The organism is Frankia sp. CpI1-P (genome assembly GCF_001421075.1).
Taxonomy (GTDB): Bacteria; Actinomycetota; Actinomycetes; order Frankiales; family Frankiaceae; genus Frankia; species Frankia torreyi.
Genome location: NZ_LJJX01000010.1, coordinates 113,427 through 169,425, shown reverse-complemented (window position 1 = coordinate 169,425; position 55,999 = coordinate 113,427). Strand labels below are relative to the sequence as shown.

35 protein-coding genes and 36 pseudogenes (1 of these 71 running past the window's edge) are annotated in these 55,999 nt (G+C 73.6%); 20 read left to right on the top strand and 51 right to left on the bottom strand.

All coding sequences use genetic code 11. The annotated features are described in order from the left end of the window. Together FF86_RS09540 and FF86_RS09535 are read right to left on the bottom strand one after the other, a co-directional pair. A partial coding sequence (locus FF86_RS09540; protein WP_128423505.1) for a GDP-mannose 4,6-dehydratase occupies window positions 1-348 on the bottom strand: 348 nt, incomplete at its 3' end. Between the two features lie 74 nt (window positions 349-422). Then, window positions 423-2,723: a bi-domain-containing oxidoreductase gene (locus FF86_RS09535; RefSeq protein WP_044883022.1), complete on the bottom strand. Its 2,301-nt coding sequence runs from the start codon at window positions 2,721-2,723 to the stop codon at window positions 423-425. A 173-nt stretch (window positions 2,724-2,896) separates the two neighbouring features. Here FF86_RS09535 and FF86_RS09530 point away from each other — a divergent pair, with 173 nt between their 5' ends. From FF86_RS09530 to FF86_RS63630, 10 genes and pseudogenes are all read left to right on the top strand, one after another. Beyond that, window positions 2,897-4,027, top strand: a complete 1,131-nt coding sequence (locus FF86_RS09530; RefSeq protein WP_052680877.1) for a glycosyltransferase family 4 protein — start codon at window positions 2,897-2,899, stop codon at window positions 4,025-4,027. Further along, window positions 4,024-4,986 (top strand): NAD-dependent epimerase/dehydratase, encoded by a 963-nt coding sequence (locus FF86_RS09525; RefSeq protein ID WP_044883021.1) that lies wholly within the window; start codon window positions 4,024-4,026, stop codon window positions 4,984-4,986. The genes FF86_RS09530 and FF86_RS09525 overlap by 4 nt, the downstream gene beginning before the upstream one ends. Before the next feature lie 50 nt (window positions 4,987-5,036). Then, entirely contained in the window at window positions 5,037-6,449 is a 1,413-nt protein-coding gene (locus FF86_RS09520) for a glycosyltransferase family 4 protein (protein ID WP_044883020.1), read from the top strand. Continuing rightward, a complete protein-coding gene (locus FF86_RS09515) occupies window positions 6,446-8,251 on the top strand; it encodes an FkbM family methyltransferase (RefSeq protein WP_044883019.1) in 1,806 nt (601 codons plus the stop codon). Before FF86_RS09520 ends, FF86_RS09515 begins: the two co-directional genes overlap by 4 nt. Continuing rightward, window positions 8,248-9,243, top strand: a complete 996-nt coding sequence (locus tag FF86_RS09510) for a glycosyltransferase (RefSeq protein ID WP_044883079.1) — start codon at window positions 8,248-8,250, stop codon at window positions 9,241-9,243. The genes FF86_RS09515 and FF86_RS09510 overlap by 4 nt, the downstream gene beginning before the upstream one ends. Continuing rightward, the gene (locus FF86_RS09505) at window positions 9,240-10,397 is read left to right on the top strand and encodes a glycosyltransferase family 2 protein (RefSeq protein WP_044883018.1); all 1,158 of its coding nucleotides are present in this window, start codon (window positions 9,240-9,242) and stop codon (window positions 10,395-10,397) included. The genes FF86_RS09510 and FF86_RS09505 overlap by 4 nt, the downstream gene beginning before the upstream one ends. A 494-nt stretch (window positions 10,398-10,891) precedes the next feature. Next, window positions 10,892-11,280: pseudogene (locus tag FF86_RS63635) on the top strand (heparinase II/III family protein); the annotation flags it as partial. Window position 11,281: 1 nt separating this feature from the next. Continuing rightward, window positions 11,282-11,933 (top strand): annotated as a pseudogene (locus tag FF86_RS44530) (heparinase II/III-family protein); the annotation flags it as partial. A gap of 1 nt (window position 11,934) precedes the next feature. Continuing rightward, window positions 11,935-11,985: pseudogene (locus FF86_RS44525) on the top strand (hypothetical protein); the annotation flags it as partial. A gap of 1 nt (window position 11,986) precedes the next feature. Then, window positions 11,987-12,448: pseudogene (locus FF86_RS63630) on the top strand (heparinase); the annotation flags it as partial. A gap of 232 nt (window positions 12,449-12,680) precedes the next feature. On the opposite strand, the gene FF86_RS09495 reads toward FF86_RS63630, so the two are convergent. The 9 genes and pseudogenes from FF86_RS09495 to FF86_RS44495 all read right to left on the bottom strand — a co-directional run. Next, the gene (locus FF86_RS09495; protein ID WP_242418457.1) at window positions 12,681-13,358 is read right to left on the bottom strand and encodes an FkbM family methyltransferase; all 678 of its coding nucleotides are present in this window, start codon (window positions 13,356-13,358) and stop codon (window positions 12,681-12,683) included. Window positions 13,359-13,618: 260 nt separating this feature from the next. After that, window positions 13,619-13,722, bottom strand: a pseudogene (locus FF86_RS44515) (hypothetical protein); the annotation flags it as partial. A 1-nt stretch (window position 13,723) separates the two neighbouring features. After that, the coding region (locus FF86_RS09490) for a glycosyltransferase (RefSeq protein ID WP_242418444.1) at window positions 13,724-14,626 on the bottom strand (903 nt) is incomplete at its 3' end. 73 nt (window positions 14,627-14,699) lie between these two features. Beyond that, a pseudogene (locus tag FF86_RS44510) lies at window positions 14,700-15,097 on the bottom strand (polysaccharide biosynthesis C-terminal domain-containing protein); the annotation flags it as partial. 1 nt (window position 15,098) lies between these two features. Continuing rightward, the coding region (locus tag FF86_RS09485; protein ID WP_242418443.1) for an oligosaccharide flippase family protein at window positions 15,099-16,037 on the bottom strand (939 nt) is incomplete at its 3' end. A 189-nt stretch (window positions 16,038-16,226) separates the two neighbouring features. Further along, a partial coding sequence (locus FF86_RS09480; RefSeq protein ID WP_242418455.1) for an FkbM family methyltransferase occupies window positions 16,227-16,866 on the bottom strand: 640 nt, incomplete at its 3' end. A gap of 266 nt (window positions 16,867-17,132) precedes the next feature. Continuing rightward, window positions 17,133-17,343, bottom strand: a pseudogene (locus FF86_RS44505) (SDR family NAD-dependent epimerase/dehydratase); the annotation flags it as partial. Between the two features lies 1 nt (window position 17,344). After that, window positions 17,345-17,907 (bottom strand): annotated as a pseudogene (locus FF86_RS44500) (NAD-dependent epimerase/dehydratase family protein); the annotation flags it as partial. A gap of 1 nt (window position 17,908) precedes the next feature. Then, on the bottom strand, window positions 17,909-18,128 hold a 220-nt coding region (locus FF86_RS44495), incomplete at its 3' end, for an NAD-dependent epimerase/dehydratase family protein (protein ID WP_242418454.1). Between the two features lie 322 nt (window positions 18,129-18,450). Between FF86_RS44495 and FF86_RS09470 the strand changes: the two genes are divergently transcribed. The 5 genes and pseudogenes from FF86_RS09470 (at window position 18,451) to FF86_RS09455 (ending at window position 23,012) form a co-directional block, all read left to right on the top strand. After that, complete coding sequence (locus FF86_RS09470) at window positions 18,451-19,689, top strand: glycosyltransferase family 4 protein (protein ID WP_236706237.1); 1,239 nt, start codon at window positions 18,451-18,453, stop codon at window positions 19,687-19,689. Next, window positions 19,637-20,084 (top strand): annotated as a pseudogene (locus tag FF86_RS64025) (TylF/MycF/NovP-related O-methyltransferase); the annotation flags it as partial. The gene FF86_RS09470 and the pseudogene FF86_RS64025, both read left to right, overlap by 53 nt. Before the next feature lies 1 nt (window position 20,085). After that, the coding region (locus FF86_RS09465; protein ID WP_242418442.1) for a TylF/MycF family methyltransferase at window positions 20,086-20,674 on the top strand (589 nt) is incomplete at its 5' end. Continuing rightward, a pseudogene (locus FF86_RS09460) lies at window positions 20,671-21,359 on the top strand (hypothetical protein); the annotation flags it as partial. The gene FF86_RS09465 and the pseudogene FF86_RS09460, both read left to right, overlap by 4 nt. Before the next feature lie 30 nt (window positions 21,360-21,389). Beyond that, complete coding sequence (locus tag FF86_RS09455) at window positions 21,390-23,012, top strand: Gfo/Idh/MocA family oxidoreductase (RefSeq protein ID WP_044883072.1); 1,623 nt, start codon at window positions 21,390-21,392, stop codon at window positions 23,010-23,012. Between the two features lie 2 nt (window positions 23,013-23,014). Here FF86_RS09455 and FF86_RS09450 read toward each other — a convergent pair whose 3' ends face one another. The 3 genes from FF86_RS09450 to FF86_RS09435 all read right to left on the bottom strand — a co-directional run bounded on the left by FF86_RS09450 (window position 23,015) and on the right by FF86_RS09435 (window position 28,283). Next, window positions 23,015-24,844, bottom strand: a complete 1,830-nt coding sequence (locus tag FF86_RS09450; protein WP_370657160.1) for a putative bifunctional diguanylate cyclase/phosphodiesterase — start codon at window positions 24,842-24,844, stop codon at window positions 23,015-23,017. 560 nt (window positions 24,845-25,404) lie between these two features. Beyond that, window positions 25,405-26,277, bottom strand: coding sequence for a class E sortase (locus FF86_RS09445; protein WP_095212091.1), 873 nt, complete (start codon window positions 26,275-26,277; stop codon window positions 25,405-25,407). A gap of 1,196 nt (window positions 26,278-27,473) precedes the next feature. Next, window positions 27,474-28,283, bottom strand: coding sequence for a bifunctional 2-polyprenyl-6-hydroxyphenol methylase/3-demethylubiquinol 3-O-methyltransferase UbiG (locus tag FF86_RS09435; RefSeq protein WP_044883012.1), 810 nt, complete (start codon window positions 28,281-28,283; stop codon window positions 27,474-27,476). Between the two features lie 347 nt (window positions 28,284-28,630). Here FF86_RS09435 and FF86_RS09430 point away from each other — a divergent pair, with 347 nt between their 5' ends. Next, window positions 28,631-29,842, top strand: coding sequence for a glycosyltransferase family 4 protein (locus tag FF86_RS09430; protein WP_044883011.1), 1,212 nt, complete (start codon window positions 28,631-28,633; stop codon window positions 29,840-29,842). Between the two features lie 187 nt (window positions 29,843-30,029). Here the strand turns inward: FF86_RS09430 and FF86_RS09425 are convergent, their stop codons facing one another. From FF86_RS09425 to FF86_RS44450, 10 genes and pseudogenes are all read right to left on the bottom strand, one after another. Next, entirely contained in the window at window positions 30,030-30,983 is a 954-nt protein-coding gene (locus FF86_RS09425) for a bifunctional 2-polyprenyl-6-hydroxyphenol methylase/3-demethylubiquinol 3-O-methyltransferase UbiG (protein ID WP_044883070.1), read from the bottom strand. 165 nt (window positions 30,984-31,148) lie between these two features. Next, window positions 31,149-32,129: pseudogene (locus FF86_RS09420) on the bottom strand (RNA polymerase sigma factor); the annotation flags it as partial. Window position 32,130: 1 nt separating this feature from the next. Beyond that, window positions 32,131-32,198, bottom strand: a pseudogene (locus tag FF86_RS44475) (hypothetical protein); the annotation flags it as partial. Window position 32,199: 1 nt separating this feature from the next. After that, the coding region (locus FF86_RS44470; RefSeq protein ID WP_304438117.1) for an RNA polymerase sigma factor region1.1 domain-containing protein at window positions 32,200-32,327 on the bottom strand (128 nt) is incomplete at its 3' end. 40 nt (window positions 32,328-32,367) lie between these two features. Next, window positions 32,368-32,533 (bottom strand): annotated as a pseudogene (locus FF86_RS44465) (hypothetical protein); the annotation flags it as partial. Between the two features lies 1 nt (window position 32,534). Next, window positions 32,535-32,809 (bottom strand): annotated as a pseudogene (locus FF86_RS44460) (DNA primase); the annotation flags it as partial. 1 nt (window position 32,810) lies between these two features. Then, window positions 32,811-34,164 (bottom strand): annotated as a pseudogene (gene dnaG, locus FF86_RS44455) (DNA primase); the annotation flags it as partial. Window position 34,165: 1 nt separating this feature from the next. After that, window positions 34,166-34,255, bottom strand: a pseudogene (locus FF86_RS62100) (hypothetical protein); the annotation flags it as partial. A 466-nt stretch (window positions 34,256-34,721) separates the two neighbouring features. After that, window positions 34,722-35,854, bottom strand: a pseudogene (locus FF86_RS09410) (deoxyguanosinetriphosphate triphosphohydrolase); the annotation flags it as partial. Between the two features lies 1 nt (window position 35,855). Beyond that, window positions 35,856-36,050 (bottom strand): annotated as a pseudogene (locus FF86_RS44450) (deoxyguanosinetriphosphate triphosphohydrolase); the annotation flags it as partial. Window positions 36,051-36,077: 27 nt separating this feature from the next. Here FF86_RS44450 and FF86_RS34695 point away from each other — a divergent pair. Both FF86_RS34695 and FF86_RS09405 read left to right on the top strand, forming a co-directional pair. Beyond that, window positions 36,078-36,233 (top strand): hypothetical protein, encoded by a 156-nt coding sequence (locus FF86_RS34695; RefSeq protein ID WP_173402683.1) that lies wholly within the window; start codon window positions 36,078-36,080, stop codon window positions 36,231-36,233. Between the two features lie 40 nt (window positions 36,234-36,273). Then, window positions 36,274-36,813, top strand: a complete 540-nt coding sequence (locus tag FF86_RS09405; RefSeq protein WP_009739724.1) for a PH domain-containing protein — start codon at window positions 36,274-36,276, stop codon at window positions 36,811-36,813. Between the two features lie 212 nt (window positions 36,814-37,025). Here the strand turns inward: FF86_RS09405 and FF86_RS44445 are convergent. From FF86_RS44445 to recO, 11 genes and pseudogenes are all read right to left on the bottom strand, one after another. Beyond that, window positions 37,026-37,671, bottom strand: a pseudogene (locus FF86_RS44445) (transketolase C-terminal domain-containing protein); the annotation flags it as partial. Between the two features lies 1 nt (window position 37,672). After that, window positions 37,673-38,269: pseudogene (locus FF86_RS44440) on the bottom strand (transketolase); the annotation flags it as partial. A gap of 1 nt (window position 38,270) precedes the next feature. Further along, the coding region (locus FF86_RS44435) for a 1-deoxy-D-xylulose-5-phosphate synthase N-terminal domain-containing protein (RefSeq protein WP_304438115.1) at window positions 38,271-38,900 on the bottom strand (630 nt) is incomplete at its 3' end. A 520-nt stretch (window positions 38,901-39,420) separates the two neighbouring features. Continuing rightward, the gene (locus FF86_RS09395) at window positions 39,421-40,107 is read right to left on the bottom strand and encodes a YdcF family protein (RefSeq protein ID WP_044883007.1); all 687 of its coding nucleotides are present in this window, start codon (window positions 40,105-40,107) and stop codon (window positions 39,421-39,423) included. A 165-nt stretch (window positions 40,108-40,272) separates the two neighbouring features. Continuing rightward, window positions 40,273-41,162, bottom strand: a pseudogene (locus FF86_RS44430) (glycine--tRNA ligase subunit beta); the annotation flags it as partial. A 1-nt stretch (window position 41,163) separates the two neighbouring features. Continuing rightward, window positions 41,164-42,869 (bottom strand): annotated as a pseudogene (glyS, locus tag FF86_RS44425) (glycine--tRNA ligase subunit beta); the annotation flags it as partial. 1 nt (window position 42,870) lies between these two features. Beyond that, window positions 42,871-43,050: pseudogene (locus tag FF86_RS44420) on the bottom strand (glycine--tRNA ligase subunit alpha); the annotation flags it as partial. A 1-nt stretch (window position 43,051) separates the two neighbouring features. Further along, a partial coding sequence (locus tag FF86_RS44415; RefSeq protein ID WP_242418441.1) for a glycine--tRNA ligase subunit alpha occupies window positions 43,052-43,443 on the bottom strand: 392 nt, incomplete at its 3' end. A gap of 324 nt (window positions 43,444-43,767) precedes the next feature. After that, the gene (locus tag FF86_RS09385) at window positions 43,768-44,370 is read right to left on the bottom strand and encodes an antibiotic biosynthesis monooxygenase (RefSeq protein ID WP_052680876.1); all 603 of its coding nucleotides are present in this window, start codon (window positions 44,368-44,370) and stop codon (window positions 43,768-43,770) included. Then, window positions 44,363-45,099: pseudogene (locus tag FF86_RS09380) on the bottom strand (isoprenyl transferase); the annotation flags it as partial. The pseudogene FF86_RS09380 and the gene FF86_RS09385, both read right to left, overlap by 8 nt. 377 nt (window positions 45,100-45,476) lie before the next feature. Continuing rightward, window positions 45,477-46,208 (bottom strand): DNA repair protein RecO, encoded by a 732-nt coding sequence (gene recO / locus FF86_RS09370; RefSeq protein WP_199865295.1) that lies wholly within the window; start codon window positions 46,206-46,208, stop codon window positions 45,477-45,479. 6 nt (window positions 46,209-46,214) lie between these two features. Here recO and FF86_RS44410 point away from each other — a divergent pair. Together FF86_RS44410 and FF86_RS44405 are read left to right on the top strand one after the other, a co-directional pair. Next, window positions 46,215-46,523: pseudogene (locus FF86_RS44410) on the top strand (NUDIX hydrolase); the annotation flags it as partial. 1 nt (window position 46,524) lies between these two features. After that, window positions 46,525-46,680, top strand: a pseudogene (locus tag FF86_RS44405) (ADP-ribose pyrophosphatase); the annotation flags it as partial. Window positions 46,681-47,553: 873 nt separating this feature from the next. Here the strand turns inward: FF86_RS44405 and era are convergent. The 16 genes and pseudogenes from era to hemW form a co-directional block, all read right to left on the bottom strand. Further along, entirely contained in the window at window positions 47,554-48,498 is a 945-nt protein-coding gene (gene era, locus FF86_RS09360) for a GTPase Era (RefSeq protein WP_199865294.1), read from the bottom strand. 1 nt (window position 48,499) lies between these two features. Then, window positions 48,500-48,766 (bottom strand): annotated as a pseudogene (locus FF86_RS44400) (cytidine deaminase); the annotation flags it as partial. 1 nt (window position 48,767) lies between these two features. Further along, window positions 48,768-48,904: pseudogene (locus FF86_RS44395) on the bottom strand (cytidine deaminase); the annotation flags it as partial. After that, window positions 48,901-50,003 (bottom strand): annotated as a pseudogene (locus tag FF86_RS09350) (hemolysin family protein); the annotation flags it as partial. The pseudogenes FF86_RS09350 and FF86_RS44395, both read right to left, overlap by 4 nt. A gap of 1 nt (window position 50,004) precedes the next feature. Further along, on the bottom strand, window positions 50,005-50,262 hold a 258-nt coding region (locus FF86_RS44390; protein ID WP_242418440.1), incomplete at its 3' end, for a CNNM domain-containing protein. Between the two features lie 19 nt (window positions 50,263-50,281). Continuing rightward, window positions 50,282-50,563 (bottom strand): annotated as a pseudogene (ybeY, locus tag FF86_RS44385) (rRNA maturation RNase YbeY); the annotation flags it as partial. Window position 50,564: 1 nt separating this feature from the next. Then, on the bottom strand, window positions 50,565-50,827 hold a 263-nt coding region (ybeY, locus tag FF86_RS44380), incomplete at its 3' end, for an rRNA maturation RNase YbeY (protein ID WP_242418439.1). A gap of 28 nt (window positions 50,828-50,855) precedes the next feature. Beyond that, window positions 50,856-51,365: pseudogene (locus tag FF86_RS44375) on the bottom strand (PhoH family protein); the annotation flags it as partial. Window position 51,366: 1 nt separating this feature from the next. Further along, a partial coding sequence (locus FF86_RS44370; protein WP_242418438.1) for a PhoH family protein occupies window positions 51,367-51,905 on the bottom strand: 539 nt, incomplete at its 3' end. Window positions 51,906-52,053: 148 nt separating this feature from the next. After that, window positions 52,054-52,147, bottom strand: a pseudogene (locus tag FF86_RS44365) (16S rRNA (uracil(1498)-N(3))-methyltransferase); the annotation flags it as partial. Between the two features lies 1 nt (window position 52,148). Continuing rightward, window positions 52,149-52,776 (bottom strand): 16S rRNA (uracil(1498)-N(3))-methyltransferase (locus FF86_RS09335; protein ID WP_242418451.1); only part of this gene is annotated, 628 nt, incomplete at its 3' end. A 104-nt stretch (window positions 52,777-52,880) separates the two neighbouring features. After that, complete coding sequence (gene dnaJ / locus FF86_RS09330) at window positions 52,881-54,020, bottom strand: molecular chaperone DnaJ (protein WP_044883000.1); 1,140 nt, start codon at window positions 54,018-54,020, stop codon at window positions 52,881-52,883. Beyond that, a pseudogene (locus FF86_RS44360) lies at window positions 54,020-54,670 on the bottom strand (heat-inducible transcriptional repressor HrcA); the annotation flags it as partial. The pseudogene FF86_RS44360 and the gene dnaJ, both read right to left, overlap by 1 nt. Window position 54,671: 1 nt before the next feature. Beyond that, window positions 54,672-54,933: pseudogene (locus FF86_RS44355) on the bottom strand (heat-inducible transcriptional repressor HrcA); the annotation flags it as partial. Between the two features lies 1 nt (window position 54,934). Continuing rightward, a pseudogene (locus FF86_RS44350) lies at window positions 54,935-55,039 on the bottom strand (heat-inducible transcriptional repressor HrcA); the annotation flags it as partial. 276 nt (window positions 55,040-55,315) lie between these two features. Beyond that, window positions 55,316-55,999 (bottom strand): annotated as a pseudogene (gene hemW, locus FF86_RS09320) (radical SAM family heme chaperone HemW); its annotated part runs 384 nt beyond the window's last position; the annotation flags it as partial.

Genomic DNA, 55,999 nt, shown 5'->3' with positions numbered 1-55,999 from the left:
GTCGTTACCACCCGCGATCCGCAACGCCTCCAACACCCGCAACACCCCCATCCCCGTCGTCTCCCCCGTCAACTCCGCCTGCTTCCACGACAGTCCGACGAACGAGATCGCCCCCAGGTTGTACACCTCGTCCGGCTGCGAGATCTCCACCGCACCGATCAACGACGAAAGATCCGTCAGATCACCCTCCAACAACACCACCCCCGGCACCACCCGCTCCACCACCGCCACCTTCGGGTTGGACTGCCCCCGAACCAACCCGAACACCTCATAACCCTTCGCGGTCAACAACTCACCCAGATACAACCCGTCCTGACCGGTAATCCCGGTAATCAGCGCACGCGGCACGTCGTCATCCTTTCTTTCGCCGGGGCGAGCCGGCGGCGGCGGTCGTCGTCGTCGTCGCAAAGAAACGGTTCCAGTCAGGCCCGGACGTCACCGGAGCTGCACACCGCCTCGACGCCGAGCGCGTCGGCGGCGGCAAGGGTGGCCCGGCTCGACGCGAGCAGTTCCGCGGTCACCGCGGCATCGCCGCCGCGGCACATCCGCAGGAAGGCGGCCGCGGCATCGCGGTGCCCCTTGTCCTGGACCCCCTTCCACACCGACCGGCCGTCGACGACGAGCTCCCGGTAGTCGTCGATGCGGACATGGCGGCTCCCCGCCAGGGCCTCGACCTGTTCCTTGCGGGCTGCGCGGGGCCGGGCGGAGCTGTAGGCGATGGTCGACAGCGACCCGTCGGCGTGCCGCAGCGACACCGCCAGGTCGGGGGCGAGCAGCAGCTCGGCCTCCCGCCCCGCGAGCGCCGCGACCGCCTCGACCTCGCTGCCGGCGAGCGCCGCGCAGGTGTCGACGAAGTGGCACACCTCGCCGAGCAGGCGACCCCCCTGGACCCGGTCGTTGTACCAATGGCCGGCCGGTACCGCGCCGGCCGCGATCCGGTAGACGGTCGTGAGCGGCCCGGTCCGCGCCGCCAGGGCCGCGCGGGCGGCGCCGACCGCAGGCGAGAACCGCCTGTTGTAGCCGACGACGAGCGCGCCGCCGCCGACCGCCGCCGCCTTCTCCACCCGCTCCAGCTCGTCGAAGCTGAGCGCGAGCGGCTTCTCGCACCACACGTGCCGCCCCCGTTCCAACGCCCGGGCGGCGAGCCCCGCGTGCGTGGCGTGCGGCGTAGCGATGACGACGACGTCGATGTCGTCGTCGTCGAGGACGGCGTCGGCGCCGGCCACCGCCTCGGCGAAGCCGTGCCGGTCGGCGAACGACCGCGCCGAGCGGCCGCCGGCGGAGGCGACCGTGACGAACTGGTCGAACCCGGCGGCCCGGAACGCGGGCAGCAGCACCGCCCCGGAGAACGTCCCGGCGCCGATCCAGCCCACCCGGCTGCCGCGGCGCCCCGCCGGCACCCCACGCTGGCGCGGCAGTCCCAGGCGGGGGCGGGGGCGGAGGCGCGGCGCGGCGGCGAGCCCGGGCGCGGGCAGCCGCTCCGCGTCGTCCGCGGTCCGCCCGCCCGCCGCCCGCCCGCTCGCCGCCCGCCCGCTCGTGTCGTCCGCGGTGCGCCCGCCCGCGTCGTCCCCGGGCCGGCGGCTCGCCGGCAGGGCCGGGACCTCGGCCGGGTAGTCGAACCGGATAGCCAGGTACGGCTCGCTGCGACCCGCGACGAGCTCGTAGGCCCGCGGCGCCGCGTCGATGGGAAAGGCGTGCGTGACCAGGTCGTCCACGCGTAGCCGGCCCGCGGCGAGCAGGTCGAGCACGGCCTCCTGGTTGCGCCCCTCGGTCCAGCGCACCTGTCCGGCCGGGTAGTCCACCCCCCAGTCCTCGTACCCGCGCTCGTAGCGTCCCGGTCCGTAGGAGCGGGCGAAGCGCAGGGTGAGCTCCTTGTCATAGAACGGCGCGCGCAGCAGGCCCAGCCCGACGTCGCCGACGACGACGAGCTGCGCGCGGTCGCGGGCCAGCGCGGTCGCCCGCATCACCGGCTCCGCCGATCGGCCGGCCGCGCAGATGAGCACCGCGTCGGCCCCACGGCCCCGGCTCCAGGCCCGCACCGCGGCCGTGGTGGCCTCGCCGACCTCGGCGAGCGCGTGCACGCCGACCGCCGCGGCGGTCGCCAGCGGCAGTTGCGCCAGGTCGATGCCGGCCACCTCGCAGCCGCTGGCCAGCGCCAGCCGGGCGGCGAGCTGGCCGACCAGGCCCAGGCCGACGACGACGACCTTCGCTCCCGGCCCGACCTCGGCGAGGCGCAGCCCGTGCAGAGCGATGGACCCGATGGTGGCGAACGCCGCCGCCGCGGGCTCCACCCCGTCGGGCACCCGCGCGCACAGCAGCCCGGGCACGGCCTGGAACTCGGCATGGTTGGCCCGACCCGCACCGCCGGTGGCGACGAGGTCACCGGGGCGGATGCCGGCGACCGCCGAGCCGACCTCGACGACCCGGCCGCAGCCGCTGTAGCCGAGCGGCACATCGCCGCGGAGCCGGTCGCGCACCGACCGCGCCGCCGGCACCAGTCCGTCGGTCCGGGCCTTCTCCGTCACCTTGCGCACCAGGTCGGGGCGGGCCCGCGCCTTGGCCAGCAGCCCGGCGCGGGCGAGTTCGGTGACAGCTCGTTCGGTGCCGGCCGACACGATCGTCGCCGCCGTCGCCACCAGCACCTCGGTCGGGCCGATGACCGGCACCGGCACGTCGAGCACCCGCACCGCTCCCCCGGATGCCGCCTGGACCACCTGTTTCATCGCGCGAACCTCCGGTGAGCGTCGGCGAGCCCGGCCCCCGGCCGGTAGCGGCCGGGGGCGGCCGCGCGGGACACCCGCACCCGCATCGTGCCGCTCAGTGTAGTTGATGCATTACATTCAGCGATGAACGCCGCTCGTGCTCCACCCGACGTGTCAGAGCCGGAGGAACGCCCGTGCTGGGAGCGCCGGCCGCCGCGTGCATCGTCACCCTGGCGGCGACCCCGATCGTCATCGTCTGCATGCGGCGCCTGGCCGCGATCGACGAGGTCACAGCGCGCTCCTCGCATCAGGCACCGACCCCGCGCGGCGGCGGCATCGCCGTGGTGCTCGGCCTGTTCGCGGGCGTCCTCGTCATGCTCCTCACCCGTGGCGGCGCCGACTCCCCCGACCTGTTGCCGCTGACCGCGGCGGCCTCCCTGTTCGGGCTGATCGGGCTGGCCGAGGACGTCGGCGGGGTCACCGCGATGCGGCGGCTGGCCCTGCACACCGCCACGTCGTTCGTCGTCGCGGCGATGGCGGTGCTCGGCGCCGTGCTCGGGGACGCGACGCCCGGCCTCCTCACGGTCCTGCTGGTGACCGTCGCGGCACCCGTCTGGATCACCGGCTTCGTCAACGTCTTCAACTTCATGGACGGGGTCAACGGCATCTCCGCGGTCACGGCGGCGCTGGCGGGCGGGGCCTTCGCGGCCCTCGGCGCCGCGCAGGACCTGCCCACGGCGACCGCCGGCGGGGTCCTCGTCGCGGCCTCGGCGCTCGGCTTCCTGCCGTTCAACTTCCCCCGGGCCCGGGTCTTCCTCGGCGACGTCGGCAGCTACGCGCTGGGTGCCGTGCTCGCCGTGCTCACCGTCCAGGCGGTGCTGGCCGGCATCCCACCGGAGTCGGCGCTCGCCCCGACCGCTCTTTACCTGACGGACACCACCGCCACGCTGGCGCGACGGATCCGCGCCGGGGAGCAGTGGTACTCCCCGCACCGCTCGCACGCCTACCAGCGGCTGACCATCGCCGGCTGGTCGCACGTGCGGGTCACCGGCCTCGTCGCCGCCGCGACGGCGGTGCTCATCGCGCTCTCCCTGGCCGCCTTCGGCCCGCTGCCCGGCCGGCTCGCCGCGGACGCCGCCGCGGGGCTGGTGCTGCTGGCCTACCTCCGTGCACCCCGGTGGGCGGCGCGGCGCGGCCGGACCGCCGCCCACCCGCTCACGGCTCGCCCCGCCGCGCCGTCGCCCCACCAGCCCGCCCGGCTGCCGGCACAGCGGCGGACCGACGACGAGCCGGACCGCCGGGCAGCGCCGGGGAGGACCCGATGACGAGGATCGCCCTGTTCGGCGCCACCGGTTTCATCGGCGCCGCGTGCGCGGCGGCGCTGGCCGGCGCCGGCCACGAGGTGCTGCCCCGCCCGGCGCGCCGGTTGTCGGTCGACGGCGAGGCCCTGACCGGGACCCCCGAGCGCGCGTACCGACCCCACCTGGCGGGGCTCGCCGCCGAGCTCGACGGCTTCGGGGCGGTCGTCAACGCCGCGGGGGTGGCGGTGTCGGCCGCCCGGCTGTCACCCGAGCTCGTCGGGGGCAACGCCGCCTGGCCCCGGCTGCTCGCGGACGCCTGCGAACGGGCGGGGGTGCCTCGGCTCGTCCACATCAGCACCGCGGCGGTGCAGGGCCGGGTCGACCGGCTCGACGAGAGCCTCCACTACGCGCCGGTGAACCCCTACGCCCGGTCAAAGACCCTCGGCGAGCAGCTCCTGCGCGACGCGGCGGCGGCCGGCCGCGTCGAGGTGATCCTCTACCGACCCCCCTCCGTGCACGGCCCGGGGCGGCGGATGACGACCGCCTTCGCCGCGTTCTGCCGCCGCTGGCCCCTGGTGACGTGCGGGGACGGCAGCCAGCCCGTGCCGGTCGCGCTGATCGGCAACGTCGGCGCGGTGGTCGCCGCGATTCTGGCGGCGACCACCGCGCCTCTGGTGGTGTCCCATCCCTACGAGGGACACACCGTGCGCAGCCTCTACGGGACGTTCGCGCCGGGCCGACCGCTGCACCCGCTGCCGACGCGGGCGGTCCGGGGACTGCTGCGCAGCGCGGAGCCGACCGGGCAGTGGCTGCCGCCGCTGAGCGCGGTGTGCCGCCGAGCGGAGCTGCTGCTGTTCGGCCAGGGACAGCAGCGGGGCTGGCTCGACGCGCGGGGCTTCCGGCTGCCGCTCGGGCAGCCCGCCTGGGACGAGGTCGCCGCCGCGACACGCGGACGAGGCACTACCAATAATCACTCCAAGTAAGGTCTACGCTACTTTTAGCAATAGTCGTCGACGGCTGGAGGTCGAACTCCGTGTCCCCCCTGCCCGGCCGCCGCGTCCTGGTGGTGACGCACTACTTCCCCCCGGAGATCGGGGCACCGCAGGCGCGGCTGTCGGAGACGGCCCGGGCGTGGGCGGCCGACGGCCTCGACGTCACCGTGCTCACCGGGATGCCGAACCATCCCACCGGGGTGATCCCGCCCGAATATCACGGCGCCTGGCTGCGCACCGAACGGGTCGACGGCTACCGCGTCGTGCGCACCCGGCTGTACGCCACCCCCAACGAGGGCGTGGTCCGCAAGACGCTGTCCCACCTGTCGTTCATGGTCTCGAGCGTCCTGCTCGGCGGCTGGCGGACCGGCCCGTGCGACGTGGTCGTGGTGTCCTCGCCGACCTTCTTCCCGCTGGGCTCGGCGTGGCTGCTCGCCCGGCTGCGGCGGGCCCGGCTGGTCGTGGAGGTGCGCGACCTGTGGCCCGCCATCTTCGAACAGCTCGGCGTCATCACCGACCCGCGCGTCCTCGGCCTGCTCGAACGCCTCGAACTGGCCGCCTACCGGGCCGCCGACGCCGTGGTCACGGTCACCGAGGGCTTCCGCGACGACATCGTCCGCCGCGGCATCGCGGCAGACAAGGTGCACGTCGTGCGCAACGGCGTCGATCTCGACCGGTTCCACCCCGACACCGTCGCGCCGGTCGGCCTGCGCGCGCGGCTGGGCGCGCCGGGTGGGGAGACCCTCGTGCTCTACATCGGCGCCCACGGCATCTCGCACGGCCTGACCGCGGTCGCCGACGCCGCCGCCCTGCTCGATGACGCGCGGCTCGATGACGCGCGGATCCGGTTCGCCTTCGTCGGGGAGGGCGCCGACAAACGCCGGCTCGCCGAGCACGTCCGCGGCCTGGGGCTGACGAACACGGTGCTGCACGACGGCGTGCCCCGCGAGCAGGTGCCGGGCGTCATCGCGGCCGCCGACCTCTGCGTGGTGCCGCTGCGAGACGTGCCGATGTTCGACACGTTCATCCCGTCGAAGATGTTCGAGCTGCTCGCCGCCGGTCGGCCGGTGATCGGCGCGGTGCGCGGCGAGGCCGCCCGGATCCTCACCGCCGCCGGGCAGGTCGTCGTCCCCCCGGAGGATCCCGCGGCGCTGGCGGCCGCCGTCGCGCACCTGGCCGCCGACCCGGAACGGCGGGCCCGGATGGGGCGCGCCGGCCGGGCGCACGTCGAGCGGCACTTCGACCGCGACGAGCTGGCCCGGTACTACCGCCGGCTGCTGTTCGACCGCGCCACTGCCGACCGCGCCACTGCCGGTCGCGCCGACAGCGACGGGCGAACCCCCGGCGTGCCGGACCCTACGGTCCCGGCGCAGCGGGTAGCGACACCCGCCCCGGACCACGACCCGGCCGGGCAGCAGACGGCGCTGACACCTGGATCGGAGGCACTGGCTTGAAGATTCTGGTCACCGGGGCAACGGGGTTCCTGGGCAGCCGGGTGGTGCCCCGCGCGCTCGCGCAGGGGCACGAGATCGTCGGGCTGGCGCGCAGCGCCACGGCCGCAGCGGCGCTGCGCCGGCAGGGGGCTGCGGCCGTCACCGGCGACCTCGACGATCCGGCCGGGCTGGCCGCAGCGTTCACCAAGGCGGACTGCACGGCCCTTCTCAACATCGCCTCGCTCGGCTTCGGCCACGCCGACGCGATCGTGTCCGCGACCCGGGCGGCGGGCATCCGCCGGGCGGTGTTCCTGTCCACCACCGGGATCTTCACCTCGCTCGACCCGCCGTCGAAGCGCGTGCGGATCGCGGCCGAACACACGATCGAGACCAGCGGGCTGGACTGGACGATCATCCGCCCGACGATGATCTACGGCGGATCGGACGACCGCAACATGGCCCGGCTGCTCGCGCTGGTACGCCGCGTTCCCATCCTGCCGCTGCCGGGCGGCGGGCGGCGGCTGCACCAGCCCGTGCACGTCGACGACCTGGCCGCGACCGTGCTGCGGGCGCTGAGCGCCGACGCGGCGGTCGGGCGCGGCTACGACGTCGCCGGTCCGCGGGCGCTGTCCCTGCGCCAGATCGTCGCCGCAGCCGCGGCGGCCGAGGGTCGCCGGGTGTACTGCGTTCCGGTCCCGGCCCGCCCGGTCCTCGCCGCCGCCCGCGCGTACGAGCGCCGCGCCGCCACGCCGCGGCTGAAGGCCGAGCAGATCGCCCGCCTCGCCGAGGACAAGGCCTTCGACATCGGCCCCGCCATGCGCGACCTCGATCACCGGCCGCGGCCGTTCGGCGTCGGCATCGCCGAGCAGGCCGCCGCGCAGCGTCGCGCCGCCGGCCGGTCCGCCCCGGCGGCCCGGGCGAGCCGGCGGGCGCGTGTGATGAGCCGGCCCGACCAGCTACGCCGGCTGATCCGCGACGTCCGCGACGTCGCCGCCGTGGCAGGCGGATCCACCGCGCTGCGCTTCGGCGCCGCGATCGCCCACCACGCCCCGGCCGTCCTGCGCACCGGCACCCTCGACGCCGCCGACCGGGCCATGGCCCGGGGCAGCCACACCTACCGCCCGCTGCCGGGCGTCCAGATCACCCTGCCCGGCGGGGCGTTCGGGGGCGCCCGGGAGATGTACTGCCGCGGGGTCTACCACGCGCTGCCCGGATTCGCGCCGGCGGCCGGGGAGATCGTCGTCGATCTGGGGGCGAACCAGGGCCTGTTCTCGGTGCTGGCGGCCCGGGCGGGGGCCGACGTCATCGCCGTCGAGGCGCAGCGCGGCTTCGCTTCCGCCTTCGTCAACCATGCCGCCGCCAACGGCGTCTCCCACCGCATTCAGCTTCTGCACGCCCTGGTCGGGCCGTCGACCGGGGTGTTCGCCGACCCGCGGGCGCGCCACGGCGCCACCCACTGGGAGGGCGACGTCGACGGGCTGACGATGGCCCAGGTCCTCGAGTCCGGGGGCGCCGACCGGGTGGACCTGCTCAAACTCGACATCGAGGGCTCCGAGTTCGCCCTGTTCGACGAGCCGGGCTGGCTGGAGGCGGTCGGCCGGCTCGTGATGGAGGTGCACCCCGCCTTCGGCGATCCGGCGGCTCTCGTCGCGCGGCTGCGCCGCCACGGGTTCGAGGTGACCCTGCTCGCCAACGACCTGCGCCGCGTCCGGGATCTGGCCGGGGCCTCGTCGGGATACCTCTACGCCCGCCGCGACGGGTGGTCTGCGGGCACCGCGGCCGCCGGCCCGCCCGCCGCAGTGCCCGCCGGGATACCCGGATGAGCCGGGCGGGCGGCCCGGTCCTCGTCGACTGTGCGGGGGCGCAGATGGGCGGCGCGTTGCGGTTCCTGACCGAGCTCGACGGGTTCCTGGCACCGCGGCCCAGCGCCGGCGTCCGCCTGATCGGCCGCGGCCGGCGAGTCGCGCCGAGCTGGCTGGCCCGCCGCGAACGCCCCGGCCGCTACCGGCGCACCGTCGCCCTGAACAACGTCGGGTACCTCGCCACCCGCGGCGAACGCTGGGTGTTGCTGCGCAACGCGCTGCACTTCCTCACGCCGGCCGAGGTCCGGGCGCTGCCCGGCGGGCTGCCCGCCGACATCGCCCGTGCCGCGCCCGTCGTGCGACTGCTCGCCCGCCGCGCCGACGTCGTCGTCGTGCCGGCATCGTCGATGGCCGAACGGGTCCTCACCGCCCTGCCGGACCTCGCCGACCGCGTGGTCGTCCGGCCCCACCCGCTGTCCCCCCCGCCGAGGCCCGGCGAACGCAGCCGCGGCACGATCCTGTGCCCGGTGCTGTTCGCCTCGTTCAAGCCGATGGGCCGGCTGCTCCGCCTCGCCGACACCGCCGCCGCGATGGTCGCCGAGCAGACCGGCGAGCCGGTGTCGATCGTGGTCACGGCTACCGACACGGAGGCCCGGGTGCAGGGCCTCGCCGACTGCCGGTCGCTGCGCTTCGTCGGGCGGCTCACCCCCGCCGCCCTGCGCGGCCATCAGCGGCGAGCCGGCGCCCTGCTGTACCCGACGACGGCGGAGTCCTTCGGCTACCCCCTCGCCGAGGCCCGACTGGCCGGCCTGCCCGTGATCGCCCGCGACACCGGGCACAACGCGGAAATCGCCGGTCCGGTGCTCGTGCCGTACCGGGACGAGTCCGCCGACGATCTCGCGGCGGCGATGCACGCCACGCTCACGCTGACGCCACAGCCCGAACCCGCCAACCCGTTCGATCCCGTGGACTACTTCACCTGGCTGCTCGATGCGGAGGAACCGGCGCTGTGATCACCCGAAGCCAGCGGCCCACCGCCGACTCCCGCGAGCCGGCCCCGCCCTCCGGCGGCCGCGCGGGCTGGCCCGTCCCCTACGACGCTGCCGGGCGCGACGCGACCACCGGCCAGGCTACGGCCACCGGGCAGGACGCGGCCACCGGGCAGGACGCGGTCGGCCCGGTGCCCGCGCCGGGATCCGTTCCGGTGACCGCGATCATCCTCGCCCGGAACGAGGCGCCGAACATCGTCCGGGCGGTCGGCTCCGTCGGCTGGTGCGAGCAGGTCGTCGTCGTCGACTCCGGCTCGACCGATGACACGGTCGAGCTCGCGCGCCGCAGCGGCGCCGCGGTCTGGCACATCCCCTGGCGGGGCTACGCCGGCCAGCGTCAGCAGGCCATGATGTCCCCGGAGGTCCGCCACGACTGGGTGTTCTTCCTCGACAGCGACGAATGGGTTTCGACCACGCTCGCCACGGAGATCGCCAGTCGGCTGGGCACGGAGGAGTGCGTCGCGTACAGCCAGCGGCGCCGGTTCGTGTTCGACGGCCGGTGGATCGCGCACAGCGGGTGGTACGCCAACAGCTGGCAGGCCCGTCTGCTCGACCGGCGGGCCGCCTCCTTCGACGACAGCGTCAACTACGGCGAGCGGGCCAGCGTGGCCGGTCCGGTCGCGCGCCTGGCTGCCGACCTGATCGACGAGGACCGCAAGGGCCTCGCCGCCTGGCTGCGCAAGCACGTGCACTACGCCGAGCTGGAGGCGCAGCGCCGCACGGCCCAGCCGGCCCTGCGCGAACGGATCTCCCGCATCCGCCGCGAGATCCGTCATCCCGGCCGCTCGACCCGCCCGCTGGGTCGCAGCATCGCCAAGGACGTCGTCTTCCCGCTCGTCCCGGCGAAGCCGGCGGCCCTGTTCTGCTACATGTACGTGCTGCGGGCCGGTTGGCGCGACGGCCGGCAGGGGCTGCTGTTCTGCCTCTACTACGCCTGGTACGAACTCACCGTCGGCGCACTCGCCCGCGCCGGTCACACGGGCGCCCCCGGCGCAACCGGTGAGCCCGGCAGGGGCGACACAGCCGCGGCAACCGCGCCGGGTGCCGAGCGCGCAGTGCCCGTCCCCAGACAGCGCACGATCCCCGCCGGCGCCGCGAAGGGACCGATCGGCGCATGAACCCCCCGGCGGATCTCGGTCGCTACCTGCGCACCGTCGCACGCCTGCGACCACGTCAGGTCACCGCCCGCGCGCGGCTACGCGGACAGCGCGCCGTGCTGCGCCGCCATCCCCCCCTGACCGCGGCGATGCTGCGCGGCCGCCCGTCGGCGGGGCAGTGGCCGGCCGGGTTCGTCCCGGTGGACGAGACGTGCCCACCCCCGGGTCCGACCGTCGACGAGCTCGCCCTCGGCCGGCTGACCCTGCTCGGCCATGCCCGCCCGCTCGGCCACCCCGACCCGCTGAGCCACACCGACCCACCCGACCCTGTCCGCGACGTGGACGACGATCCGNCGCGCTGGGACTGGGAGCAGGCCGGCGCCCCGCTGTTGTGGCGCTACCACCTGCACTACTGGGACTGGGCGTGGGCGCTGACGCCCGGCGGTGATCGGGAGCGCGCCCTGTTCGCACGGCTCTACCTCGGCTGGCGCGCCGCGGTCACCGTCGGCCATCCGGTGGCCTGGTCGCCCTACGTCGCCTCGCTGCGGGCCTGGACGCTGTGCGCGCTCGGCCCGACGCTGGCCCGGGACACCCCCGCGCGGGACGTGCTGCGCGCCGATCTGGGCGTCCACCGATCGTTCCTGCGGATCCACCTGGAGACCGACGTCGGGGGCAACCACCTGCTGAAGAACCACAAGGCACTGATCGCGCTGGCGGTGGCCGCCGACGACCCGAGCGGGCTGCGCCACTGGGTCGACCAGCTCGTGCGCGAGACCCGCCGGCAGGTGCTCGGCGACGGTGGCCACTACGAAAGGTCGCCGTCCTACCACTGCCAGGTCCTCGCCGACCTCGACGACGTCGCCGGATTGCTCGCCGCGGGCGGGTGGGCCGTACCGATCGAGCTNCTCGACGCCATCACCCGGATGCGGGCCTGGCTCGGTGCGGTGCTCGGTCCGGACGGCACGGTGCCGCTGCTCAACGACGGGTTCCCGGTGCGCCCGGACCTGCTGCGCCGGCTGCTGCCCTCGGTGCCGGCGCAGCCGCCCCCACCCGGCCCCGAGGTGAACCCGCCCGCCGGCGTCACCAGCCCCGCCGGCGTCACCAGCCCCGCCGGCGTCACCAGCCCTGCCGGCGCTCACGGCCGGACCGGCGTCCCGGCCGCCACGGGTGCGGGGGGACCAGGCCGGGCCGGCGGCCTGCTGCTGGCGGACAGCGGGCTGGCGGCGCTCACGGCCGGTAGCTGGCATCTGCTCGCGGACGTCGGCCTGCCCTGCCCCGACGACCTGCCGGCGCACGCGCACGCGGACACCCTCGGCTTCCTGCTGTGGCTGGACGGCCGCCCGCTGCTCGTCGACGTGGGCACCTCGACCTACGCACCCGGGCAGCGCCGGGACGCCGAGCGCGGCTCCGCCGCCCACAACACCGTCACCGTCGACGGCGCCGACTCGACCGAGGTCTGGGGAGCGTTCCGCGCCGGCCGCCGCGCCCGCCCCACCCTGGTCACCATGCGCCACCGCGATGAGGTGGCGACTCTGACCGCAGGGCATGACGGCTACCNCCACCTGCCCGGCCGGCCCATCCACTGGCGCACCTGGCGGCTCGACGCGGANGGCCTCACCGTCTCCGACCGGATCAGCGGCGGCGGACGACACCGGCTTGCCGTGCTGTTCCACTTCGCGCCCGGGGTGACGCTGGCCGCCGCCCGCCGGCCCGGTCCCGGCGGCCCACCGGAGCCCGCCGCCCTCGACGTCACCACCCCCACCGGGAGATGCCTGCTGCTGCGCGCCGGCGGACCCGGCCGGTGGCACGTGCGCACGACCCGGCGAGCAACCGGCTGGGAACGGACGGTGGCCGCCCCCACCGCCGAGTTCCGGTTGGACGCCGAGCTGCCCGTCGAACTGCACGCGACGCTGACCGCCCGCGCCCCGAGTCACTCCTCCGACCGGCCCCCCGGCCCCAGCCGCGCCGCCAGTCCCCTCGACGCCCCGCGTCTGCCCGCCGCCCCACCTCCGCTCGACGCCTCGCATCCCCTCGACGCCCCGCGTCGCGCCGACGCTGACCCGTCGCACTGAGCGCCGCCGCGAGGGCGGGTTGAAGTACCTGCGGCCGAGCCTCGCCCGCGTCGATCCGATGCTCACCGGTCTCGCCGCCGAGGTGATCTGACCCGGCCACATCGTCTGGGACCTCGGCGCGAACCTGGGCCTGTGCACGTTCACCGCGGCGCGGGCGGCCGCGGGCAGTGATGGCGGTCAACGCGAGCCCGACGACCGCGACTGGCGACGGCGTGTCCGTAGCGGGGGTGGCTCAGGTGGGGTCGCGGGTGAGGGCGGCGACGACGCCGTGGCGATGCAGGACACGGAAGCCGAGCCCGCAGGCGGCGGCAAGCAGCTCGTCGGTGGTGACGCGGCGGCCAGCGAAGACCGTGTCGTGCAGCTCGATCACGGCGAGACGGCAGCCGTCGAGCGCACCGGGATCACCCAGCAGGAACGACGCCTCGGCCCCCTCGATGTCGCTGATGAGGTCGAAGGCGTCGATCCGACGGTCGGCCAGCAGGTGGCGAAGCGTCACCCCCGGCACGGCCACGGCGCCCGGACCGGCGGCGTTGTCGCTGGCGGTGGTGGGGGCGCTGGCGGTGGTGGGGGCGGTGGCGGTGGTGGGGGCGGTGGCGGTGGTGGGGGCGGTGGCGGTGGTGGGGGCGGCGGGAGTCGTGTCGCGCAGCCGCGAGCCGAGGGTGGTGGCGGCGATGTCGAACAGCACCGGGCCGGGCCGTTCACTGATCGCCAATGCGGCGACGTCGAGCGTGAGGTGGGCGGTGTGTGGCTCCAGCCGTCGCCGCAGGCCGGCGGCGAGGTCGGGGTTGGCCTCGACGCAGACAAGACGGGAGCCGGGAGCCAGCCGGCTGGCGATGTGCGCGCCGGTGACGCCGAGGCTCGCGCCGAGTTCGACGACTGTCCCCGCCGGGCCCACGTAACGGTGGATCATCCTGATCTCGGCNGTTTCGTAGAGCCGCCAGAACAATGCCGCCCGCTGCCGCGGAGTGAACACCGGATCGGTGACGTCGAAGCGGACGCCGTGGTTGCGGATCCGGTTACGGGTGGCGGCGCCCACGACCGCCCCCGCGGCCGGGCTCGTCAGCAGCCCAGCCGTCGAGATCTTGGCCCGCAGGAGCAGCCCCGCGCGGCTGGGCCGGTCGGCCGCGCCGGTCCGGTCGGCGGGACCCGGGCGCCCGCGGCGTGGGACGGTCACAGCAGCACGCTCAGCAGGGTGTCGAGCCGCTGCTGGTAGGTGTGGTCGCGGTGGCTGCGGGCGCGGGCGGCGTCGCCCAGCGCCCGAACGCCGGCCCGGTNGGCGGCGCAGCGTTTCAGGTGCGCCATCAGTTCGGCGAAGTCGGTGAAGCCGAGGATCTCCCGCTCCTCGGTGAACAGCTCGGGCAGCGCCGCGCGCCGCTCGCAGACGACTGTCGCGCCGCAGGCGGTCGCCTCGAACAGGCGGCAGTTCACGCTTTCCATCTCGGCCGGGTGCAGCGCGTTGATCACGGCGAGGGCACCGCGGAAGACGGCGGCCTTCGCGGTTCCGGTGACGAAGCGGCCGGTGTGGCAGGCCAGCACCCGCGGGTCGCGCAACCAGCGCGGCGGCGGCGGACCGTACAGCCGCACGGCGATCCCGGCGTCGAGGAGCTGGTGGACGAGCCGGACCCGCACTCCGTAGGTGTTGCCGACGAACACCGCGTGCGCCTCGTCGTCCACCGCCGAGGGCGGCCGGTGGCGCGCCGGGTTGCAGGCCTCGGGCAGGTACCAGGCGGGCAGGTCGAGCACGTCCGACAACCGGCGGGTCAGCAGCGGGTCGCTGAGGAACAGCGCGTCGTAGTCCCCCATCAGGAGGTACTGGCGCCCCAGGTTCACCACCGCGTCCGGGAACCACAGGCCCACGCGGACCCCCCGCCGGCGCAACGTCCGCACCGTCGAGGGCAGCAGCCGGGCGTCCGCCGAGAGCACCACGTCGAGGTTCTCCCGCTCAACCCGGTCGATCAGACGTCGCTGGTGGAGGTGGTCCGGCCGGTCCGACACGGTGCGCGCCGCAAGCGCCGCGCCGGCCAACCAGCGGCCCCGCGGCAGCGGGACCGCCGGACCCAGCGCCACGGCGTGCACCCCCAGATCGGGCAGGCAGTCGACGATGTTGTCGGCGAAGTCGTCGAGCCCCACCGGGCCGACAACCCCGACCCGCAGCGCGCCCACGGACGGTGTACCCACGGTCGGTGTACCCGCGGACCGCGCATCCATCGATGACGCCGCGTCGCGTCCAACGTGTTCGGTCACCTTCATCTCACCTTCCGCCACCGAGCGGCATCGGTCGGCGCATGCCCGCCGCCCGTGCCACGAGCAGCCCATATGCCCGCGCCGGTACCGTGCGGGCCGACACGTCGACCGCACGCAGCACCGCACGGAACAGCAGCAGGAACGACGCCGTGTAGGCGACGGACGACGCGATCGCCGCACCCTCGATCCCGAGGACCGGCACCAGCACCGCGAGACCCACGACGGTGAGCACGCTGCCCACCCCCTCGCAGCGCGCAACGGTGAGCGCCCGGTCGAGGCCGCGCAGCACGTCGTCGGTGACCCGGTTGCAGCCGAGCAGGGCCGCGCCGGGCGCGAGCAGCCACAGCAGGTGGACGCTCGGCGCGTACCGCGCGCCGAGGACCAGCGGGACGACCAGCGGGGCCANCGCACTCATCGCCCCGATGACGACGATCCCGCAGGCCAGGCTCGCCCCGACGGCAATCATCGCGGTCCGCCGGGAACTGGTGGGCGTCCGATCCGCGTCGGCTGCGCCGCCCTGGCGGGCCAGCCGAGGCATGGCGACGTTGCCGAAGGCGACGCAGATCGGCTGGCTGACCAGGCTCATCGACACCGCGACGGCGTAGTAGCCGACCTTCGCGGGTTCGACGAGCAGGGCGAGGAGGAGGATGTCGAGCTTGGTGCTGAGCAGGTAGGGCAACGTCGAGAGGAACACCCCGGCGCCGTAGCGCAGCAGTCGGTGGGCCTCCCGCCGGCGGATCCGGCCGCGATCGGGGACGTCGAGACGCCACAGCAGTGCGGCGAGCGCCGCCTGGACGGTGATCGACACGAGCAGGCACGCCACCGTGGCGCCGAGGGTGAGCCCGACCGTCGCTGCCAGCACCCCGATGCCGGCGAGGTGGAGCAGTGGCTGGACGGCCCGGGTCAGGTTCCACATCGCCAACCGGGTCGCCTGCAGCGCGAAGACCCAGCAGGCCGAGACAAAGATGATCGGCTGGGCCGCGAAGACGACACGGAAGGCCGTGGCCGCCGCATGATCGTGCGGCAGGACCAGCGACGCGGCGAAGAACCCGCTGACACCCACGACCGCACCGAGAGCCAGCAGCAGCGCCCCGCCGGTACGCACGACGTCGGGGGCCCGCCGCGGGTCGCGGGCGACGAAGAAGCAGATCGCCGCGGTCAGTCCGCATTCGCCCACCGCCGCCGCGGCCAACGCATAGGACGTCACCACCGCGTAGGCTCCGCGGCCGGCCGGTCCGAGCAGTCGGGCCAGCAGGACGCTCATCCCCGCCCCGACGACGGTGACGGTGAGACTCGTCGCGGCGCTGGCCCGCACCCCGGCGAGGTATCCACGGTCACGCTCCACGGACCGGTGCCGTCCCGCCAGAGCCCCTGCCTGCCTGTCCGGGCGGCGTGCCGTCACGGGTTCACGTCGTCTGGTTGCGGGGGAACGGCGTGCGGTGCAGAGCCGCGACGACCGGGTCGAAGCGGGCCCAGCCGGGATGCAGCGCGAGCACGTTCGCGGTGAACTCCCCCTCGTCGGCGAGCCCTCGGNGGGTCAGGTTGAACAGGCGGTAGCCGGCCCTGGCGAGGACGTCGATCAGCTTGCCCCGCGCCTGGTCACCCCGGCGGGTCAGATGACTCGGCAGCATCTCCAGCAGCACCGCGGGGCGGTGTGCGCGCAGCAGCTCGGTGGCGCCGAGGAGCACGTCGAGCTCGAACCCCTCCACGTCGATCTTGATCAGGTCGGGACGACGATGGCGGGCGGCATGCCGGTCGAGCGTCGTCGCCGGCACCGTCAGCACGGCCGCGTCTGCCGGGGAGACCACGCTGCCCGGGGGGACCTGGTGGGTCAGTCCCGAAGCACCGGGATGCAGGCGCAGCCTGACGGTCCCGGCGGTGGAGCCCACTGCCGCGGCGGTCGGGCGAACCTGGGTCAGCCCGTTGCGGGCGGCCAGGGCGGTGAGAACCGCGCGTGGCTCGGGCACCGGTTCGAAGGCGTGCACCTGACCGGTCGGCCCGACCGCGCCCGCCGCCCACAGCGTGTAGACGCCGATGTTGGCGCCGACGTCGTAGCAGCAGTCACCCGGACGCAGAACGGTGTCGAAGACGCCGGCCAGCGCCGGCGGTCGGTAGCACAGCTCGACCAGGTCGCGGACGGACCCGTCGCGGCAGTCCGGCAGCTCGAAGACCATTCCGTTGGTCAGCCGGCCGCGCAACGGTCCGGTGAAGCGGGGGGTGCCACGCACCCAGCCGGTGACCCGGTCGCGCCCGCGGATGTCCGGCAGCGCCGCGGCCAGCCGCCCGGCCGCGCGCCAGCGCAGCGGGGCGCGCGGCGCCCCGGTCGCGCACGGACCGGTGGTTGCGGCAGTCCCGGAGACAACAGAGGTCACTCACTCTTTGTATCAGATCGATTACCAAGAGTGTGGCAACCTGTCGCCGCCCGGTCGGAAACCCCCGCTCAGCCGCCACCCGCCCGGGAACGCGGCGCCCCGCTCTGCCGGGGTACAAGCGCCGCCGGCGGCCCGGCCGCCCGGTTGCGGAACCAGTCGACGGTCCGGCTCAGCCCGTCCACCAGGTCCACCCTGGGTCGCCAGTCGAGCGCCTCCCCGGCCAGGGTGACGTCCGGCCGACGCACACTGGGATCGTCCTGGGGCCGCGGGACGAACACGNTCGACACCTCCTCGCCGCACAGCCGCACCACCAGCCGGGCGAGTTCCAGCATCGACAGCTCGCTCGGGTTGCCGAGGTTCAGCGGCCCCGGATGCTCGGCGTCGAGCATCCGGACCAGACCGTCCACGAGGTCGTCGACGTAGCACAACGAGCGGGTCTGCGAGCCGTCGCCGGCCACGGTCACCGGCTGGCCGCGCAGGGCCTGGGTGATGAAGGTCGGCACCGCCCGGCCGTCATCCGCACGCATCCGGGGGCCGTACGTGTTGAAGATCCGCACGATGCCGGTGCGAGTGCCGTGGGTGGCGCGGTGCGCGGTGGTCAGTGCCTCGGCGAAGCGCTTGGCCTCGTCGTACATGCTGCGCGGGCCGACCGGGTTGACGTGACCCCAGTACCCCTCGGGCTGCGGGTGCACCTGCGGGTCGCCATACACCTCGGAGGTGGACGCCAGCACGAACCGGGCCCCCTTGCGCCGCGCGAGCTCCAGCAGCCGGCGGGTGCCCCAGGCGCCCACCGCGAGCGTCTCCAGCGGCAGCGCCCGGTAGTCCACCGGCGAGGCCGGGGAGNCCAGATGCACCACCGCGTCGACCGGCCCGGCGACGTCGACGGACCCGGTGACGTCGCGGCGCAGCATCCGGAAGGCGTCCAGCGCCCGCAGCGGGTCGATGTTCTCCGGCCGGCCGGTGAGGAAGTTGTCGACGCAGATCACCTCGGCCCCGCCGGCCAGGAGTCGCTCGCAGAGATGACTACCGAGGAAGCCCGCTCCCCCGGCGACGACGACACGCATGGACATCACAGCTTCCCCAGCTTCTCTGGCGGAGCCGACCTCGGCGCACCCGGCCGGGCGATCGGGCCGGGTCAGGCCGCTCACGAAGAGTATGACTCATAGCACAGCATGTCACGGTCGACTTGGATGACCCGCCGATCCCGGCCGCGATGACCGCCCGTTCGGACCGGACGAGGGACCGGTTCCACAACACATATCTACAGTGTGTTGATTAACGAACACGCATCGTGAAGACTGGCGCTCCCGGCAGNCCGACAGCCGACAGCCCGACAGCCCGACAGCCGGCCGGCCGCTCGGAGCGGNGGCCCCGAGGAGGCGCAGCATGCCCATGACGTCCACCTCCCGGCCGACGGCCGTCACCGCCGTCGTGCCCCATCCGATCCAGCACTTCGCGCCGCTGTACCGGGCCGTCGGCGAGGGACCGGTGGACCTGCGGGTGCTGTTCCTGTCCCGCGCCGGCCTCGACCGCTACTTCGACCGGGGCTTCGGAGCCGAGGTGCGCTGGCGGCCGGACATCACCGCGGGTTACCGGCACGAGTTCGTCGCCGACCTGCCGCTGCGACCGGAGTGGCGCCAGCCGGTGGCCAGCACCCGGGCAGCGGGCCGGGTATGGACGGCGCTCGACCGGCTGCGGCCCGACTGCGTGCTGGTCCACGGCTACCGCCACGTCGGCTCGCTCGCGGCCCTCGCCTGGGCCCGCCGGCGCGGCGTCGGCGCCCTGATGATGGGCGACAGCGAGCTGCTCGGCCACCGCGCGGCCCGCGTGCGCGCCGCCAAGCGGCTCGCCCTGCCGCCGCTGCTCGGCCGGGTGGACGCGTTCCTCACCGTCGGCGACAACAACGAGGACTATCTCGCCCACTACGGCGTCCCGCGGGAGCGGATGTTCCGTACGCCCTACCCCACCGAGCAGGCCGCACTACACAAGGCGGTGACCGATCGGGCCACCCACCGCGCCGCCGTCCGCGCCGAACTCGGGATCGCCCCGGACGCGGTGGTCGCCCTGTGCGTCGGCAAGATGATCTCCCGGAAACGCCCGCTGGACATCGCCGACGCCCTGCGGATCGTCGCCCGCGCCCCACGCAGGCCCGACACCCGGGAGCTCGTCGTGATCATGGCGGGCGACGGGGTGCTGCGGCCCGCCCTCGACGCGGCGGCTGCCGGCCTCGACGGCGCGCTGCGCGTGGTGGGCTTCGCCGACCAGGAACGACTGCCCCGCCTGTACGCCGCCAGCGACCTGTACCTGCATCCGGCACAGCGTGATCCGCATCCGCTGGCCGTGAAGGACGCGGTGCTGTGCGGCCTGCCGGTGGTGGTCAGCGACCGGGTCGGGTCGATCGGCCCGACCGACGACGTGCGCCCCGGCCGCAACGCCCGGATCCACCCCGTCGGCGATGTCGGCGCGCTCGCCGGCATCCTCGACGAGCTGCGCCGCCGGCCCGACCTGCTTGCCGCGATGGCGTTGGAGTCGGAGAAGGCGGTGCCGGACATCGACCTCGACGCCTCGATCGATGGGTTCCACCGGGCGGTCGCCACCGTGCGCCGCTCGGCGCGGCCGCGGTGACCCGTCCCGACCGCACCGTCCCGACCGATCTCGCGGGCCGCCCGCACCCCGCGATCCCCGCGCTTCGCGCCCCGCACCACCACCGCCCCCGTCACCGACCTCACCGGCGATCCATCCCCATCCAGGAGCGACGATGACCACGACGCCGACCGTCACCCGCGACGACCTGCCCGACACCACGTCGCGGTACCTCGATCTCCTCCGGTCCACCCTGACCTGCTCCCTGTGGGACGGCGGGGACGGCAGCGTGTGGGAGGCGCGCGGCGGCGCCCGGCGCATCCTGGCCCTGGCCGCCGAGCGTCAGGGAGTGGAGATCGTGAAGAGATCCTCACCCGATGCCCGCGGCGACGGGCGGGACTGGCCGAGACTCGCGCACACGATGACCGGCGACGAGCNCATGCGCAACCTTCAGGAGTGCACCGAGCAGGTGATCCGCGACGGCGTCCCCGGCGACCTCATCGAGACCGGGGTGTGGCGGGGCGGGGCCTGCATCCTGATGCGCGGGGTGCTGGCGGCCTACGGGGTCGACGACCGCACGGTCTGGGTCGCCGACTCGTTCGCCGGGTTGCCGGTGCCCGACCCGCGCTACGCGGCCGACACCGGCGACCGCCACCACGAGCACTCCGCCCTCGCCGTCTCCATCGACCAGGTACGGGAGAACTTCCGCCGCTACGGCCTGCTCGACGACCAGGTCCGCTTCCTGCCGGGATGGTTCCGCGACACGCTGCCCGGCGCGCCGATCGAACGCCTGGCGGTGCTGCGCCTGGACGGTGACATGTACGAGAGCACCATCGACGCGCTCGGCGCGCTGTATCCGAAGCTGTCCCCCGGCGGCTACTGCATCATCGACGACTACGGGGCGGTTCCCGGTTGCCGGGCGGCCGTGGAGGACTACCGGGCCGCCCACGGCGTGTCCGAGCCGATCATCCAGGTCGACTGGACGGGCGTGTACTGGCGCCGGGGCAACGCGCCCCGTCCGGCATGAGCACCACCGGCTGGCCCCGCCCCGCCACCCGGCCGATCGGACCCGGTGAGGCTGGCGGAGCGGGTGGGGCGGGTGGGGCGGGCGAGCAGCGTCGGCCATGGACGGTGCTGATGGTCTGCACTGGCAATCTCTGCCGCTCGCCGCTGGCCGAGCACCTCGCCGCAGTCCGGTTCCGCGCGACGCCCGGCGCGGCGCCCGTGTTCCACAGCGCCGGGGTGTGCGCGGAGCCGGCCGCGCCGATGCACCCCCATGCCGCGGCGCTGCTGCGCGCGCGGGATGTGGACCCCGGGGCGTTCCGCGCCCGGCCGCTGACCGCGGAGCTGATCGGCGCCAGTGACCTGGTCCTGTGCGCGACCCGGCGGCACCGCTCGGCGGTGGTCGCCCTCGCGCCGCGCGCCCTGCGCCGGACCTTCACCGTGCGCGAGTTCGGCCGGTTGACCTCCGGGGTGCGCCCCGCGGACCTCCCACCGGGTGAGCCGCGGCTGGCCGGGGAGTACCTGACCGCGGCCGCCTGGCGGGTCCGTGCCTCGGGCCGCATCGTGCCGGCGTCGATCGACGACCTGGCCGATCCGCTCGAGGGCGGTCGGGACGAGTTCGAGACCTGCGCCCGGATGATCGACGAGGCGCTGTCGGGTCCACTGGCGTTGCTCGCTGGCGCCTGCCACGCCCAGCCGGCCGGATGGGCNACGGCGACGGCGACGGCGACGGCGACGGGATGAGGGTTCTCATCGCGCAGCGCTGGGCCGACGGCTTCCTCGACGAGACCCCGACGGCCGGGCAGGCACGCATCCGCCCGTCCGTCTGGATCACCCTGGTCCCGGTGGACGACCAGTTCTTCGTGCGGTCGGGCGGCTCCCGGGCGTTGGCCGCCTACACCCGCGAGTTCGGGGCTCGGGCGGTGGCCCGCAAGACCGCCAGCCGGCTGCGGGAACGCGACCGCAACCGGCGGTACGTGGGGGTCGGGCTGGGCACGGTCGAACCGGGCCCGTCCCCGGCGGGCGAGCCCCCGGCGGAGGAGCCCTCGGCGGGCGTCCCGGCGGCCGGCTCGCCCGTGGCCTTCGTCGCGCCCTGTCACCCGGCGTGCATGGAGCGAGTCGTCCTGCACCGCGACCTGATCCGCCCGGTCCACCCGGCAGGCGTCCCCCGGCCGGCCGGGCCCGGTGCCCGGCCGGGCCGGGCCACGATCGTCCACCGGGCCCGACCGGCGAGCCCGCCGCCGGCGGTCGACGACGCGCTGGTCGGCTGGTCGCCGATGGCGGGGATCGCGCTGGACCCGGCGGCCGTCGACCGACTCGTGGCGTGGCTCGCGGTCGAGTGGCGCGGGGCCAGGCCGGACGACCGGCTGCTCACCGGCGCCAGCCCGATCGCGTCCAGCACGCGGCGGCGCCCGGCGCCCGGTGCCGGCCGGCCCACCGCGGCCCTGTTCGGGCTCGGCCACTACGCCAAGACCCAGATCGTCCCGCACATCGGCGAGCACCTCGACCTCATCCGGGTGCATGAGCTCGATCCCGTGCAGATCGGCGTCCGGCGCACCGACCGGTGGTCGTGGGACACCTCGCCGCTGCCGGCCGACGACGACCAGGCGGACGTCCTGCTGATCGCCGGCTACCACCACACCCACGCACCGCTGGCCCGCGCGGCGCTGCGCCGCGGCTCGGCGGCCGTCGTCGAGAAACCCGTGGTCACCACCGAGGAGGACCTCGAGGAGCTGGCGAAGCTCATCGACGGCGGCGGGCGCCTGTTCGCCTGCTTCCAGCGCCGCCACTCGCCGATCAACGCCTGGCTACGTGAGGATCTCCGCCTCGGCGAGGCCCGCGAGCCGATGGTCTACAGCGCGGTGGTGTACGAGGAGCCGCTGCCCGCTCGGCACTGGTACCGCTGGCCGGCCTCGCGCACCCGGCTGGTGAGCAACGGCTGCCACTGGATCGACCACTTCCTGTGGCTCAACGACTTCGCGCCGGTGCGCCGTGCCACGGTCACCTCCGCCCGCACAGGCACCTTCACCGTGTACGTCGAGCTCGTGAACGACGCGATCCTCGCACTCGTGCTGACCAGCGCCGGCGGCAGCCGCTACGGCCTGCGCGAGCACACCGAGCTGCGCGCCAACGGGGTGACGGCGACCATCGTCGACGGCGCCCGCTACACCGCCGAGGCCGGCTCCCGGATCCTGCGCCGTCGCCGGGTCAACCGGCTCGACAGCTACCCGGCGATGTATCGCGGGATCTGCGAGCGGCTCGTCGCGGGGGCGCCGGGCGACGACGCGCGGGAGATCAGGGCGGTCGCCGAGCTGACGCTGCGGCTGGACGCGGCGGCGACCCGGCAGGGGTCGGGTTCCTGAACTCAGGAGGCCGCGAGGTCGGTCTGCACCCGGTAGCCGGTCGCCCGCCAGGCCGTGGCGGGCGCCGGGGTGCCGCGCAGGCCGGCCGGCCACTGGCCCGGCCGCGGCGTGCCCGCGCCGGCCGACGGCGGTGCCGACAGCGCCGGGATGGCCACAGCGGCACCCCCCGGCACCCTGCCGGCGCCGACCAGGGCGGCGCCCGCCGACGTCCCGGCGTCGGCGGGGACGGCGAGCCGGGCGGCCCACTCACGCAGCCACCCGACGACCCGGTCGCCCGTCATCGGCCCGGCGACGAAGAAGCCCTGCACCTCGTCGCACTGCCAGTCGGCCAGTGCCTGCCAGGACCGTTGGGTCTCCACCCCCTCGGCGACGATGCGCAGCCGCAGCGCATGGGCGAGCGAGACCGTGGAGCGCACGATCTCGACCGCCGCGGGGTCACGGTCGAGATCACGCAGGAACGTACGGTCCAGCTTCACCTCGTCCGCCGGCAGTTCGCGCAGGTAGGTCAGCGAGCAGAAGCCGGTGCCGTAGTCGTCCAGGCTGACCCGCACGCCCAGGCTGCGCAGACCCGCCAGCGTGCGGCGGGCCGCCTCCCGGGCCTCGATGAGGCTGTCCTCGGTGACCTCGACGACCAGCGCCGACGGCGGGAGCCGGTGGCGGCCGAGCGCCGCGCGGACCACGCCGACGAAGGCGCGGTCGACGATGACCGACGCCGGCACGTTGACCGAGACCGTCAGCGGTGCCCCCCCGGCGTGCCAGCCCGCGCAGGCGGCCAGCGCCTGGTCGAGGACGTGCATGGTGAGTTTCGGCATCAGCCCCGCCCGGTCGAGCTCGGCAAGGAACACGTCGGGCGGCCGCACCCCGTCGACCGGATGGCGCCAGCGCACGAGCGCCTCGACCCCGCTGATCCGGCCGCTGCGCAGGTCGGCCTTCGGCTGGTAGCTCAGTTCGAGCTGGCCGCGGTCCAGCGCCTGGCGAACCTCGGCCCGCAGCAGCAGGCGCGCCCGGTTGATCGGGGGATGCGCCCGGATGTAGACCGCCTGCCCGCACCGGGACCGCTTCGCGGCGTGCATCGCCTCCTCGGCGTGGCGGAACAGCTCCAGCGCCGTCCGGCCATGCTCGGGGGAGCAGGCGATCCCGATGCTCGCGTCGGGCCGGACCGGGGTGCCGGCGAGCAGGACCGGCAGTTCGAGCGCCTCCCGCAGGACGGCCGCGAGCCGCTCGGCGCTCTCGACCCCGCCGCCGCGCAGCAGCACCGCGAAGGCGTCGCCGTCGACCCGCGCGAGCGGGGTCGAGCCGGGCAGGGCAGCGAGCAGCCGCCGGCCCACGGTGACGATCAGCCGGTCGCCCTGCTCGTGGCCGAGGGCACCGTTGACGTCGCGCATCCGGTCGAGGTCGAGGAGCAGGACCGCGACCGGCGTCACGGCGCGCGCCCGGTGGCCGCCGCCCAGGCTGCGGCCGACCGCGTCGAGGAAGTGCCGGCGGTCGGCGAGCCCGGTCAGCTCGTCTCCGGCCCAGCGCCGCCGCCCCCGCCAGTAGCCCCCTCCGGTGCCGCCGCGGGCGCGTCCCCTGCCGGACCGCACCGCGGGGACGAGGACCGCGGGGACGAGGACCGCGGCGAACGCGGCGAGGGAGATCGCGGCCGCGCCGACGCGACCCCCGGCGCCGGATAAGGCCGGCGGGCGCACGAATCCGACCACGAGCGCCAGCACGATCAGCACGGCGAGGACGGCCACCGCCGGGCGGGCGACGCCGCGGCCGCCCCGGCCGGGCGGGCGGCGTGACGATCCGCGACCGCCCGGTCTCCACGCCACGCCGCCGAGGCGGAGCACCGAACCACGCCGTATCCGATCCGGCCATTTCATTGAATTCCCCCGAAGCCGATCCCGCAATGCCCTTGCGCCGCTCTCCGGACCGGCTGTGGCTGACCCACTCGCCGCCACCTCCACCGGCCCATCCGGCCCCACGCCCACGCCGATCTCCGCGCTATCCGAGCGTAACGCCGCCCAGTTCGCAGGGTATCCGATGCCCGACTTTCCGGTGGCATCGGCTCAGCCGTCCGGTGCCCCCGGCCCGCTCCCGCAACCATCGGGTCCTAATGCCCGGGAAGGCGTTGCCGAATTCCACTCCGTTACCCGATGGGACCAGGCCGTCGCCATTTCGACTAATCCGCTGGTCCGGCGACGGACGAGCGGGGGCCGGCGGCCCGCCGCCGTCGAGTCGACGCCCATCAGTCACCCAGTGTGACTCGACCGTTCGGCAACACCGTCTCCACCGCAGGGAAGACCACGAACATCAGCAAGGCCACGATGGCAAGCACCGCAATGACTGCCAGGGTCAACCGGAGCCGGGGCGGACCNGGCAGGTGACGGTAGAACCACGCGTACATCGCTCACTCTCCCCTGAGCGCCGGGGGCACCCCGGCGGACTTCACGGTGGTGTCGACCAGCTCGCCGTACACGATCAGTCGATGGCTCGCCGAGAACTTCGGATGACAGGTGGTCAGGGTGATCAGGTCCTTGGCCGGCGCCACTCCCGGTCGCTTGGGGACCGGATAGGTGACATCCACCCGGTTCGGCGTCACGACCTCGGAGCCGGTGACCCGGTAGGTGTAGTAACGGTCCCGGACCTCGACGACAAGGGGATCGCCAACCTTCAATTCATCGAGACGACTAAACGGTTTTCCATACGTCGTCCGATGCCCCGAAACGACGAAGTTGCCGAGCTGACCGGGCATGGCCGTACCCGGAATATGGCCTGGTCCGCGCCGCAGGTCGGCGGCGGCGACCCCCTCCACGACGACCGGAGAATAGTCCCGACCGAATCGCGGCACCCGCAGGATCGCCAGACCGTCGCCGAGATCGACCGGCGGCGGCGGAGCCGGCCGCACCCGATCGCCGGCGGGCGCCCGCGGTGCCGGTGGCCGTCGCCAGGCCTGGTCAAGCTGGTGGTGCAGGCGATCCTGGGTCCGCCCGGCGAACAGGTCGGTGACCCACAGCTGGTAGGCGAGGAACAACGCGACGACGATCCCGGCAGTGATCAGTAGCTCGCCGAACCCACGGGCCAGCCGGCCGGCGAGCATCCGCCGCCACCCGGCGGCGGGAGCGCTCTCGCCGCCGGACGCCGGGTCCTCGACGAGCACCGTGGGCGCGTCGGCCGCCGGAACGGCCGGCCGACCGGGTCCGGGTATCCCGCCCGTCGCCGGACCGCTCGACGCGGTTCCCTGCTCGTCTTCGGCCGCCGGGACCGAGGATGCTCCAGCCACACCATCACCCTAAGGCATCGTTCAACTACTTCTAGCAATCTATTCGGGAGATCGATCGGGCGCCACACCTCCGCCGCAGCGGGCCTACACCTCCACCTTGCATTACACCGTGACACGATTATGCTACTCTCTGCATCCAGTCGGTGGCATCGTCGCGCGGCCGCCAGGACTCACGCTCCGCTCGACCGAGGCAGGGGGCCCGATGAAGACCGTGGCGGTCATCGTCCACTGGGGCCCGCACCAGCCCACGGTCGAACTCGCGGAACGCCTGGACGCAAGCCCGTCGATCGCCCAGGTCACCATCGTGGCCAACGACGGTTCGACCCGGCCGGCGGAGCTGGCGACCTCCGTGGCGTGGATCCTGCCGCCGCGCAACCTCGGCTTCGGCGGCGGTTTCCAGCTCGCCGTCCGGGACTATCCGGCGGCGGGCGCCTACCTGCTGGTCAACAACGACATCCGGATCGACGAGGCGACGATCCGGGCGTGTCTGGACCTGCTGACCGGCACCAACATCGGGGTCGTCGCCCCCACCCTCATCAACGGGGANGGCCTGCAGTCCGGCTCGGCGCGGCTGAGTCCGGTCCTCGTCGCACCACGGGCCNGGCGCCCCCCCGACGACCGGCCCTGCGAGGCGGACTGGGTCACCGGCGCGGTGATGTTCATCAAGGCCGAATGCCTGCGACGGGTCCCGTTCGACGGCCGGTACTTCCTCGGCTTCGAGGACGTCGACTTCTGCTACCGGGTCCGGGAGGCCGGGTGGAGCGTCGTGCTCAGCCCGCACCGGGCCTGGCATACCGGCAGCACCATGATCCCCCACCGCGGCAACGCCTACTACATCGTGCGCAACCGGCTGTGGTTCACCCGCATCCGCGGCTGGCGGCTGCGCACGACGCTGGTCGCCGCCGTCACCGCGGCCGTTGTCCTACCCCGCAGTGTGGTGCTGGACGTGGCGCGCGGGCGGGGACTCGAGACGACAGCGCTGGTCCGCCACGGCCTGATCGACGGCCTCGGCCCCCTGCCGCCCCCCGGCGACCCGAGGGCCGACGAGCCGCGCGCGGCCCACTGGACGGCACGGCGATAGCCCCGGACCGTACGTCCCCCGCGCCACCCGACCGTCGCGCACCCCGGACGGTCGGCCCCGCTGCGCCGACCGACTGCAGGTCGCCGGTGGCAGACGTGGCTTGCCGGTCCCGCTCTCACGGCCGCCGGGACGGTGTCCGTGGGCCGGCCCCGGCCTCGGCGCCGACCCGCCCGATGACCGCCGGCGGCCGGGACGACCCCGGACTCTGCGCCGGCACGACCACGGGTGCGCTTTCGGGCGTGCCGAGCTCGACGCCGGCGGCGGGAGCGGGGGCGGGGGTGGCGAGGAACAGTGCCTGCCACGCGAACATGTTCGGCCACCGGGCGAGAACACGGTGGTCGGCACCGCGCGTCAGCCCGCGCGGCAGCACCTCGCGGCTGCGCCACCACGGCAGGCCGCCGGTCGTCGCGTGGGCGACGAGGCGCAAGCCGTTGTCCGCCAGCAGACGCCGCGCCGAGTCCACCGTGTAGAAGCGCAGGTGGGTGGCGTCCATGAGCCCGGTTTCGGTGTACTCGAAGCGCCCGAGCAGAAACTGCGCGCGCTGCCGGTAGTGCAGCACGTTGGGCAGCGCCACCAGGATGCGCCCGGCCGGATCGACGACCCGGCGGGCCTCGGCCAGCAGCGGCGCGGGCTCGGCCAGGTGTTCCAGGATGTGGGAGAGCAGGACGAGCTGGTAGCTGCCGTCCGGCGCGAAGGACAGCCCGTCGTTGAGATCGGCAAGTTCAACCTGTTCGCACTCCACGCCCGCGGCCGCCCGCTCCGAGGGGTCGATCGTCACACCGGTGACGCGCCAGCCCCGGGCCCGCAGCAGCCGGGCGTTGTCCCCCGCCCCGCAGCCGCAGTCGAGCGCCCGCCCCGGTCGGATGTCGATCAGATCGAGCAGGTCGGAATTGCCGCCATTGCGATACCGCAGATCGAGTTCCATGTACGACTCCCTTCGCGCCGGCACGGCACGCGTCCTCGACCTCAGAGACAAGGCCCGATGTTTACATAGAGTAATGCCATCGTGACGCATAATCGTCGACCTCGCGCCGGGACCACCGTCGGCCCCGTGTCGGCCGCAAAGGAGCCTCCGCTGGAATCGGGCATACGTGCGTCGGACCGGCCGCGAGCACCCTCCCCACGCCGGTCGCCGCGCGCCCGAGCGGGTCCCCGACACCCTTCCCGCCTCGCGCGAAGGCCACTGCAAGTATGTGGATCAATCCCCAAGGTGCCGATGACACGGCACTCAACGCGGATCGAACACCTGGCGAGAGATTAGCATCACCTTCTGTGCCGCTTCCTCGCCGATTTCCTGCCCTCTCCCCCGCACCCGCACCCGACCAGCCCACGCGCGTGCTGCTGCTGACCGTCTCGCGCGGGCTCGGCGGCGGCATCGAGCGTTACCTCACCACCGTCGAGGAGACGCTGCGGGCCGGCGGGGCGGACCTGCTACGGATCGACATGCTGGGACCGGGGGTCGAGCTGACCGCCGCCGCCCGCGCCCGTTTCACCCTGCGAGCGCTCGACCAGGCCCGGCGCTTCGGCCCCGCGGACAGCGTCGTCGCCGGCCATGCCAACCTCATCCCGGTCGCCGCCGCCGCCCTGCGGTTGACCCGGGCCCGTTTCGGCCCGGTCCTGTTCTACGGCACCGACATCTGGGGCATGCGCGCCACCGACCGGGCGATCCTGCGGGTCGACCCCCTGCTGCACCCGGTCACGATCAGTTCCTACAGCGCGGGGGCGCTGTCCACCGTGGGCCTTGCCCCCATCCTGCCGCCCGGCATCTCCCCGGCCTGGCGGGCGATGCTGCTCGCCGAGGCGAGCCGGCGACGGCCGCTACCTCCGGTCCCCACCATGCTCAGCGTGTTCCGGCTCGCGGACTGGGCGGGCAAGGGCGCTGCGGTGCTGATGGAGGCGGTACGCTCCGTCCGGCAGACCCTGGGCCCGGTCCGGCTGGTGCTGGCCGGCCAGGGCCCGGCTCCGGGCGCGCTGCACGAGCTGGTGTCCGCGGATCCCGACACCGAGCTGTACGAGTCTCCGACTGACGAGGACCTCGCCCGGTTCTACGCCACCGCCGACCTGTTCGCCCTGTGCACCCGCACCCGACCGCGCGGGCCGGCGGCCAGCGGCGAGGGCTACGGCATCGTGCTGTTGGAGGCCCAGCTCGCCGGGTGCGCCGTGGTCGGCCCGGCCTCCGGCGGCAGCCACGACGCCTACCAGGACGGTGTCACCGGCTCCACGCCCGTCGACGAGTCCGCCGAGGCCCTCGCCGACGTGCTGCGCGCCATGCTCGCCGACCGGGCGCGCCTCGCCCGCATCGGGCGGCGCGCCGCCGAATGGGCGGCGGCAGCCACCCGGCCGGACGACTACGTCCGGCTCGTGTTCACCGCCCTGACCGGGCGTCCCCCCGCCGACCTCGGCGGGGCCGAGCTTCCCCACCAGCCGGCGGACGCCCCGCACGGCAGGACCCGCGCCGGCGCACCCTCGCACTCGGGAGCATGACGAAGATCATGGCCGACTGCGCCGACACCCGCATCGGCGGCGCGAAACGCCTGCTGCACGAGTCCGATTTCTACCTGCGGGACCGCCGGCTGCCCGAGCTCCGGGTGATCGGGCGCGACCGCGTCCGCCGCGGCGGATCCAGGCCGCTCAGCAGACGCAGCTCGCTCAGCGGGTCGGGTCGGGTCGCTCAACGGGTCGGGTCGGTGTTCGCCGGCGCCGGACCGATGGGCTCCAGATCGAACGGCTCCAGATCGAACGGCTCGACGGGCGTCGCCTGGACCGGCACCGTGAGCCCGCGCGACGGCGTCGCCACGGACGCCGCGGCCACGTCAAGGCGCCGGGCGACCAGCAGATGCTGACCGGCGACGTCGTCGTCGACATCGACGAACGAGGCCACCGCCACGAGATCCAGCTCGCCGAATCCGGCCGCCGTCACGAGTCGGCGCACCTGGTCGGCGCTGCGGCCGAAGCAGTTCAGCGCGAACCGGCGCTTCAGCCGGCCCGCCAGCTCGCGCTCGGCGCGCCACTGCGCCTCGGTCTGCCAGCGGGGGTCGTCGACGACCACGTGCGCGAGCAGCCGGCCGCCGGGGCGCAGCGCGGCGTGCCAGCCACGCAGTGCGTGCGCGAACACCTCGTCGGTGAGGTGCTGCACGACCGCGACGGAGTAGACGACGTCGACGTCACGGCCACCGCGGATGAACTCGTCGACGGTGAGGTAGTCCAGGTTAGGGGCCGGGTTCAACACCCGCGCGCAGGCGAGCGCGCCACGGGAGACGTCGACCGCGGTCACCGAGTGGACCCGCGGCGCCACGGCCGCGGCCAGGTAGCCGGGGCCGCAGCCGACGTCGAGGACATCGTCGTCCGCATGCAGGTAACGGCCGAGCACCTCGTCGGCAAGCACCTGCCGGGTGTGCCGGATGCGCTCGGCCACCGCGTGACGGTCATGCTCGCCGGGCTGGAAGTAGTGCGGGCTCCAGGCCAGCAGGCGCAGCGCGACCGCCGGGCGCCGCCCAGCCGGAGTCACGGCCAGCAGCGCAGGCACCCATCGAGCGCCGAGGAAGTTCTGCGCACCGGCTGTCGCCACGGCGAATCCCGCCAGCGGGCGTAGCCGGCATGCGACGGCGGATCCCCTGGCAGCCATGCTCGCCATCCTCTCGGCCGGACAGACGGCACCGAGTGTGCCGCCGCGCACCGGGCCGACGAGCGTCGATGGACAGCAGCCACCGAGGATCAGGACACCGACACTAGCCAAGAGTAATATTGTCGCCACTCATGGTCAACGACCCGAGTAACCACTCAGGCGCGTCTACTCCAGGTAGTCGCGCAGCTTCTGCGAACGCGACGGGTGGCGAAGCTTCGACAGCGTCTTGGACTCGATCTGCCGGATGCGCTCGCGGGTGACGCCGAACTCGCGCCCGACCTCCTCCAGCGTGCGGGGATGGCCGTCGGTGAGCCCGAAGCGGAGCTGGATGACCTTCTTCTCCCGGTCGGAGAGGGTGTGTAGGACCGAGTCGAGCTGCTCCTGCAGGAGGATGAAGCTCGCCGCGTCGACCGGGACGACGGCGTCGCAGTCCTCGATGAAGTCGCCGAGGTGGGAGTCCTCCTCCTCACCGATGGGCGTCTCCAGCGAGACCGGCTCCTGGGAGACCTTGAGAATCTCCCGGACCTTGTCCGGGGTGAGGTCCATCTCCTTGGCGATCTCCTCCGGGCTCGGCTCGCGGCCGAGGTCCTGAAGGAGCTGCCGCTGGATGCGGATCAGCTTGTTGATGGTCTCGACCATGTGTACCGGGATGCGGATCGTGCGCGCCTGGTCGGCGATGGCACGGGTGATCGCCTGCCGGATCCACCAGGTGGCGTAGGTCGAGAACTTGTAGCCCTTGGTGTAGTCGAACTTCTCGACCGCGCGGATCAGGCCGAGGTTGCCCTCCTGGATGAGGTCCAGGAACAGCATGCCGCGACCGACATAGCGCTTGGCGATCGAGACGACGAGGCGCAGGTTCGCCTCGACCAGCTTGCGCTTGGCGATCTGCCCGTCGCGCTCGATGGCCTCGAGATCCCGCCGCATCTGCGGGGAGGTCTTCTTCGTCGCCACCGCGAGCTTCTCGGAGGCGAACAGCCCGGCCTCGATCCGCTTGGCGAGGTCGACCTCCTCCTCGGCGGTGAGCAGCGGGACCTTGCCGATCTCCTTGAGGTACATGCGCACCGGGTCGGAGGTCGGCGCCTTGAGCGCGAGCTCCTCCTCCTCGCGGCGCCGGCGGGCGAGCAGATCGGCCTCGTCGGGGTTCTCNCCCCCCGCCTCGAGTACCTCGATGCCCTCGTCGTTGAGCACCTGCAGCACCGTCTCGGCCTGCTCCGGNGGCAGCTCCGCAGCCTGGATGGCGACCGTGACGTCCTCGGTGGTGAGGAAACCGATCTCCTTGCCCCGGGTGATGAGGTCCTTGACCTCGTCCACCTGGGCTTCGCGGGGTAGGACGGTAGGACTCATGGGCGGAATCTCGTCACTTCCTTCTCGGGATCGACCCAGGTTACGCGGCACCTACGCCCCGCTCCCGGAGTTGATGCTTGTGCTGTTCCAAAGCGATCAGCTCACCGTAGGCACGGTTGAAGGCCTCGGCGTCGGCCACCGGGTTAAGCCGCTGCACTCGCGACTTCAGGTCGGTGATCCGACGTGTCACATGCAACTCCTGTACGNGTGACATCTGTTCGTCGACATAACGATCATCCACATCGTGGTCGCAGAGCACCCTTTCCACGGCGAGGGCGGTGACGAAACGTCGCAGCCCCTCCTCCGTCGCCGCCGCGGACAGCTCCGTCGCCCACGCGGCGACGTCGCCGGTCCTCGCCAGCCCCCCGTCCACCCCACCGAGACCCGCGATGAGCTCACGGACGGCACGGTGCGCGGGAACAGTGAACATCTCCGGGGCCAGCGTGTCGAACATCGGCCCTGCAAGTCCCGGAAACTGGACCNCGAGTTTGAGCGCCTCACGCTCCACGATGACGACCGGGTCGGTCGCGGCGGGCTCCCGGCGGCCCACCGCCGACGCGACGGCGGCGGACCGGCCGCCCGTCTGCTGCTCCCGGTGCTCGGCGACCCGGCGCGCCACGAACCGCTCGTCGAGGAAGCCCAGCCAGCGGTCCAGGTTCACCGCGTGGCGGTGGCGCAGACCGGCGTCCTTGATCCGGTTGATCAGCGGGGCCGCGGCGTCCAGGGCGGCGAGGCGTCCCTCGGTGGTATCGAGGTCGTAGCGGGCGAGCACCCCGCGGATCGCGAACTCCACCAGCGGGACGCGGCGGGCGACCAGCTCGCGCACGGCGGCGTCACCGCCGCGCATCCACAGCTCGCATGGGTCGAGCCCGGCGGGTTCCACCGCGACGAACGTCTGGGTGGCAAAGCGCTCCTCGTGCTCGAACGCCCGCAGGGCCGCCTTCTGACCGGCGGCGTCACCGTCGAAGGTGAAGATCACCTCGCCGCGGCGCTCGTCGGAGTCCATGAGCAGCCGGCGCACGACCCCGACGTGTTCCGGGCCGAAGGCGGTGCCACAGGTCGCCACAGCCGTGGTGACCCCGGCGAGGTGACAGGCCATCACGTCGGTGTAGCCTTCGACCACCACGACCTGGTATCGCCGGGCGATGTCGCGGCGGGCCAGCTCCGCCCCGTAGAGCAGGCTCGCCTTCTTGAACAGCGGTGTCTCGGGCGTGTTGAGGTACTTCGGACCGGCGTTCGGCGAACCGTCCTCGGCGAGGCGGCGCCCGCCGAAGCCGACCACCTCACCGGCGAGGTCGCGGATCGGCCACATGAGCCGGTGGTGGAACCGATCGATCAGGCCCCCGCGGGCTCCCTGTTTGGACAGCCCCCCGAGCACGAGCTCCTCGCCGGTGAAGCGGCGCGACAGCAGGTGGCGGGTGAGCGTGTCCCAGCCGGTCGGGGCGTAGCCGACGCCGAAGCGCTGCGCCGCTGTGAGATCGAAGCCCCGGGCGGTGAGGAAGTCCCAGCCGGCGCGGGCCGAGGGGTGACCGCCGAGCTGCTCGGCGTAGAACTCGGCCGCGATCCGGTGCGCCTCCAGCAACCGCTGGCGCTGGCTGGACACGGTCCGGTCGGTGGTGCCACCGCCCTCGAAGGTCAGCGTGACCCCGGCGCGCCGGGCCAGCCGCTCGGCGGCCTCCCGGAAACTCAGCCCGTCGATCTCGCGGACGAAGGAGTAGACGTCGCCGCCCTGCTGGCAGCCGAAGCAGTGGAACAGGCCGGTGGCCACGTTGACGTAGAAGGAGGGTGACTTCTCCTCGTGGAACGGGCACAGCCCGACCAGCTCGTTGCGCCCCGCNGGGCGCAACTGGACGTGTTCGGAGACGACGTCCGCGATCGGCGAGCGCTCCCGGACCAGGGCGACGTCGGCGTCACGGATTCGTCCGGCCNCCCGTCCCTCCCCTCGTCCGTGTCGGGCGAGAGGTACCTCGCCCGGGGCAGAACGCCCGCCAGTAGTGCGCCATCCCGTTCCCGCGTAGCCGATCATCACGGCACCGTCGCCGTGCCCCCGGCCGATGTCGGCGGTGAAGGCGGCCGCGACGCCGCTCACATCGGTCCTACCGGTGCGATGGTACGTGTCGTAAGCACGACAGTACCGATCATGCCACGGGAATGTTGAGGACAATGGCCGCCACCTGCATCCCGGGCCGGAAGAGCGGACTCGCGNCCGGCCGCGGCAACCCTCCCTCCGACGGGGGAGACGCCCCTACCCCGGGTGGGGACGGGTTCGTTCCCTCCGCCGGGGGTGCGATGATCACCCGCGTGGGGGACCCCGCACCGCCCCGCGCCGCGCGCCGGCCGACACGGCGCCACCCGCAGCCGCCGCGGGCGGGCGCCGACCGGCGATCGGGCCGCTCAGAGCACACGGTGCACCGGCTGCCCGCGCAGCGCGGCGTGGCGCCGCTCGGCGCTCGCGTCGGTCAGCCGGGCCACCTGGTCGACGACCACCCGCAGCCGGGCGGCGTCGTCCGGGGCCGCCTCGAAACGGGCGCGCAACGACGGGTCCAGTGATCGCGGCGCACCGCGCAGCAACAGCTCCACGAGTTCGGCGACGACCTCCCGCTGCCGGGCCTGCCGGGTCCGCGCGCCCGGCCGCTCCATGACGTACCACGCGGTGACCCCCTTGAGGGCGGCGCATTCCGCCACCGTGGCGGAATCCACCGCCAGGTCCGCGCCGTAGCGCCACAGCGGACCCTCGGGATGGCGTTCCCGCGTGGCCCGCACCGCCGCCCGGGAGAACCGCGCGATCAGCTCGCTCGTCATCGCCCGCAGCGCCGCCTGACCGCGGGCCGACGTGATCTCCGAACGGATCCACCAGGGTTGGGCACGCAGCGTGTCCAGAGCCGCCGACACCGCCGCCGCCGAGGCGCCCGGATAGCGCTGCGCGGTGGCGACCGCCAGCTCCTCGCGGTGCCCCGGATCGTCGAGCGCGGCGAGCTCGATGTGGCCGCCGACGACCCCGTCCTCGAGATCGTGGACCGAGTAGGCGACATCGTCGGCCCAGTCCATGATCTGGGTCTCGAAGCACCGCCGCCCCGGCGGGGCGCCCGCGCGCACCCACTCCAGCACGGGCAGGTCGTCGTCGTACGCGCCGAACTTGCCGGCGTGCTCCGGCGGGGCGTCCTGGCGCGCCCACGGGTACTTGGTCGCGGCGTCCAGGCTCGCGCGCGTCAGGTTCAGCCCCGCACTGCGCCCCTCGTCATCAACGATCTTGACCTCCAGTCTCGTCAGCTCCCGCAGGCTCTGCGCATTGCCCTCGAACCCGCCGCAGGCCGCCGCCGCCTCGTCCAGCGCCAGCTCACCGTTGTGCCCGAAAGGGGGATGTCCGAGGTCGTGTGCGAGGCACGCCGCATCGACGAGGTCCGCATCGGCTCCCAGCTCCGCCGCGAGTTCCCGCCCCACCTGGGCGGTCTCGAGCGAGTGGGTGAGCCGAGTACGCGGGAAATCGTCGTCGAGCGGGCCTACGACCTGCGTCTTTCCCGCCAGCCNGCGCAGCGCGCTGGAGTGCAGCACCCGCGCCCGGTCCCGGGCGAACGGGGGCCGCGGCTGCGGTGTAGCCTTCGGGCGTTCCGAGACCCGACGGACCGTATCCGAAGCGTCATACCACTCACCGACCACGAGGTTGAGCGTATCGGCGCGATTCGGGGACCTCGGCCGATCGCAGCGACGATACTTTGTGCGCACCCTTCCCAATCGGCCCGGAGGCCCGCCGTGGACAAGATCATCAAGTATGGCGCGATCGCGTTCGTTATCTTCTTCGTGGTGACCGCACCGAACAGTGCGGCCAGCATCATCGACCGCGTGTTCGGATGGTTGCAGTCATGGGCCGACGGGGTGTCCACGTTCGTCACCGACACCGCTCTGTAATGCCCGCCCAGGCGGCCCTGATGTCTGGGACACTGCGGACGTGGTGAGACTTCAGCTCCCGGATCCGGCCCAGCGCGACACCAAGTACCTGGCGTCGCAGGAACGCCTGGTGATGATGGTGCGGCTGCACTGGGCCGTCCTGCTCCCCGTCTTCCTCCAGACCCTGGGTGCGGTGCTGCTCGCCCTGGTGGCGAACATCCTGTTCGCCGCGCAGGACGTCGACGCGGGCTTCATCACCACACTGTTGTGGTACTTCGCGCTCTTTATGATCTTGCGGATGCTCTGGAAGGTCGCCGACTGGCAGTTCGATCATCTGATGATCACCGACAAGCGGCTGCTGAAGGTGTCGGGGATCTTCTTCCGCAAGGTCCAGACGATGCCACTGTCCAAGATCACCGATCTGACCTACAACCGGGATCCGCTAGGCCGGCTGCTCGGTTACGGCGAGTTCGTGGTCGAGTCCGCTGGTCAGGACCAGGCACTATCCAAGATCCAGTTCCTGCCGCGACCGGACCGGCTCTACCTCACCCTGGTCGACATGACCTTCGGTGGGGCGCCGTCGCCGGCCGGCGACGACTGACGCCGGCGGCACGGATCTCACCCGCGGGGGACGACGCGGGGGTGGCCGCGTAGCCGGGACTGNCGGGCGTGTGACGGCGCCGAGCCCTGGTGGCGCGGCCACGGGCGTAACGATGGCAGCGGGGCCGGGAGGACGTCGTCCTCCCGGCCCCGCTGCCGTCTCGCACTTTCGGCGGTCCTCCCCGGCGGCGCCGCGCGCCGCCGGGGAGGCCGTCAGCGCAGCAGGTCTCGGGCCGCCTCGACGATGTGCTTCGCCGAGATGCCGGCGGCGTCGAGCAGCTCCTCGGGCGTGCCGGAACCGGGCAGCGAGCGCACCGCGAGGTGCCGGACGGACAGCGGCAGCCCGCTGTCGTCCAGCGCCCCGAGCACGGCGCTGGCCAGGCCGCCCTCCGGGTAGTGGTCCTCAGCGACGACGATGCGCCCGCCGGTGGCCCGGGCGGCGTCGAGCAGGGTCGCGGCGTCGACCGGCTTGACCGAGTACAGGTCGATCACCCGGGCGGCGACTCCCTCCGCGGCGAGCGTGTCGGCGGCGGCCAGGGCCTCGTGCAGGGTGACACCGGCACCGATGAGCGTGACGGTGTCGCCGTCCGAACGGCGCAGCACCTTGGAGCCCCCGGGGGCGAACGGCTCGTCCGGGCCGTAGAGCACCGGGTAGGCGCCCCGGGTGGTACGCAGGTAGCTCACCCCGGACAGGTCGGCCATCGCCGCGACGAGCTTGGCGGCGGACGTCGCGTCGCTCGGGTAGAGCACCGTCGACCCGCCGACGGCCCGCATCATCGCCAGGTCCTCCAGCGCCATCTGCGACGGACCGTCCGCGCCGATCTCCACCCCGGCGTGGCTGCCGGACAGCCGGATGTCGNCCTGGGAGATCGCCGCCATCCGGATGAAGTCGTAGGCGCGGGAGAAGAAGGCGGCGAAGGTGGAGGCGAACGGCACGTAGCCGCGCACCGACAGGCCGACCGCCGCCGCGACGAGCTGCTGCTCGGCGATGAAGATCTCGAAGAACCGGTCCGGGTACGCCTTGGCGAAGTCCTCGGAGTAGGTCGAGTTGCTCACCTCGGCGTCGAGGGCGACGACGTCGGTACGCGCCCCGAGAGCGGCCAGCGCCTGCCCGTAGGCCCGACGGGTCGCGACCTTGGCCCCGAGCTCGTAGCTGGGCAGGGTGATCGCCGGCCGGCTGATCGGCTCCGGGCGCGGGAAGTCCGGCCCCGGCACCGGGCCGCGGATGCGCAGGTTGCGCTCGCCGCCGAGCTCGGCGATGGCGCGCTCGGCCATGTCCGCCGGGAAGGGCTTGCCGTGCCAGCCTTCCTTGTCCGACGTCTCCGAGAAGCCGGCGCCCTTGTGGGTGCGGGCGAGGATGACGGTCGGCCGGGTCGCGTCCTCGGCCCCGGCGAGCGCCTCGTCGATCGCGGCGATGTCGTGGCCGTCGACGACGACCGCCCGCGCGCCGAACGACTNGACCCGCCTGGCGTAGGTGTCGAGATCCCAGCCGAGCTCGGTGGGGCCACGCTGGCCGAGCCGGTTGACGTCGACGATCGCGATCAGGTTCGACAGGTTGTAGTAGGAGGCCTTGTCCAGCGCCTCCCAGACCGACCCCTCCGCCATCTCGCTGTCACCGCAGATCACCCAGACGCGGTAGGGCACCTTGTCCAGGTACTTCCCGGCGAGCGCCACCCCCACGCCGTCGGGCAGGCCCTGCCCGAGCGAACCGGTGGCGACGTCGACCCAGGGCAGGATCGGGGTGGGGTGGCCCTGCAGCCGCTCGCCGAAGCGGCGGTAGCCGTTGATGAGCTCCTCGTCGCTGACGACCCCGACCGCCTTGAAGATCGAGTAGATCAGCGGGGAGGCGTGGCCCTTGGAGAAGATGAGGTGGTCGTTCGCCGGGTCCTCGGGGTTGTCCCAGTCATAGCGCAGGTGCCGGGCCACGAGGGCGGCCAGCACGTCCGCGGCGGACATGGAAGAGGTGGGGTGCCCGGAGCCGGCCGAGGTGCTGCTGCGCACCGAGTCGACCCGCAGCTGCTGCGCGAGTTCCCGGACTGTCTCCAGATCGGCCGTCCCGACCGCACTCTCGGATACGGGAGTTGCCACACCAGTCTCCTTAGGAAGTCGTTACACTCGCGGAAGGTGATTTCCGGGGTGTTGTCGCACGCGTCGGGTGGCCGCCTCCGCCGCCTTGCGTCACTGCCGCTTGTCGCACTACCCTCTCACCCGGCGATCCGAACCGTACCAGCGCNGGTGACCACCGAAGAGGGTCGAACGCGCTGCGGGTAGGTCACATCGGTGAATCGTCCGATTTGGCCCGGCCAGCTGCCGCGCGCCCCTGGCCGTCCCGCCGCTGCCCACCGCCGCCCGCCCGCGCGAGGCCACCGCGCCGGCGGCCGCCCACGCGCCGGAAGGTGCCGAGCCGGTCGGTGCCGGAGGCGGGCCTGTCCGCGCCCGAATCGACAACTCTCGCGACGGCCGCGCGGGAGCGGTCTCGGGGAGCACCCTGCCGCCCCGGCCGCCCCTGCGGCCCCTGCGCACCCCGGCTGCCGCTGCGCACCCCGGCCGCCCCTGCGCACCCCGGCCGCCCCTGCCCACCGCGGCGGCGGGCCGTCGCGGCCCGGGCTCAGACCGCCCGCGTGGTCGCCGAGGGCGGCGAGGCCCGGTGGAAGAGCTGATACCAGCGGTAGCCGATGCCCTCGCGAATGATGTAGCGGGCCTTGGTGTCGAAGCCGTGGACGGCCGGGCCGCGGGTCACCGGCGACGTGGTCGCGTCCAGCCCGAGGTCGCGCGCCATCGTCCGGGACCGCAGGCTGTGCGGGGGATCGGTGACCAGGACCGTCGACCGCCAGTGCCGGGTGTTCATGACCCCCGCGACCGCGGTCAGCGAGCCGAGGGTGTCCGAGCCCTCCGGGACGACGATCACCCGATCGGCCGGAACTCCCCGGCGGCGCAGGTACGCGGCGCCGGCCTCGGCCTCGGTGTAGCGATCGCCGGGCTGCTTGCCACCGATCGTGATCACGTTGGGTGCGACGCCCTGCCGGTAGAGCTCCAGCGCGTGGTCGAGGCGGGCGGCGAAGACCGCCGAGGGACGCCCGTCGTACTGCGAGGCTCCGAGGACGACCAGGGTGTCGGAGGCGGGCCGGTGATCCTCCCGGCCCACCCACCACACCTGAACGAACGTGACCACGGTGAGGATCACGACGGCGGCGACGACCGCGGCCACAGCCCGGATCGCCCACCGCCACCAGGGCACCTGGTACCAGGTCGCGCGGAACGGATGGACGGCGAGGCTAGGACGGGACAGACCCACGCGATGGAACAGTAGCCCCCCGTGGCGGGCTATCCGACACAGCGCGGCCTATGCGCCCGTTTGTCCTGGTTCTTTCGCGGGTGACCGGACGGCGGCCGGACCGTGCCCGCCGGACCGGCCGGTCACCCGGCCCGAGCAGCGCCGGTCCGGTCCTCGGCGCCGAGGTCAGTGCCCGGCGGGCAGCGAGCCGAGCGCCTCCCAGTCCAGGGTTCCCGCGGTGAGATCCCGGATCCGGGCGAGCAGTCCGAGCCGAGCCGCCCGGACCGCCGGATCGGGGTCCATCACCATCAGCGCGTCGAAGAACCCGTCGATCGCGGCCGGCAGCTCCCCCGCCGCAGCGACGAGCTCGCCGAGCGGGACGAACGCCGGGTACGCCGACGCCCTCGAGCCGGCCGGAACGTTTGCCACGACCGGACCGTCGGCCACGGCCGGAGCGGGCGAACCTGCTCGCGCGCCGAGGCGCTCCGTCAGTGCGGTGACCACGGTCAGAAGCCGGGCGGCGGCCGGCTCGGTGAGCCGCTCGCCGTCGAGGACGGCGGGGGCGTCAGCCGGAACGATGCGGCGCACCCGCTGCAGCGCAGCCGCCAGGGCGGCGAACACGGCCGGATCGGCCGTCGTCGCAGGCGTCGTCGTCGCAGGCGTCGTCGTGGCGGTGGCCGGTTCGCCGGCATTGGCCAGCGCCGCCCCGATGGGCACCGCGATCAGCCCGCGCAGCGTCGCCAGGGTGGTCGCCGCGCGCGCCGGGGTGCCGGTGAGCGGGGCGACCGCGCCGACCAGGCGGTGGTCGACCCCGCTGTCGAGGAGCTGCTGGGTGTAGCGGCCGCGGAGGAACGCCTCGGCCGCGGCGAGCGCCTGCCCGGACACCGGCACGGGGGTGAGCCGGGCGGCCCGGGCGAGGACGTCGGCGACGGCAAGGCCGGCGAGCTCGGGCCGGCTACCGAGGATCGCGGCGGCACCCAGCGCAGCCCGGCGCAGCCCGAACGGGTCGGAGCTGCCGGTCGGCGCGGCGTCCAGAGCGAACAGCCCGACGAGCAGGTCGAGCCGGTCGGCGAGGGNGAGCAGCGATCCGGAGACGGTGGCGGGCAGGTCGTCGCCCGCCCGGCGCGGCAGCTCCATCTCGTAGAGCGCGGTGGCGACGGCCTCGGGCTCACCGGCCCGACGGGCGTATTCCCGGGCCATCGTGCCGGCGAGGCTGGACAGCTCGACCACCATCTGGGTCGCCAGGTCGAACTTGGCGAGCGTGGCCGCCCGATCCAGGGTCGCCCGGTCGTCGGCGCCGAGGCCGATCTCGTCGCCGAGCGCGCGGGCCAGCGTCCCGATCCGGTCCGCCCGGTCGGCGACCGAACCGAGCCGCTGTTCGAAGGTGAGCTTCGCGAGCCCGGCGCGGAAGGTCTCCAACGGCACCTTGACGTCGGCGTCGTAGAAGAAGGCGGCGTCGGTGAACCGGGCCCGGATGACGTCCTCGTTGCCGGCGCGCACGAGCGCGTCGTCGATCTGCCCGTCGGCGACGGCGATGAAGGCCGGCAGCAGCCGCCCCGCGGCGTCACGCACGGGCAGGTACCGCTGGTGCTTGCGCATGACGGTGGTGAGGATCTCCGCGGGCAGCTCCAGGAACCGCGCCTCGAAGGCGCCCAGCAGCGGCCGCGGGAACTCGACGAGGTTCGTCACCTCGGCCAGGGTGTCGGCGTCGGCATCGGGATCGATGTGGCCGCCGGTGTCCGCGGTGAGCTTGGCGGCCTCCTCCACGACGAGGTCGCGACGCACCGCCGGGTCGAGCAGGATCGAGCGGGCGGCGAGCAGCTCCGGGTAGCCGTCGGCGCTGGCCACCTCGATCGGCGGCGATCCCGCCCGCCGGTGGCCCAGGGTGGTCCGCCCGGCGGCGAGGGTGGACACCGCGACCGGCACCACCGTCTCCCCGAACAGGGCGACCAGCCAGCGCACCGGGCGGCTGAAGGACAGCTCCGGGTCGTTCCAGCGCATGTTGCGCTCCGCGCGCAGCCCGGCGACGAGCTCGCCGAGGACGTCGGCCAGCACGTCGGTGGCGTCCCGGCCGGCCTCGGTGCGGACCAGGGCGACATGCTCGACGTCGCGGTGGGTGACGATCTGGAGATCCGCCGGGTCCGCGCCCTGCCCGCGGGCGAAACCGACCGCGGCCTTCGTCGGCGCACCGGCGCTGTCGTAGGCGGCCGCGACCCGCGGGCCGCGCACCACCCGCTCGACGTCCGGTTCGCGCGGGGCCACGTCCTCGACGATCGCGACGATCCGGCGGGGAGTGCCCTGCACGCGGATCTCGCCGTGGGTGAGCCGGGTGGCGGCCAGCCGGTCGAGCAGGCCGGCGCGCACCACCGCCACCGTGCGGGTCACCTCGGCCGCGGGCAGCTCCTCCGTGCCGATCTCGAACAGCAGGGTCGCCGGCTCGCGCACCGGGGTGGACACGGCGACCGGCACGGCCGCCGGGGGCGGGCTCGCCACGCCGAGCGGGTGGCCGAGCTCCTCGCGGCGGTCCCGCCACAGGGCGGCGACCTCGCGGGACAGCCCGCGCATCTGGGCGAAGGAGGTCGCCCGCTCGGTGGTCGACACGGCTCCGCGCGAGTCGAGGATGTTGAACGCGTGCGAGCACTTCAGGACGTAGGAGTGCGCCGGAACGGGCAGGCGGGCGTCGACGAGCCGCCGGGCCTCGGCGGCGTAGTCGGCGTAGAGGCGGCGCACGGTGTCGATGTCGGCGTCGTCGAGGTAGTACCGCGACATCTCGTACTCGGCCTNGCCGAACACCTCGCCGTAGGAGATGCCCGGCGCGTAGGCGAGCTCGCTGAAGTGGCGGACCCCCTGCAGCGCCATGAGGATGCGTTCCATGCCGTAGGTGATCTCGACGCTGATCGTGTCGAGCGTCTGGCCGCCGGCCTGCTGGAAATAGGTGAACTGGGTGATCTCCAGCCCGTCGAGNCATACCTCCCAGCCGAGCCCCCAGGCGCCGAGCGCGGGCGAGGCCCAGTTGTCCTCGACGAAGCGCACGTCGTGGGCGGCGGTGTCGACCCCGATCGCCGCCAGGCTGCCGAGGTAGAGCTCCTGGGCGTTGCCCGGATCGGGCTTGAGGATCACCTGGAACTGGGTGTGCGTCTGCAGCCGGTTGGGGTTCTGGCCGTAGCGGGAGTCGTCGGGACGGACCGACGGCTCCACGTAGGCCACCCGCCACGGCTCCGGACCGAGTACCCGCAGCACCGTCGCCGGGTTGAGCGTACCGGCGCCGACCTCGGTGTTGAACGGCTGCATGATCATGCAACCGCGGTCGGTCCAGTAGCGGGTCAGCGCCAGCAACGCGTCCTGCATGGTCAACATCGGGTGAGCCTCGGCTTTTCGCTGTCACGGTCACGAGCGGGGCGGGGCGCCCCATCCACGGTCCGGCCCCGGCCGCGCGCGGCGACCTACCGGACGAACCCTCCGACGATCGTGGATGGGNGTCCCGAAGATCTGGCCGGCCCGGTCGCCCTGGGTCCGATCTCCCCGAGATCCGACATCACGATGCGTCGGAACGCGGAGATCCATGGGTCGGTGATGCTGACTCGAGGCTACCGGTCGGCACCGACAATCCGCCGCCAGGCCAGACGCGGCCGGAGTCGCGCCGGCAGGCGGGCGCCACGGAACAGAACGGGCGCGGGCAGATCAGGACGGGCCGGGCGCGGCGGTGTCCGCGTCCGCGGCGCGGTCCGAGCAGTAGGTCCGGGCGAGGCGAGCGACGTCTCCGCCGGCCGCCTCGGCGGGATCGACGTCGAGCCGGTCGCCGCCGGCATCCCGCGCCACGGGTGGGTCCACGGCGGCGAGCACCTCGAAGGCTCCGGGCACGTCGACGGCATGGACGAGCAGCGGCGTGAGGGCATAGCGCACCTCGAACGCGGACAGGGCCCGGCGCCACGGGCCGGGGCCGTCCCACTCGCTGGTCAGCAGCCAGGACTCCGGCTCGTCGAGCGCTCGGGCAAGCCGGCCGGACCGGAAACCGGCAGCCCGGGCAAGCGCGTCGAGCGCGGCCCGCGCCGCCGTGGGAAAGCCGGCCGCGGCCGCCGCCGGCACCGCGAAGCGGATCTCGGCGACCACCGGCGCGCCGGAACCCGCCGCCGCCCAGCCCGCACCGGCGCCGGGCCACCCGGACTCGAGCCCGCCGCCCGCCGCCAAGCCGGACGGGGCCGCATCCGGGGGCCCGGGCGCTTCGGCTCCGGCTTCGGCTTCGGCTTCGGCTTCGGCTTCGGCTTCGGCCGGATGGTCAGGCACGATGCGCGACGATCCCGCCGTAGCGCCGGTCGCGGCGGGCGTACTCCTCACATGCCTGCCACAGGTCGCGGCGGTCGAAGTCGGGCCAGAGCGTTTCGACGAACGAGAACTCGGCGTACGCCGCCTGCCAGAGCAGGAAGTTGCTCAGCCGCTGCTCGCCGGACGTCCGGATGACCAGGTCGAGGTCGGGCATGTCGGGCTCGTCGAGGTAGCGGCTCACCGTGGCCTCGTCGATCCGGTCGGCCCGCAGCCGCCCATCGCGCACGTCCCGGGCGATCGCCGCAGCGGCGTCCGCGATCTCGGCCCGGCCGCCGTAGTTCACGCACATCACCAGCGTGAGCCGGTCGTTGTCGCGGGTTCGCTCCTCCGAGGACTCCAGACGCCGGATCACGTTCCCCCAGAGCCGGGGCCGTCGCCCCGCCCACCGCACCCGCACCCCGAGCGCATCCATGTCCGCGATCCGTCGGCCGAACACCCTGTCGGTGAAGCGCATCAGGAACGCCACCTCGTCCGGCGAACGCTTCCAGTTCTCCGTCGAGAAGGCGTACACCGACAGCCATCGCACGCCGAGCTCGATCGCCCCCTCGACGCAGTCGAACAGCGCGTCCTCCCCGGCCTCGTGCCCCTTCGTCCGGGCGAGCCCGCGCCGCTTGGCCCAGCGGCCGTTGCCGTCCATGACGATGCCCACGTGCCGCGGAACCAGGCTGCGCGGCAGCGCCGGGGGCCGGGNCCCCGAGGGATGGGGGTGCGGATCACGGAACCGCGTCCCCACGTCATTGCGCAAAGTCACTGCCTACCTCCCCAGAACCGGCCGGGGCAGCGCCGAGCCGTCATCCGTCGTACCGGTATCTGCCATCGCCGCACCGTCCCCCTGCCGACGCCGGATCGCGCCGGGAGCCCCCACCGCCGCTGTCCACCTCACCATGTCCGTCCTCATCCCCTCCCAGCGCGTCCCCGACCAGCGCGCTCCTCCCGACCAGCGCGCTCCTCCCGAGCAGCGCGCTCCTCCCGACCAACGCGTCCCGCGGCCCAAGGACCGATCGATGCGACGCCACCCCGGCGCGGTCGTCGAACAGCGGGTCCAGTGNCGGCCCGCTCACGGCCACTCATGCCCGTTCCAGGTGCGGCAGCGCGCGCAGCCCCCGTTCGAGATGCCACTGGAGATAGGCGGCGACGATGCCGCCGGCCTCCCGCCGGGCGCGGGCTTCGCTGGCCAGCGCGCCGTCCCAGTCGCCGCGCAACAGGTCGGTGAGGAGCCGTACCGCACCCGCCGAGACCGACGCCGCGCCGTGCGGACGACATTGCGGGCACACTACGCCGCCGCCGGCAACGGACAGCGACAGGTGCTGGCCCGGCTCTCCGCACCGGGCACAGTCGTCCAGGGCCATGCCGTATCCGGACACCGCCAGCGATCGGAGCAGAAACGCGTCCAGCACGAGCGGGGCCGGCCGCTTCCCCGCGGCGAGCGTGCGCAGACCGCCGACGAGCAGCAGAAACAACCGCAGCGCGGGCTGACGCTCCTCGCTGGTCAACCGCTCGGCGGTCTCGAGCATCACGGCCGCGGCGGTGTGCCGGGCGTAGTCGAGCGCGATCGTCGTCCCGTAGGGGGAGATGATGTCGGCCTGGGTGACGGTGTCCAACGACCGGCCGGAGTGCAGCATCAGGTCGACGTAGGTGCCCGGCTCCAGCCGGGAGCCGAACCGCGAGGACGTCTTGCGCACACCCTTGGCGACTGCCCGGACCCGACCGTTGCGCCGAGTGAGCACGGTGATGATGCGGTCAGCCTCGGCGAGAGGGGTCGTTCGCAGGACGACCCCTTCGTCGCGATACACCGGCACCCGCCCATGGTTGCACGACCCCGGGTCGGCGCGGTAAGGCGAGGTCATCCGGCAGATGGCCGCGACGAACCAGCCCCGTTTCGCAACCTCTCGTATACGAAAGAACACAAATGGACACTTTCGCCGGTGGAAGCCGGACTCCCCCTGCACGGGACGCCGCAGGTTGCGGATGATGGCTCGGTGCGGGTGGTACGGCGGACGGCGCGAGCGATCCTCATCGATGGCAACGGCCGACTGGTGCTCTTCCGGCGGACACTGCCGAAGCGCAAGCCCTACTGGTCCACCCCCGGCGGCGGGGTGGACCGCGAGGACGGCNCGGTGGAGGCGGCCCTGCACCGCGAACTCGCCGAGGAGCTCGGCGCCACGGTTGACCGCGTCCAACAGGTGTTCCTCACCAGCCCGCCGCGCGGCGACGGGATCGCGGTGTCGCACTTCTTCGTCTGCCGCCTGGTCTCCATGGACCTGAGCAAGCNCACCGGCGAGGAGTTCACGAACCCCGCCAAGGGCCGCTACGACGTCGAACGGATCGACCTGCGCGGCAAGAAGCTCAGTCGCTACGCCTTGCAACCCCCGGAGGCCAAGGCCTTCATCCTCGCCAACCGTCAGGCGCTGCTGATCGCCGCGCTCACCGACGACGCACCACCGCTGACCCTTGCCGACGACCCGGCCACTGCCACCGCCGTCCCGCCCGCGCGGTCCGAGGCGGCAACCGGCTCTGCTGCGGCACCGGCCGCCGACGAGACCTCGGCGACCNACCAGACCGCGGCGACCGACCAGACCGCGGCATCCGGCGATGCCGGCGCAGCCAAGCCGGCCGTGTCATCCGGCCGGGCCTCGACATCCCCCGGGGACGGGACGTTCGGCGAGCCCCCGGCGTCCGCCGAGGCCGCCCGCCCCGACCAGAACACGACCATCGACCAGAACACGGCCATCGACCAGAACACCACGGCTACCGACCAGAACACCACGACCGACGAGACCGTGACCACCGAACAGGCCAGGATGTCCGAGCAGGCCACGGCCACCGACCAGCACGGTACGGCCAGCGACGCCACGGTGTCCCAGCGCGCCGGTTGCGGTGACGCCGGGACGCCGGCTGACGGATCCCCCGCCCCCGCGACCGTGGACTCCGGCAAGGCAGCGCAGCGGCGGCCGCGGCGGGCCATGCCACCGATCCTGGAGATCGTCGACGGTGCGGTCGTCAACGACGGATCCGACCCCCCGACCGTGGCGCTTCCACGCCCGCGTCGGTGGCCCCGATGGCCCCGGTGGCCCCGGTGACCGCTGCGCCGGTGGCCGCTGACCGGTCAGCGGTCACCGGTGGGACCCCGTCCCGGCCGCGGGGTCAGAAGCCCAGGCGGCGTAGCTGGCGGGGGTCTCGCTGCCAGTCCTTCGCGACTTTGACGTGCAGGTCCAGAAAGACCGGCGTCCCGAGCAGCGCCTCGATCTGCCCGCGGGCCCGGGTGCCGACCGCCTTGAGCCGGGAGCCGCCGGAGCCGATGACGATCGCCTTCTGGCTGGGCCGCTCGACGAAGACGTTGACCCGCACGTCCAGCAGCGGGTTCTGGGGCGATCGACCCTCCCGGGGGATCATCTCCTCGACGACCACCGCCAGCGAATGCGGCAGCTCGTCGCGGACCCCCTCCAGCGCCGCCTCCCGGACCAGCTCGGCGACCATGACCTGTTCGGGCTCGTCGGTCAGCTCGCCACCGGGGTAGAGCGCCGGGCCCGTCGGCAGCCGGGCGGCCAGCACGTCGGCGAGCACGTCCACCTGGTAGGAGCGGATCGCGCTGACCGGGACGATGTCGCTGAACTCGCCGAGGCCGGCCACGTCGAGCAGCCGCGCGCCGATCCGGTCGGCGTCGGCGACCTTGTCGGTCTTGGTCAGGATGGCCACCACCGGGGTCCGTTTGGGCAGGCGGGACAGCTCCTCGGCGATGAAGCGGTCGCCCCGTCCCACGGGTTCGTCGGCGGGCATGCAGAACCCGACGACGTCGACCTCGGACAGGGTGGCGCGCACGACGTCGTTGAGGCGCTGCCCGAGCAGCGTGCGCGGCCGGTGCAGCCCGGGCGTGTCGACGAGGACGAGCTGGGCGTCGGCGCGGTGCACGATGCCCCGGATGGCGTGCCGGGTCGTCTGCGGCCGACCGCTGGTGATGGCGACCTTGGTACCGACGAGGGCGTTCGTCAGCGTCGACTTGCCGGCGTTGGGCCGGCCGACGAGGCAGGCGAACCCGGACCGGAACTCCAGCGGGGTCGTGCCGCCGGGGGCGGGACTCGGAGTCGGCACGCTAGCTGGTCGTCCTGCTGCGAGCCACGCCGTCGGTGCCGCCGAGGAAGACGGGGACGCCGGCGCCGAACTCGGCGAGAGCGGCAAGATCATCCCTCGTAATCACATCACCCTCCGTGACGACGGCCGCAGCCTCGAAGCGGCGCGCCCCGCTGGAGACCGCCGCGGCCACGGCCGCCCGCAGCGCCGAGATCGCCAGCTCCGGCCGGCTCAGCCCGACGGTGGCGGCGGCGTAGGTGCGGCCGTCGGTGTCGCGCAGGGCCGCGCCNTCGGCGGCCCGGCCGTCGGGCACGTAGGCGCGCAGCCGCGCCGAGCGGGCCAGGACGAGCAGCTTCGCGTCCTCCGCGGCCAGGTCGAGGGCCGCCGCGGCGGACTCCGTCGCCTGCGGGGTCGGGTCAGCGGTCACGAGATCACCTTTCCGTGCTGGGGTGAGCGCCCGGCCGGCTCACCGCCGTCTGCGCCGCCCGGGGCCGGGTCGTCGGCGTCGGCCGGCGGGCGCGGCGGGCGGCTGACGACGATCGTGCCGATCTGGTTGCGCCGGCCGGCTGCCCGCTCCGCGGACAGCCGCAGGCCGCCGACCGTCACGGTGGCGCCCGGGATGGGCACCCGGCCCAGGGCCGTGGCCAGCAGGCCGCCGACGGTCACCGAGTCGTCCGCGCCGGGCAGCGCCTCGACGTCGAAGTCGAAGAGTTTGGCGAGGTCGTCCACGTCGAGCCGAGCGGTGACCCGAGCCGTGTCGGGATCGAGCCACTCCACCGGTGCCACCTCGCTGTCATACTCGTCGGTGATCTCGCCGACGATCTCCTCGAGAATGTCCTCGATGGTCACGAGCCCGGCGGTCCCACCGTACTCGTCGATGACGATCGCCATGTGGGTCCGCGAGGCCTGCATCTCCCGCAGCAGGTCGTCGGCGGGCTTGCTCTCCGGCACGAGCACGGGCGCGCGCATGATCTCGGCGACGGGGCCGTCCTCGTCGCCCTCGCGCTCGCGGCGGACCATGTCCTTGAGGAAGGCGATCCCCACGACGTCGTCGACGCTCTCGCCGATCACCGGGATCCGGGAGAAGCCGCTGCGCAGGGCGAGCGCGAGAGCCTGGCGGACGGTCTTCGTCGACTCGATGAACACCATGTCCGGCCGCGGCACCATCACCTCCCGGACGAGGGTGTCCCCCAGCTCGAACACCGACGCGATCATGTCGCGTTCCTCGCGCTCGATGACCTCGGTCTCCTCGGCGAGATCGACCAGATCACGCAGCTCCGCCTCGGAGGCGAAGGGCCCGTCCCGGAACCCGGGTCCCGGGGTGACGGCGTTGCCCAGCGCGATGAGCAACCGAGGCAGCGGCCCGAAGATCCGGGCGAGGCGGACGGTGAGCCCCGCGGTGGCGAGCGCGACCGCCGGCGCGTGCTGGCGGCCGAGCGTCCGGAACATCACCCCGACGAGGATGTAGGCGATCAGGGTGGCCACCAGGGTGCCCAGCCCGATCGCGGCGAAGCCCGTCCCGTAGGNGTGCGCGAACAGGATCGTCAGGCAGGCGGCGGCGAGCATCTCGCCGACCACCCGCAGGAGCAGCAGCAACGCGAGGTAGCGACCGGGGTCGGCGACGACGGTCGCGAGGTTCGCCGCGCCCGCGCGTCCCTGGCGCGCGAAGTTCTCGACCGACACCCGCGACACCCGGGTCAGGGCCGCGTCCACGCAGCCGAGACCCGCGGCGGCGAGGGACGCGACCACCGTGATGAAGACAAGCAGAAGATCGCCGGAGCTCATGGGCTCCCCCCGGCCGGGGTCAGCGCGCGGCGGTGGGGCCGGGCTCTCCAGCTCCGTCCGCACCGTCCGCACCGCCGGCGGGACGCTTCCCGCCGGCGGTCTTCACCGCGACGTCCCAGGACGCCAGCAGCTTGTTCTGGATCTTCCACATCTCGCGTTCCTCGTCCGGCTCGGCGTGGTCGTACCCGAGCAGGTGCAGGATGCCGTGGGTGCACAGCAGGTGCAGTTCGCGCTCGTAGGAGTGCCCCGCCTGCTCCGCCTGGCGGCGCGCGACGTCGGGGCAGAGCACGACATCGCCGAGNAGCGTTGTGGGGTCGTCGTCGACCGACTCCGACCAGGAGGCGTCAAACGCGTCGTCCTGCGCGAAGGAGAGCACGTCGGTCGGGCCCTCCTCGCCCATGTACCGCACGTGCAGGTCGGCCATGGCCTTCTCCTCGACCAGCATCACCGACAGCTCCGCGAGCGGGTTCACCTTCATCGCGTCGAGCACGAAGCGGGCGAGCGCCGTGAGCCGGACCTCGTCCACGTCGTTCGCGCCCGACTCGTTGGCGACGAACACGGCCATCAGCAGTCCTCTCCGAGCTCCGGCACGGTCACCGGCGCTCGCGGCGGCCCGGCCGGGCGGGTGCCGCGGCCGCGGCACCCGCATGGTCCCCGGCGGCGTCCCAGCGGGCGTACGCGTCGACGATCTCGCTCACCAGCCGGTGGCGAACGACGTCGGAGCTGGTCAGGGACGCGAAGTGCACGTCCTCGACGCCGTCGAGGATCTCCCGAACGACCCGCAGCCCGCTGCGGGTGCCGCTGGGCAGGTCGACCTGGGTGACGTCACCCGTCACCACGATCTTGGCTCCGAAGCCGAGCCGGGTGAGGAACATCTTCATCTGCTCGGGCGAGGTGTTCTGCGCCTCGTCGAGGATGATGAAGGCGTCGTTCAGGGTTCGGCCGCGCATGTAGGCCAGTGGGGCGACCTCGATCGTCCCGGCCTGCATCAGCCGCGGGATCGAGTCCGGGTCGATCATGTCGTGCAGCGCGTCGTAGAGCGGACGCAGGTACGGATCGATCTTCTCGTACAGAGTGCCCGGCAGGAAGCCGAGCCGCTCCCCNGCCTCGACCGCCGGCCGGGTCAGGATGATCCGGTTGACCTTCTTGGCCTGCAGGGCCTGAACCGCCTTCGCCATCGCCAGGTACGTCTTGCCGGTACCGGCGGGCCCGATCCCGAACACGATCGTGTGCTGGTCGATCGCGTCCACGTAACGCTTCTGGTTGAGCGTCTTGGGTCGGATCGTCCGGCCTCGGTTCGACAGGATGTTGAGGGTGAGGACCTCGGCGGGCCGCTCCTCCGAACCGGAGCGCAGCATCGCCAGCGAATGGTCGACGTGCTGCGGGCTGAGCTCGGTACCCGCGTCGAGCAGGGCGATGAGCTCCGCGAACAGCTTCGCGGCCAACTCGTTCTCCGCCGGCGGGCCGGTGATGGTGATCTCGTTGCCGCGCACGTGGATGTCCGAGGAGAAGGCCCGCTCGACGGTGCGCAGCAACTCGTCCTGGTGGCCCAGCAGGCTCACCATGCTGTGCGGGCCGGGGACGACGATGCGCGTCGTGGCCGGGGCGGTTGACGCGACAGGTGGCGTGACGGATTCGGGCATAGAGAGCGACCAGCTACGGCCGCGGCACCTCTCAGGATCGATGACCGTGGTGGGTGGTGCGGCGCGTGGAGGACGGGCATTCGGGTCAGCGCCCTGCCGGGGCAGGAGCCGCCCACCGAACGTCAGCCGCAGGCGCTACCCCGCCAGTCTATCCATCATCACGCCGAGCGTCCCAGCGGCCGAGATCCGCAAGGACGACCGAGGACGCGACCACGCCGGCGGTGGAGGTGCGCAGCACGGTCNGACCCAGGCGTGCGACCGCGGCGCCGGCCTGACGCAGCGCGTCCACCTCGGCGTCGGCGATGCCCCCCTCGGGCCCGACGACCAGCAGGATCTCCGCCGCCCCGTCGAGGGTCGCGGCGCGGCGGCGGGCCAGGCCCACCAGCGGGTCGCCGGCCTGCTCGTGCAGCACCACGGCGAGGGCGGCCGACGCCACCCGCCGGGTCAGCTCCGCCGTCCCGACGAGGTCGCCGACCACCGGCCAGTGCAGGCGGTGGGACTGCTTCGACGCCTCCGCCGCGGCCCGGACCCAGCGTTCCCGGGCCCGCCCGCCGCGCTCGCCCTCCCAGCGGACCACCGAACGCGCCGCCGACCACGGCACGATCTCGTCGACGCCGACCTCGGTCAGCATCTCCACCGCCCGCTCGCCGCGGTCGCCCTTGGCCAGCGCCTGCACGACGACGAGACGCGGATGCGGCGCCGTCGCGCCGACCCGCCGGCGCACCGCGCAGTCGATCTCGTCGCGCCGGACGGCGACGACGGCGCATTCCAACACCGCCCCGCGACCGTCGGTGACGTCCACTGGCTCGCCGGGGCGCAGCCGGCGCACCGTCGCCGCATGGTGCCCCTCCGGGCCGGACAGAGTGAACACGTCCGCGGTGGGTAGCGGGGACAGCCGAAACAACGCGCTGGTCAGTGGGGATCCTCTCGGCGGAGAACGAGCCGGACGGACCGGGGACCGGCCGTGCCGACGGGCTAGCGCCCGCGCCGCGACCCGCGACGGCGGAACAGCCCGCTCGCGCCGCCGCCGGTGGAACCGCCCACGACCGCGGGCGCCTCCTCGTCGCGGATCTTCGCCAGCTCCCGCAGCAACCGCTCCTGCTCCGCGTCCAGCTTCGTCGGCGTCTCCACGTTGATGTGGATGTGCAGGTGCCCCCGCCCGGCGGCCCGCAGGTGCGGGACGCCGCGGCCGGCGAGCTTGATGACCTCGCCCGGCTGGGTGCCCGGCTTCACCGCGATGGTCTCGGTGCCGTCGAGGGTCTCCAGGGTGGCGGAGGTGCCCAGCGCCGCCGAGGTCATCGGCAGCGGCAACTCACAGTGCAGGTCGTCGCCCTCACGGGTGAACACCGGATGCTGGCGTTCGGAGACCTCGACGTAGAGATCGCCGGGCGGCCCGCCGCCGGGACCGACCTCGCCCTCCCCGGACAGCCGGATGCGCATCCCGTCCTCGACTCCGGAAGGGATTTTCACCGTCAGGGTGCGACGCTTGCGGACCCGGCCGTCCCCGCCGCAGTCGCGGCAGGGGTGCTCGATCACCGTGCCGGTACCCGAGCAGCGCGGGCAGGGGCGAGAGGTGACCATCTGACCGAGGAAGGAGCGGGTGACCTGCTGGACCTCTCCCCGACCGCCGCAGGTGCCGCAGGTCGAGGGATGGGTGCCGGGAGCCGCCCCGGCGCCGGTGCAGGTCGAGCAGACGGCCGCCGTGTCCACGGTGATCTCGCGGGTGGCACCGAAGGCGGTCTCGGCCAGCTCCAGCTCGATCCGCAGCAGCGCGTCGTTGCCGCGCCGGACCCGGGAGCGGGGCCCACGGGTCGTCCCGCCGCCAAAGAAGGCGTCCATGATGTCGCCGAGGCCACCGAAGCCGGCGCCGAACGGCGAGCCGGCGCCCCCGCCGCCAGGCGCGAGCGGGTCGCCGCCCAGGTCGACGATCTGGCGCTTCTCCGGGTCGGAGAGCACCTCGTAGGCCGCGGTCACCCCGCGGAAGCGCTGCTGCGCCTCCGGGTCGGGGTTGACGTCAGGGTGCAGTTCCCGGGCGAGCTTGCGGTAGGCCCGTTTGATCTCGTCGTTCGACGCGTCTCGGCGTACGCCAAGAACTGCGTAGTAGTCCACGGCCATCAGTCGGCACCCAAGAGTTCACCCACGTATTTGGCGACGGCCCGGACGGCCGCCATCGTCCACGGATAGTCCATGCGCATCGGGCCGACCACTCCCATTCCGCCCAGGGCGAAAGGACCGCGGCCATAGCCGGTGGCCACCACTGCGGTCGTCCGCAGGGCGTCCACGTCCGTCTCTCGACCGATGCGTACCGTTACAGTACCGGTCTCGCGGGCCGAGCCGATGAGCTTCATCAGCACGACCTGCTCCTCGAGCGCCTCCAGTATCGACCGCAGCGAGTCGGCGAAGTCGACCGAGGCCCTGGTGAGGTTCGCCGTGCCGGCCATGGCGAGACGCTCCTCCGGGCGCTCCACCAGGGACTCCAGCACCGCCCCGGTCATCGTCGCCAGACACGGCCGCAGCTCGGGGCGGGCCTGGTCGGGCAGGGTGGCGACGACCTCGGGGGCGTCGGCCAGCCGCTGGCCGGCCAGCGCGCAGTTGAGGGTCGCCCGCAGCTCGCCCGCGATCTCGTCGTCCACCGGCGTCAGGCTGTCGATGATCCGCTGCTCCACCCGACCGGTATCGGTGATCATCACCATGAGCATGCGGCGCGGACCGAGGGTCACCACCTCGATGTGCCGGACGCTGCTGCTCGACAGCGACGGGTACTGNACCACCGCCACCTGGCGGGTGAGCTGAGCGAGCAGGCGGACCGAGCGGCGGACGACGTCGTCGAGGTCGACCGCGCCCTCCAGAAAGCTCTGGATGGCCCGACGCTCGGCCCGGGACAGCGGCTTGACCCCGGACAACCGATCGACGAACAACCGGTAGCCCTTGTCCGTCGGAATCCGCCCGGCGCTGGTGTGGGGCTGCGTGATGTAGCCCTCTTCCTCCAGCGCGGACATGTCGTTGCGGACAGTAGCCGGCGAGACACNGAGATTATGACGCTCTGCCAGCGCCTTGGAGCCCACCGGCTCGTTGCTCAGGACGAAGTCCTCCACGATCGCCCGAAGGACTTCGAGCCGCCGATCCTCTAGCACGCGGTCGCACCCCCTTCACCAAGCGGGACGTGGCCGGGCCACGGTGCGTGCACCTGCACCGACGGACACCAGGCCTGGCACTCGGCCGCAGTGAGTGCCAAGTGTAGCCGTCGGCCAGGCATGAAGCACACAACATGAGCCGCCCCACGAATGGCTGGTGAGGAGTCGGCGACATCCTTCCAACAGAACGGCCACCGGGGCACCCGGGTTCCGCGCCGCGGCGGCCCGCCCGATCGAGTAGGGCCGGTCGGCCGGGCAGAGCCGGTTGGGCAGGGGTCAGTCGGGCAGCAGAGCCCGGACCACCGTGTCGGTGAGCAGGCGACCGCGGCGAGTCAATCGCACCCGGCCGGACTCGAGCGCGCCCGGTTCGACCAGGCCAGAGCGAGCAAGATCCGCGCACGCCGCCAGCCCGGCCTCGTCGAGTTCGGCGACCCCGAGCCCCTCCGCGAGTCGCACGCCCAGCATCACCCGCTCGACCCGGCGGGTGGATGCGTCGAGCTCCTCGCGCGCCGCGGCCGGACTGCGCTGCGCGGCAAGGCGGGCGGCGTACTCCGCCGGGTGGCGCACGTTCCACCACCGCACGCCGCCGACGTGGCTGTGGGCGCCCGGGCCGAAGCCCCACCAGTGGTCGCCCCGCCAGTAGCCCAGATTGTGCCGGCAGCGGGTGGCCGAACCGCGTGACCAGTTGCTGACCTCGTAGTTGGTCAGCCCGGCGGCGGTGAGGATCTCGTCGGCGAGCAGGTACCGGTCGGCGAGCAGGTCGTCATCGGGCTCGAGCAGCTCTCCGCGGCGCACCCGGCGCGACAGCTTGGTGCCCTCCTCGACGGTCAGCGCGTAGGCGCTGACGTGGTCCGGCCCCAACTGCACCGCGGCCCGCAGGCTCGCCGCCCAGTCGGACTCGGACTCGCCCGGCGCCCCGTAGATCAGATCGAGGCTCACCTGCTCGAACCCGGCCTTGCG

What these genes read in the sequence shown, in the direction of transcription:
- FF86_RS09525 (WP_044883021.1), top strand. Translation starts at nt 4,024, where the DNA reads ATGACGAGGATCGCCCTGTTCGGCGCCACCGGTTTCATCGGCGCCGCG.
- FF86_RS09425 (WP_044883070.1), bottom strand. Translation starts at nt 30,983, where the DNA reads ATGGCTGCCAGGGGATCCGCCGTCGCATGCCGGCTACGCCCGCTGGCG.
- FF86_RS09435 (WP_044883012.1), bottom strand. Translation starts at nt 28,283, where the DNA reads ATGGAACTCGATCTGCGGTATCGCAATGGCGGCAATTCCGACCTGCTC.
- FF86_RS09455 (WP_044883072.1), top strand. Translation starts at nt 21,390, where the DNA reads ATGAGGGTTCTCATCGCGCAGCGCTGGGCCGACGGCTTCCTCGACGAG.
- FF86_RS09535 (WP_044883022.1), bottom strand. Translation starts at nt 2,723, where the DNA reads ATGAAACAGGTGGTCCAGGCGGCATCCGGGGGAGCGGTGCGGGTGCTC.
- dnaJ (WP_044883000.1), bottom strand. Translation starts at nt 54,020, where the DNA reads ATGGCCGTGGACTACTACGCAGTTCTTGGCGTACGCCGAGACGCGTCG.
- FF86_RS09510 (WP_044883079.1), top strand. Translation starts at nt 8,248, where the DNA reads ATGAGCCGGGCGGGCGGCCCGGTCCTCGTCGACTGTGCGGGGGCGCAG.
- FF86_RS09495 (WP_242418457.1), bottom strand. Translation starts at nt 13,358, where the DNA reads ATGATCCACCGTTACGTGGGCCCGGCGGGGACAGTCGTCGAACTCGGC.
- FF86_RS09470 (WP_236706237.1), top strand. Translation starts at nt 18,451, where the DNA reads ATGCCCATGACGTCCACCTCCCGGCCGACGGCCGTCACCGCCGTCGTG.